This window comes from Streptomyces sp. NPDC048291, from assembly GCF_043201715.1.
Classification (GTDB): domain Bacteria; phylum Actinomycetota; class Actinomycetes; order Streptomycetales; family Streptomycetaceae; genus Streptomyces.
Map to the genome: position 1 here is coordinate 1 of NZ_JBICZC010000016.1, position 57,039 is coordinate 57,039.

The window sequence follows — 57,039 nt, forward strand, 5'->3', positions numbered from 1 at the left end:
TTGATTTTTGGCACGCTGTTGAGTTCTCAAGGAACGGTCGCTTCCTTTGTACTCACCCTCTCGGGCTTTCCTCCGGGCTTCCCTTCGGTGTTTCCAACCTTACCAGATCCGTTTTCCGTTCCGTTTCCGGTCGGAATTCATTTCCGGTGGCCGTTGGAGGGCCTTTGCCTTTTCGATTGCCTTCCGGCTCTCTTTCGGCGATTCCGACTTTATCAGAAGTTCTTGGCCGGTCTGACCGGCCACTCATTTCTGAGTAAATCGGAGGTGGCTTCAATGTCTCGGAGAGAACTCTCCGTTGTGAAGCAGATCGATTCTAACGATCGGCCCTGAACCTGTCCAGTTCTAGGCAACTGTTTGAATCTACCTCCCCGTCCAACCCGTGTCAACGGGTCTTCCGGGGCGAAGAGGAGACTAGCAGCTCACAGGAGGTCTCCGCACATCAGGCGGCCGTGGGGACGAACGCGCTGCGCTCGGTCTCGTCGAGGTCACCCGTCTCGCCGGCGCGCGCGGCACGGCCGCCGATGATGAAGACGTAGGCCAGGAAGGCCAGCTCAGCGACGACTCCGATGCCTATGCGCGCCCAGGTCGGCAGGCCGGACGGGGTGACGAAGCCTTCGATGGCACCGGAGACGAACAGGACGAGGGCCAGGCCGATCGCCATGCCCACGGCGGCGCGGCCCTCTTCGGCCAGGGCCGCACGACGGCTCCGTGGGCCCGGGTCTATGAGAGTCCAGCCGAGGCGGAGCCCGGTGCCCGCGGCCACGTAGACCGCGGTGAGCTCCAGCAGCCCGTGCGGGAGGACCAGGCCGAGGAAGGTGTCGAGGCGGCCGGCCGAGGACATCAGGCCGAAGCCGACACCCAGGTTCAGCATGTTCTCGAAGAGGATCCAGAGGACCGGGAGACCGAGGAAGACGCCCAGGACCAGGCACATCGCGGCGGCCCTGGCGTTGTTGGTCCACACCTGGGCCGCGAAGGAGGCCGCGGGATGGCTGGAGTAGTAGGTCTCGTACTCGCCACCGGGGCGGGTCAGCTCGCGGAGCTGGCTGGGGGCCGCGATGGTCGCCTGCACGTCCGGGTGGGTGCCGATCCACCAGCCCAGGACGATCGCGATGGCGGTGGATATGAGCGCGGTGGGCACCCACCAGTGGCGGGAGCGGTAGACGGCGGCCGGGAATCCCTGTCCGAGGAAGCGGGCGACATCGCGCCAGGAAGCGCGGCGGGTGCCTGTCACGGCGCTGCGCGCGCGTGCCACGAGCTGGCTGAGGCGTCCGGTGAGCTGTGGGTCGGGAGCGCTGGACTGGATCAGGGAGAGGTGGGTGGCGGTGCGCTGGTAGAGCGCGACGAGTTCGTCGGCCTCGGCTCCGTTGAGGCGCCGCTGGCGGCGGAGGAGCGCGTCGAGACGGTCCCACTCGGCTCGGTGTGCGGAGACGAAGACGTCGAGGTCCATCGGGTCTGCCTGCTCCTCGGCTGGTCGTCGACTGCCTGTCGTGGCGGCGTCGCAGGGATCGACGTCGTAGGGATGTCTCGCATGTCAGCTTGTCGTACTGCGGCGCGATGCGCCCTCAGCTTGGCAGACTTGCGCTGTACAGGGCAGACCAGGGGAAGGCGGCGGGCGTGAGTGAGCTGGTGACGGGCGAGGCGGTGGCGCTCGAGCTGCGTCCCGCGAGGCTGCCCAGCAGGGCACTCGCCCTACTGCTCGACTTGATCGTGTACTTCATCGTGTACATCGGAGTCTCGATCGGCTTGGCGGCGGCCACGGCCTCGCTCGACGACGCCGCGCAGGTCGCCCTGGCGATCGCGGCCTTCCTGCTGGTGCTGGTCGGTGTGCCGATCGCGGTGGAGACGCTGAGCCACGGGCGCTCGCTCGGGAAGATGGCGTGCGGGCTGCGGGTCGTGCGGGACGACGGCGGGCCGATCCGGTTCCGGCATGCGCTGGTGCGGGGCGCTCTCGGTGTGGTCGAGATCCTGATGACGTTCGGGGTCGTCGCCTGTATCGCCTCGCTGGTCTCGGCGCGTGGGCGGCGGCTCGGGGACGTGTTCGCCGGGACCCTGGTCGTGCGCGAGCGGGTGCCCGTCGGGCAGACCCGTTTCGTTCCGCCGCCTCCGCCCTGGCTGGCGGGACGTTTCGCCGAGCTGGACCTGTCGGCCGTTCCGGACACGCTGTGGCTGGCCGTCCGGCAGTACCTGACGCGGATGCAGCAGCTCGACCCGCAGGTCTCGTGGGCGATGGCCGTGCAGCTCGCGGGCGATCTCGCGACGCGGACGGGTGCTCCGGCCCCCCGGGACATCCCGCCGGCCGCGTATCTGGCGGCGGTGGTGCAGGAGCGGCAGGCCCGGGAGGCCCGGCGGGCCTTCCCCGTCGGCCATGCTTCTCCGTCCGCCGGTGTCCCCGGTGGGTACGCGCCTCCTCCGATACCCGGTGCGCCCCTCGGGCCCGCACTGGCACCCGCACCCATGCCCACCGCGCCCGTGGCGCCTCCCGCGGCGGCGGCCGAGCGGCCGGCCACCGGGTTCGTGCCGCCGGCCTAAGCACGGTCCGGGTCCATGGGGCCCGTAGCTCAGTCCTCGGGGTCGGTGAAGGACGACGGCGGTGACCGCAGGTCCTCCAGCTCGATGCCGGGGGCTGCCAGGACCACGTCGCCGGCGAGGTGCACGGGGTGCTGTTCGCCTGTGTCCAGGGCTGTGACCTGGTATTCGTCCACGGTCAGAGGGCCGTTGTCAGTGGCGTGTGTTTCTCTTCTCAGCAAGGCCCAGGACTGGTCCAGAGTGCGCGGGGCGAGGACGGGGTCCGTGAAGGCCACGAGGCGTACGCGGGTCGCGGCGGCGGAGGGGGTGAGGCGCAGCAGACGGGCGGTGGCGACGAGGAACGCGGGGGACGCGCCGGTGAAGGCGTGGGCGCGCACATTGCCTTCGGTGGCATGGGTGCCGGTGGGGTCCGTACGGACCCAGGTGACACCGTCGATGGCGGCGCCGCGGACCTGCCAGCCCCCGGCGTGGAGTTCCAGGCGGATGGGGCGGCCCAGGTCGTCGAGGGCGAGATCGACGGAGCCGCTGTGGTCACCGGAGGGGGTGGTCACTTGGGAGACATAACGCCAGCCGGAGGGGCCGGGGGCGCACTGGAAGTGTTCTTCGCCGAGGGGGGTGTGATCGTGCGGATCGTGGAGCGAATAGCGGCCGCGGGGCATGGGGGTCCTGGGGCTTGACGGGTCGTAGGTCCGGCGCTCGGACCTGCGGTACGGCCGCGCGGGCGGTCGACGGGCCAAAGGGGCAGGCCCCCGGCACGGGGGTGCGGGGGCCTGCCTCGGTGGAACGGAGGACCTGCCGCCGGGAGAGCGCGTCGGTGCACGGGTGCGCTTCCCGGTGGGCGGGTCTCGGACTCAGTAGCGGTAGTGGTCCGACTTGTACGGACCCTCGACCTCCACGCCGATGTACGAGGCCTGCTCGGGGCGCAGCGTAGTGAGCTTCACGCCGAGCGAGTCCAGGTGCAGGCGGGCGACCTTCTCGTCGAGGTGCTTGGGCAGCGTGTAGACGCCGACCGGGTACTCGTCGGGCTTGGCGAACAGCTCGATCTGGGCCAGGGTCTGGTCCGCGAAGGAGTTGGACATCACGAACGACGGGTGGCCGGTGGCGTTGCCCAGGTTCAGCAGGCGGCCCTCGGAGAGGACGATGAGCACCTTGCCGTCGGGGAAGGTCCAGGTGTGGACCTGCGGCTTGACCTCGTCCTTGACGATGCCGGGGACCTTGGCGAGGCCGGCCATGTCGATCTCGTTGTCGAAGTGGCCGATGTTGCCGACGATGGCCTGGTGCTTCATCTTGGCCATGTCCGAGGCCATGATGATGTCCTTGTTGCCGGTCGTGGTGACGAAGATGTCGGCCTTGTCGACGACCTCGTCGAGGGTCGTGACCTGGTAGCCGTCCATCGCCGCCTGGAGGGCGCAGATCGGGTCGATCTCGGTGACGATCACCCGGGCGCCCTGTCCGCGCAGGGACTCCGCGCAGCCCTTGCCCACGTCGCCGTAGCCGCAGACGACCGCGGTCTTGCCGCCGATGAGGACGTCGGTGGCGCGGTTGATGCCGTCGATCAGGGAGTGGCGGCAGCCGTACTTGTTGTCGAACTTCGACTTGGTGACGGCGTCGTTGACGTTGATCGCCGGGAACAGGAGGACGCCGTCGCGCTGCATCTCGTACAGGCGGTGGACGCCGGTCGTGGTCTCCTCGGTCACGCCGCGGATCTCGGAGGCGAGCTGGGTCCACTTCTGCGAGCCGTCCGTGATGGTGCGGTGCAGGAGTTCGAGGATGACGCGGTGCTCGTCGGACTCGGCGGTCTCCAGGCCGGGGACCTTGCCGTCCTTCTCGTACTCGACGCCCTTGTGGACGAGGAGGGTGGCGTCACCGCCGTCGTCGAGGATCATGTTGGGGCCGCCGGTGGGGCTGTCCGGCCAGGTCAGCGCCTGCTCGGTGCACCACCAGTACTCCTCCAGGGTCTCGCCCTTCCAGGCGAAGACCGGGACGCCCTGCGGGTCGTCCGGCGTGCCGTTCGGGCCGACGGCGATGGCGGCGGCCGCGTGGTCCTGGGTGGAGAAGATGTTGCAGGACGCCCAGCGGACCTGTGCGCCCAGGGCGACCAGGGTCTCGATCAGGACGGCGGTCTGCACGGTCATGTGCAGGGAGCCGGTGACGCGGGCGCCGGCCAGCGGCTGGGTCTCGGCGTACTCCTTGCGGATCGCCATCAGGCCGGGCATCTCGTGCTCGGCGAGGGTGATCTCCTTGCGGCCGAAAGCGGCCAGGGAGAGGTCGGCGACCTTGAAGTCCTGTCGGTTGTCGACAGTCGTCATTGCGAGCTGCTCCTCGGGTTGGGTCGAGGGTGGGTACGGCTGGTCTGCGCGGCGGCGGACACAGGGGTGCCCGAGAAGAGGACACAGGCATGCCCGCGTACGCGCAGCGCAGTCCGTCGGAGGCCCTCTCTCCCTCGGACGGTCCGTCTGGGACCGCCCGACCGCCATCAGCAGCGACGTCTGGCTCCGTCCCAAGCTACACCGGAGGAGCGGGCCGTCCCCAGTCCGCCTCCGAACAGATCACGCCGTTCGAGGGGGTCAGTGACCGGCGGGGCGGGAGGCAGGGCCGCCCGGGGTGGCTTCCGGGTCGGCGCCCTTGGCGGCCTCGGCCTCGCTGTAGATGTCGGGTTCCAGGTAGATCACGCGGGCGATGGGGACCGCGGTGCGGATGCGGGCCTCGGCGGCGTTGATGGCCTTGGCGACCTCGGCGGCCGTGTCGTCGTGCTGGACGGCGATCTTGGCGGCGACGAGGAGTTCCTCGGGGCCGAGGTGGAGGGTGCGCATGTGGATGATGCCGGTGACGGTGTCGCCGTCGACGATCGCGGCCTCGATCTTCCTGACCTCCTCGGTGCCGGCGGCCTCGCCGAGCAGGAGGGACTTGGTCTCGGCGGCGAGGACGAGGGCGATCAGGACGAGCAGGACGCCGATGCAGACGGTGCCGATGCCGTCCCAGACGCCGTCGCCGGTGAGGACGGCGAGGCCGACGCCGAGGAGGGCGAGGACCAGGCCGATGAGCGCGCCGAAGTCCTCCAGGAGGACGACGGGCAGCTCGGGGGCCTTGGCGCGGCGGATGAACTGCGACCAGGACAGCTTGCCGCGCAGTTCGTTGGACTCCTTGATGGCCGTCCGGAAGGAGAAGCCCTCGGCGATGACGGCGAAGACGAGGACGCCCACCGGCCAGTACCAGTGCTCCACCTCGTGCGGGTGGCTGATCTTCTCGTAGCCCTCGTAGATGGCGAACATGCCGCCGACGGAGAAGAGCACGATCGAGACGAGGAAGGCGTAGATGTACCGCTCGCGGCCGTAGCCGAAGGGGTGTTGCGGGGTCGCCTCGCGCTGGGCCTTCTTGCCGCCGATGAGCAGCAGGAACTGGTTGCCGGAGTCGGCGAGCGAGTGGACGCCCTCGGCGAGCATCGACGAGGAGCCGCTGAACGCGAACGCCACGAACTTCGATACCGCGATCGCGAGGTTGGCGCCGAGTGCCGCCACGATCGCCCTGGTGCCGCCTGACGCGCTCATGTGTTCGCGGTGTCCCTTCTCGTGCTCGTCTTTGCCCGTGCTTTGCCGGTGGGCCATTCTTGCAGCCCGGTCCCCGGCGGGACGCGGGCCCCTCAGACGATCACCGTGGCGCGGAACACCGTGCCCGCGCCGGACACCTCCGCCTTCTCGCCCGCCGGGACGAACACCGAACGGCCGGGGGCCAGGTCGTACCCGCCGACGTGGACCGCACCGGCCGTGCAGAGCAGGATCTGCGGGGTGGGCAGGGTCAGGTCGTGGGCGGCGGTGCCCTCGGGCAGGACGTAGCGGGAGAGCCGGAACTCGTCGATCGGCGTCTCGTAGACCTCCTCGCCGTCCGGGGCCGCCTCGGGGCGCAGCACACCGGCGTCGCCCGCCTCGAAGCGGACGATGCGCAGGAGTTCGGGGACGTCGACGTGCTTGGGGGTCAGGCCGCAGCGCAGGACGTTGTCGGAGTTGGCCATGATCTCGACGCCGAGGCCGTTGAGGTAGGCGTGCGGGATGCCGGCGCCGAGGAAGAGGGCTTCGCCGGGCTGCAGGCGGACGTGGTTGAGGAGCATGGCGGCGATCACACCGGGGTCGCCCGGGTAGTGGTGGGCGATGTCGGCGTACGGCGCGTAGTCGCCGCCGAGGCGGGTGCAGGCGGCCGTGGCCTCGGCGACCGTGCGGGCCATCTCCTCGCGGTCGGCGCTGAGGATCGCGGTGAGGACCTCGCGCAGGGCGGCTTCCTCGGGGTGGGCGCGCAGCAGGTCGACGTACGGCTTGAGGGAGTCGACTCCGAGGCCGTCGAGGAGTTCGGCCGTCCGTTCCGGCGCGCGGAAGCCGCACAGGCCGTCGAACTCGGTGAGCGCGCAGATCAGTTCGGGCTTGTGGTTGGCGTCCTTGTAGTTGCGGTCGGGGGCGTCGACCGGGATGCCGCGCCGCTCCTCGTCCTCGTAGCCCTCCCTGGCCTGCGCCAGGTCGGGGTGCACCTGGAGGGAGAGCGGGGCGCCGGCGGCGAGGATCTTGAGCAGGAAGGGCAGCCGCGGGCCGAACCTGGCCACGGCCTCCTCGCCCAGTTCGGTCTTCGGGTCCGCGTCGATGACCTCGACGAGCGTGCCGCGCGCGGTGCGCGAGGGGGCGCCCTGGTGCGCGCCCATCCACATCTCCGCCTGCGGCTCGCCGCTCGGCTCGACCCCGAGCAGCTCCGGGATGGCGGTCGGGGAACCCCAGGCGTAGGGGCGGACGGTGTTGTCGAGGAGGTCCATGACTTCTCTCTGCCGGTTCTCTCTGCGGGCGGGGGGGCGGACAGGGGTGCGCGGGGCACGCGCACAGGACACGGGGCGCGGGGCGCGGGCACGGAGGAACGTGGTGCGCCGTACGGGTCGTACGACGGCCCTGTTCACCGTGTGTTCCCCCACCGGTTCGCCTTCGGTACGGCCCTCAGGTCGTCCTTCGTGCGGCGGGCCCGGTGTCGGTGTCCACCTCAGGCCCCCGAAGCGAGCGTCAGGTAAACGGCGGCGAAATCCGTGACGGCGATCAGTTCCGCCAGGGTCTCCAGCTCGTCGCCCGCCTGGGGCTCCAGCTCGCTGATCGGGGTGTCGTGACTGAGGGCGAGGTCGCGGGCGGCCGGGGCGGCGGTGAGGCCGCCGAGGGGACGGTCGCGGAGCAGCACCACGCGCGCGTGCAGCGCGGGCGCCTCGTCCACGCGGTCGCGGAAGAAGTCGTCGGGGTCGGCGCTGGCGGCGAGCGGACCGGCGAGCACGGCGGTGTGGGCGGCCAGGGCTTCCGGGAGCTCGGCGACCAGGGCGGGGCGGCCGGCCAGTTCGGCGAGGGCGGCGGCGAAGCGGCGGCCGGCCGGGCCCGCGGAGTCGCCTTCCGTCCAGACGACCGGGAGCGCGTCGGCGAGTTCCGCGGCGAGGGTCTTGGCCGGGTTGCTGTAGGTCACGATGGCCGGGCCGCAGCGCTCGGCGATGTGGTCGAGGCGGTCGGCGACCTTCTCCAGGTCGTCCGGCGGGGCGGTGAGCAGGCCGACGCGGTCGAGGAGCGCGAGCAGCGGGGTGAGCAGCGCCCACAGGACGCCCGGGGAGGAGCCGGCGAGCGGCTCGCCGTGGTCGTACGGGGCCGTCGCCATCGGCATGAACAGGCCGTGGGCGCCGGCCACCGCTTCGGCGAGCGGGGTGTCGGCGGGGGCGACGGCGGCGACCGAGCAGCCGCGTCGGTAGGCCTGGTCGGCGAGGAGGGAGAGGCTGGGTTCGGTGCCGTCCGGGGTGGCGATCAGCAGCAGGTCGACGGAGCCGGCCCAGCCGGGGAGCTCCCAGCGCAGGGCGCCGGCGGCCGGGGCGACGCCGGTGGGGGCCAGGCGGGTGACGGGGCTGCCGGGGCCGGCCAGCGTGCCGAGGAGGTCGGCGGCGTGGGTGGCAGCGACGCCGGGGCCCGCGATCAGGACGGCGCGGGGGCGGCCGTCCGGCTTCAGCTCCTGGACACCGGCCTCGGTGGCGTGCCGGGCGGCCGTACGGACGCGGGCGCCGGCCTCCGCTGCGCCGCGCAGCAGACCGCGGCGGTCGGCCTCGGCGAGGCCCTCCGGGGTGTCGAGCAGCGTTTCGTCGAGCATGGAGCGGCCTCCGGTTGCCGGGGTCCTGATGTTCCGCGGTTGTCGTGCCTTGCCTACTGCTTACGCCGGTCGGCGGGCCTCGTCGACGAGCAGGACGGGGATGTCGTCGCGGACGGGGTATGCCAGGCCGCAGTCCTGGCCGGTGCAGATCAGCTCGGCGTCCTGCTCCTTGAGGGTGGCGTGGCAGGCCGGGCAGGCGAGGATCTCCAGGAGGCCGGCTTCGAGCGGCATGGGGGTTCCCTTCGGGGGTGGATGTTCGCGTGCGGTCAGGTTACCGCCGGTGGGGTGGGTTGGGCTGGCCGCGGGTGACGCCCGACCGCCCGCCGAGCCGACCGCCCAGGGGGCTCCGCCCCCTGGACCCCCGAGACCTTCGCCCACCCACCACCCGACTCGGTCGATCGAGAAGCGAGCACGGGGCGACGCCCGGCGACTCTGCCGGCCGAGAGGCGCCCTGGGCACGGGGCGGCTTGGAGGCCGACGGGTGCCCGGGGCTCCGGACGGTTCGGAGGCCGACAGACCCCCACGACGCCGGGTGACCCGGAGGCCCGCAGGCACCCGCAACACCGGACGGCTCCGAAGCCGGCACGCACCCGCGACGCCGAGCGGTTCGAAGGCCGACGGGTCCCCGGTGCGCCAGATGGTTCGGAGGCCGGCAGGCACCCGCGACGCCGAGTGGCTCGGAGGCCGACGGGTCCCCGGGGCGCCGGATGGTTCGGAGGCCGGCAGGCACCCGCGACGCCGAGTGGCTCGGAGGCCATCAGGCACCCGCGACACCGGACGACTCCGAAGCCGGCAGGCACCCGGCGGCAAGGCGATCGGGGCGTCGGTGTGAAGGAAGCGGGTGGGGAGTTGGGGTCAGGCCCTGATGATGGCCAGTACCTCGTCGCGGATCTTGGTCATCGTCGCGTCGTCCCTTGCCTCCGCGTTCAGGCGGAGCAGAGGTTCCGTGTTGGAGGGGCGGACGTTGAACCACCAGTCGGCGGCGGTGACGGTGAGGCCGTCGAGGTCGTCGAGGGTGACGTCGTCGCGGTCGCCGTAGGCCGCGCGGATCGCGGCGAGGCTGGCCTGCTGGTCGGCGACCGTGGAGTTGATCTCGCCGGAGCCGGTGTAGCGGTCGTACTGGGCGACGAGGGCGGACAGGGGGCCGGGCTGGCCGCCGAGGGCGGCGAGGACGTGCAGCGCCGCCAGCATGCCCGTGTCGGCGTTCCAGAAGTCCTTGAAGTAGTAGTGGGCCGAGTGCTCGCCGCCGAAGATCGCGCCGGACCTCGCCATCTCGGCCTTGATGAAGGAGTGGCCGACGCGCGTGCGGACGGGGGTGCCGCCGTTCTCCCGGACCACCTCGGGGACGGTCCAGGACGTGATCAGGTTGTGGATGACCGTGCCCTTGCCGCCGTTCCTCGCCAGCTCCCGAGCGGCCACCAGGGCCGTGATCGCCGACGGGGAGACCGGCTCGCCGCGCTCGTCCACGACGAAGCAGCGGTCCGCGTCGCCGTCGAAGGCCAGGCCGAGGTCGGCGGACTCCTCGCGGACGCGCCGCTGGAGGTCGACGATGTTGGCCGGGTCGAGCGGGTTGGCCTCGTGGTTCGGGAAGGTGCCGTCCAGCTCGAAGTACATCGGGACCAGGGTCAGCGGCAGGCCCTCGAAGACCGTCGGGACCGTGTGGCCGCCCATGCCGTTGCCCGCGTCGACCACGACCTTCAGCGGGCGGACGGAGGTCAGGTCCACGAGTGAGCGCAGGTGGGCCGCGTAGTCCGACAACGTCTCGCGGGTGGTGACGGTTCCCGGCGTGGCGGCCGGCCCGGGGGCGCCCTCCTGTAGCCAGCGCTCGGCCAGCTCCCGGATCTCCGTCAGGCCCGTGTCCTGGCCCACCGGCGCGGCTCCGGCGCGGCACATCTTGATGCCGTTGTACTGCGCGGGGTTGTGCGAGGCCGTGAACATCGCGCCGGGCAGGCCGAGGGCGCCAGATGCGTAGTACAGCTGGTCGGTCGAGCACAGGCCGATCTCGGTGACGTCGACGCCCCGGGCCGCGGCGCCGCGCCCGAAGGCGCGGGACAGGGCGGGCGAGGAGGGCCGCATGTCGTGGCCGACGACGATCGCGGCGGCACCGGTCACCTGGACGAACGCGGCGCCGAACAGTTCGGCGAGCGCCTCGTCCCACTGATCCGGAACCACTCCGCGCACGTCGTACGCCTTCACGATCTGCGACAGATCAGCTGCAGCGGCCACAGGCCAACCCTCCTGGAATACTTTCGGTCGCCCCAAACTACCTGGCCCGGGTGAGGGTCCGACGCCGGATCCCCCGGGGGATCCCCCGGGGGATGCGACGACGGATTCGCCGCGGCCTCCCGGCCGTGATCTGCGGAGATCCGACTTGAGCGAACTCGAGTGAACTCGGGCGAACTCGCTCGGTCGCTATCGAGCACAGTCGGTCGATGGCGGTCGGCAAGAGTAGGTGGGAGTCGATCGCAGGGGGCGACGGCGACCTTGGTCGAGTGCGGGCCGCCGGAGTCCGCCGGCCCGGCTCACGGCAGCATCCAGCCCAGCACCGGACCGCTCTGCGCCACCACGATCAGACACATCACCAGCAGCAGTCCGAGGCTCCACGGCAGCACCCTGCGCAGCAGGTCGCCCTCGCGGCCTGCCAGGCCCACCGCCGCGCAGGCGATCGTGAGGTTCTGCGGGGAGACCATCTTGCCGAGCACGCCGCCGGAGCTGTTGGCGGCTGCCAGGAGTTCCGGCGAGAGGCCCGACTCGTGGGCGGCGCTCACCTGGAGGGCTCCGAAGAGGGCGTTGGCCGAGGTGTCGGAGCCGGAGACGGCGACGCCGAACCAGCCGAGGACCGGGGAGAGGAAGGCCAGACCCGCGCCCGCAGCCGCCACGAAGTGGCCGATGGTCGCCGCCTGTCCGGAGAGGTTCATGACGTAGGCGAGGGCGAGGACGGACGTCACGGTGAGGATCGCGAACCTCAACTCGCGTACGGTCGCCGCCCATTCCGTGACCGCCACGCGCGCGTGGACGCGCAGGACGGCCGCCGTGGCGATGCCGGCGAACAGGACCAGCGTGCCGCCCGTGGAGACGACCGGCCAGGTGAAGAGATTTCCGCCGACCGGTTCGCCCTTCGGGTTGACGACGCCCAGGAAGGGCCAGTCGTAGACGCGGTTCGCCTTCGCCAGCCAGTCCTTGACGGGCGGGATCTGGGCGATCGAGAAGACCGCGACGATCAGGGCGTACGGGGCGTAGGCGCGCAGGACTTGGGGCCGTTCGTCGCGCTCGTCGAGGTCCGCGCTGCGGGCGCCCGTGAGGACGGCCGCGCGGACCTCCTCGGTCGCCGGCACGCGCGCGTGCGGTACGGCGAGCAGGGCGGCGGTGCCGGCCAGGGCGGCGCAGATGTCGGCGAGTTGGGCGGAGAGGTAGTTGGAGGCGGCGAACTGGGCCGCGGCGAAGGCGACTCCGCATGCCAGGGCCGGCACCCAGGTCTCGCGAAGTCCGCGTACGCCGTCGACCAGGCCGACCAGCACCAGGGGCACCACCAGGGCGAGGAGCGGGGTCTGGCGGCCGACGACGGTGGCGACCGAGTCCAGGGGCAGGCCGGTGACCTGAGCGAGCGTCACCACGGGGGTGCCCATCGCGCCGAAGGCCACCGGCGCGGTGTTGGCCACCAGGGAGACGACGGCTGCGCGGACCGGGTCGAAGCCGAGGGCGACGAGCATCACCGAGCAGATCGCGACCGGGGCACCGAAGCCGGCGAGCGCCTCCAGGAGGGCGCCGAAGCAGAAGGCGACCACGAGGGCCTGGATCCGCGGGTCGTCGGAGAGTCGCCCGAACGAGCGACGCAGAACGTCGAAATGGCGGGTACGGACCGTCATCCGGTACACCCACAGGGCGTTGACGACGATCCACAGGATGGGGAACAGGCCGAACGCGGCGCCCTGGACGGCGCTGGAGGCGGTCTGGTCCAGCGGCATGCGGTAGGCGAGCCACGCGACGAGGACGGCGGCGAGAAGGCCGCTCAGGCCCGCCAGATGGGCTTTCATGCGGACCCCGCCGAGCAGGACCAGGACGATCAGCAGCGGCAGGGCGGCGACGAGGGCGGACAGGCCGAGCGAGCCGGCGACGGGTTCCAGTTCCTGGACGTACACGGGCGCCTCCCCGGATTCCGGCATGCGGAAAGCGTTTTCCCGCCGACGGTCATCCGGAATGGTCGTGTCCGCGACAAGGGCGCGTCAATGGGCGTGCAAGAAGGAACGATTCATCGCCGACAAGACCGCTACGCCCAAGACCTCTACGGGACGTCGGCCGCCGTCGCGCCGTCAGTTGTCCGGTGAACGCAGCACCCGCAGATGGCCGCGCCGGGCGACCTCCATCGGGTCCGCGCCTCGACCGCCGCCGCCAGCCCCGGCCGCCCGCTCCTGGGGGCGGGCCGCCTCGCGCACCGCGTTCGCGAGCGCTTCCAGGTCGTCCCCGCTCGGACGCGCCGGAGCGGAGCCGTCGAGGAGCCGGACGACCTCCCAGCCGCGCGGGGCGGTGAGGCGCTCGGAGTGCTCGGCGCACAGGTCGTAGCAGTGGGGTTCGGCGTAGGTGGCGAGCGGGCCGAGGACCGCGGTCGAGTCGGCGTAGACGTACGTCAGCGTCGCGACGGCGGGTCGGCCGCAGGCAGTTCGCGAACAGCGACGTACAGGGCTCACGACGTTGGACGGTACCGCACTCTTGAGCGGGCCGCGACGACTCTCCCCCAGGTCACTCCACCGTGTCGTACTGTGAAACACCCCACATACCCCTCCCGACACGCCCTGCTGACCTGCACGGAACGGATCGCCGGGGGTCACGGCCGGCACCGCATCCGGTCACGGGTCGGTACAAACACCGTCAATTGCCTTGAGTTCGCCGGTCTCGTGGAGATACGGAAACGAGCCCAACCTTGGCTGGAATGGTCATCCTGTGACATGCCGTCCCGGTCGGTGTCGGTGCGTGGAGCGGCGCGGCCGGAGCCCGCGAGGACTACGCTTCACCAGTGATGGACAACCGTGTACCGCCCCGTGCCGCCGGCCCCGGGCCTCGTCGACGCGACCGCCACGGCCGGGGCATGCGCGGGCCGATCGCGCCGCCCCAGGTGCCGCTGGCGGCGAGCCGCGCCGACGTGTTCGCGGACCTGGTGCAGGACTCGGTGGAGCGCCTGGAGCGGCGCTGGCCACAACTCGCCGACATCGATTTCCTGGTGCTCGAAGTACCGCGGCTGCAGGACCGGCACAACGAGAGCTGGGACGACGAGGCGGTGCCGCTGGGCGGCATCATTCCCGCCCGCGAGGGACGCCGGGCGCGGGTGGTCGTCTACCGGCGGCCGGTCGAGATCCGCACCAAGGGGCGCGACGAGCGGGCCGCGCTGGTGCACGAGGTCGTCGTGGAGCAGGTCGCCGAGCTGCTCGGCCTCACCCCGGAGACCGTCGATCCCCGGTACGGCGAGGACTGAGGCTCCCGCTCCCGGCGCCCCGCGCCTCCCGTCCCTCGCCTACTTCTGCAGCACCGACACGTCCTGGTCCGCCTCCGGTACGGCCACCGTGCCGCGGTCGTCCGGCAGGGTCTGGATCGTGAAGCCCGGGACGCCGTCCTCGGTGGCCGCGAGGGTGCGGGCGCCGTAGACCGGGCCGCCGGAGACCGTCTCCACGGTCAGCGCGTAGGTGCCCTTCAGACCGGACGGAACCGGGGCGTCGACGTTCTGGGTGGTGCCGGACTTGATCGTGAACGTCTTGGACACCGCCGTGCCGCCGCCGCTGCCGGCCGACGCAGTGACCTTGACCTGGGCGGTCGCGGTGGGCGCGGTCAGGGAGAGGGTGGTGCCCTTGCCGCTGTTGTCGGCGGACGTCGCGCGCGTGCCGACCGGCGCGGTCGCCGGGATGTAGGCGGTCTCCTGGTTGGCGCCCTTGCCGCGGGTGACGCGCAGGGCGGCCACCACCGGCACGGACTGGTCGGTGGGCGTGAGGATCAGCGAGCCCGCCTCGCCGCGCGTGACGTCGCCGAGGTCGGTCGCGGTGGTCATGCCCGACTTCACGTGCAGCGTCTCGTTGCCGGCCGGGGTGATCGTGCCGTCCGGGGAGGCGAGGCGCACCTTCAGGTCCGCGTCGCTGTCGCCGGTGGTGAAGGCGATCAGCCGGACGTCGGTGGCGTCCTTGGGGATGCCGGGCAGCACCAGGCTGCCGGCCGGGTCGGCGGAGGCGGCCAGCCAGTCGCCGCCGGTCTTGTCGTCCAGGGCCTGCACGCTCGCGCCGACCCGGCCGCTGCGCACGCTCACGTGCACGGTCAGGTCGGTCTGCCGCTCGTCGGTGAGCGTGGACAGCAGGACCGGCTCACTGGCGTGCGGCTGGACCGTGATGCCCTCCCCCACCGTGGACTTGAGCTGGCCGTCCTTGCCGTACAGCTCGATGTCGACCACGGCGGCGCCGTCGTCGGGGTTGGTGAGGTGCACGTAGTCGGTGCGGCTCGCGGCGGTGCTGGCGCCGGGGAACCAGAAGTCGGTGTCGGCCGCCGTGCAGCTGACCCCCTGGAGGCCGCGCCCGGTGCCCGCGGCGACCTCGGTGGTCTCCTGGACCGTCCAGCCGGGGGCGTACTTGCCCTCGGCGGTGCCGACGTAGGCGGGCCCGTCGGCGCCGGAGGTGTCCCCGGTGGCCGGCGTGCCGGGCGCCTTGGGGGTGAGGACGGGCTTGGCGGCCTTCTTCTTGCCGCCGCTGCCCGTCCCGTCCGCCGACTGCTCGGTGGCGGCCTGGAGTCCGGCCTTGCCGTCGCTCGTGGTGCCCTTGGTGACGGGCGTGAACGACGTGTACGAGGTGTCCGCGATGTCGGACAGGCTGGGCGCCGGGCACAGCAGCGTGGTGCGCTCCACGGGCAGCTGGGCGGCCGTCTCGGCGGCGTGCGCGGGGGTGGTGGCCGGCTGGCTGAGCTCGGCGAACCCGGTGACCGCCGCGAGGGCGGCCGTGCCGGCGAGCAGGGACAGGGTGGTGCGGTTCACTGCTGGCTCCCGTCGTGGTGCTCGCCGCCGTCGCCGCGGTGGTGCTGGGCGGCCGGGTCGTAGGCGGGGTCGTAGGCCGGGTCGTAGCCCTGCTGGTACGTCGGGTCGTACGCCGCCTGGCCCTGCTGACCGCCGTAGGCGTACGGGTCGTACTGGCCGGTCTGGTAGGGGTCGTAGGTCTGCTGGTCGTAGCCGGTGGTCTGGTACTGGCCGGTGCCTGCGCCTGCGCCTGCGCCGGCGCCCTGGTAGGGGTCGGCGTAGCCGGTGTCGTAGCCGTCGGCCTGCGGGTAGGACGCCGGGTCCCACTCGTCGTACGACTGCTGCTGCGGGATCGCGGCCGGGGTCTCCTCCTGCGGAGCCGTCGCCGGGAAGTCGGCGTCGTCCGGGGCCTCCCGGTACTCGTGGGACTCCTGGGCCTCCTGCGTCTCCGGGAACTCCTCCTCGGCCTCCGCCTGGGCGCGCAGGCGGCGGGCGCGGCGGCCCTCGCCCTCGGCGGCCTGGGCGGGGATCGGCTGCTCCTCGGGGAGGTCGTCGTCGACGTCGCGGCGGCGGCCGGGCAGGGCGAGGACGACGAGGACGACGGCGAGCGCGCCCTGGACCCACAGCCAGACGGTGTGGGTGAACGGGGTGTCGTAGGTGACGTCCAGCTTCCCGCCGGCGGAGGGGAGTTCGAAGCCCTGGGCCCAGCCGTCGACGGTGGTGCGGGTGAGCGGCTTGCCGTCCAGGGTGGCCGTCCAGCCGGGGGAGGCCGAGTCGGCCAGGCGCAGGACGCGGCCCTCGGCACCGGTCGGGACGGTGGTGTGGATGTCGACGGGTCCTGCGGCCACGGAGGCGGGGGTGCCCGAGCCGTTCGCCGACACGATGGTCGCGCGGGAGACCTGCTGGTCGACGCGCCACAGGGCGCTGCCGTTCTGCTGGCTGAGCCGGGACAGGCCCGGCGTGGCGTCGAGCACGCGCGTGATCTCGCGCGGAGCGCCCTTGTGGACCAGGACGTAGCGCACCGCGAATCCGCCGAGCTGGTCGGTCTGGTCGGCGCCGGAGCCGGCGACCAGGTTGGCGACGACCTTGTCGAGCTGGGCGTTCTCGCCGTCGGCGGCGGCCACCTCGGCGTCGCCCATGCGGGCGCCGGAGCCGCGTACCAGCATGTAGGTCACGCGCGCGGTGCTGTCGCTGTCGAGGACGAGGGTGCGGACCTGGTCGGTGGTGTTGCTGTCCTCGGCGACGAAGGCGGGCACCTGGGTGGGGTCGCGGCGCTCGACCGGGCCGTCGGCGCCCGCGATGATCCAGCCGGCGGCGAGCAGCAGCGGGCCCGCGGCGGCGGCGAAGGCGATCAGGGCGGCCACCGGCTGGCGCCAGCCGAAGCTCTGCTCGGCGACCCGGGAGCGTGCCCCGTCGGCGCCGAGCGCGGCGGCGGCGAGGATCGCGATGCCGTAGACGAGGGTCGCGGGGCCGGCCCAGGTGGACTTGTTGGACAGGACCGCGAAGACCAGGCCGATCAGGGCGACCGCCCAGGCGGTGCGGACCGCCGACTGGCGCTCGGAGCGCAGCAGGGCGGCGAGCGCGGCCAGGACGACGCCGATGAGCAGCAGCCCGTCGACGGTGCCGGGGCCGCCCGGGCTGGCGCCGAGCAGGTCCAGCGCGGAGGCGGCCGAGGAGCCGTACTCCAGGCCGGCCTCCTTGAAGAAGCCGGACGGCAGCAGGGTCAGCGACCAGGGGGCGAGGACCAGCAGCGGGGTGCCGAGCTGGACCAGCAGCCGCAGGCCGGAGGCGACCGGGTCGGAGCGGCGCACGGCGAGCACGGCGAGGCCGAGGACCAGGGCGATCGGCCAGACGATCGGCGTGAACGCGGTGGTGATGGTCAGCAGCAGCGCGTACGCCCAGGTCGCGCGCCAACTGCCGCGCGCTCCGGAGGAGTTCGCCAGGCCGCTGGCCGCGATGCCCGCGCGGGCGATCAGCGGCAGCAGGATCGCGAGGACGGCGGTGCCGATGCGGCCGCCCGCGAGGGCGCCGGTGGCGGCGGGCAGGAAGGCGTAGGCGATGGCCGCCCAGGCGCGCAGCAGGCGCGAGGTGACCAGCGGGCGGGAGGCGAAGTAGGCGGTGAACCCGGCCAGCGGCACCGAGGCGACCAGCAGCACGGTGACCGCGAGCCCGGTGGAGCCGAACAGCAGCGAGGCGAACGAGGCGACGATCGCGAGGTACGGCGGCGCGGCGGGGGTGCCGCCGGCGCCGACCGCGTGCCAGGCGTCCAGGTAGCGCGACCACAGCTCGCTCGCGGTGCCCGGGGCGGGCAGCAGGGCGCCGCCCGCGAGGGCACCGGAGCCGAGCAGGGCGCGGCAGGCGGCCAGCGAGATCAGCAGCAGGACCAGGAAGAGCACCGGGCCCGGTTTGCGGGCGATGCGCTTGAGGCGGGCGAACTGCTCGATCTCCAGGAAGTCGGCGTCGTCGCCGCCGGGCCCGGACTCGACCGCGCCGCCGTGCCGGCCGGCCGCGGAGATCTCGTCGTCGGCGCCGAAGAGGTTGCCGGCGACCTGTTCGACGGTGGCCCGGACGGTGGCGCCGGGCGGCGGGAACAGGGGGCGCAGCTCGCCCTTGTCCAGCTGGGAGCGGCCACGCCTGCGCCGCCCGGCGATGATCCGCTCCGGCCGCAGCAGGGTGCCGAGGAGGCCGCGGATCTCGTCGAGGGCCTGTCCGGGGACCTTGCCGACGAGGTAGGCGACGGTGCGCAGCAGGGTGCCGAGGACCAGGCGGAGCAGGATCCAGGGCAGCACGGCCGTGCGGGCGTTGACCAGCAGGGTGTAGATCGCGCCGGCCTTGTCGACCTTGTGCGGGGAGGTGGCGGTGCGGCCTGCGCAGTCGACGGCGCGGCGCTCGCGGGAGGCGGCCTCGGCGTGCCGTACGACGGCCTCGGGGGCGATCAGGACGCGGTGTCCCGCGTTGTGCGCGCGCCAGCACAGGTCGACGTCGTCGCGCATCAGGGGCAGCCGGCGGTCGAAGCCGCCGAGCTCCTCGAAGACGTCGCGGCGGATCAGCATGCCGGCGGTGGAGACGGAGAGCACGGGCCGCACGTGGTCGTGCTGGCCCTGGTCCTGCTCACGCCGGTCCAGGCCGGTCCAGCGGCGGCCGGAATTGGCGATGGTGACGCCGACCTCCAGGAGCTGCCGGCGGTCGTACCAGCCGCGCAGCTTGGGGCCGACGACCGCCACGTCGTCGCGGCCCAGCTCCATCTCGTTGTCCACGACCCGGAGCAGCTGGGCCAGGGCGTCGGGTTCCGGGGCGCAGTCGTCGTGCAGCAGCCAGAGCCACTGGACGGGCTCGCCGTGCGGCAGCTCCGGCATGTCGTAGGCGTCGTCGCGCCACTGGCGGGTGACCGGGTCCCAGCCGCTGGGCCGCTTCAGGTACGGCAGGTCGTCCGGGGTGAGGAGGGGCGCGGTGCGGCTCGCCTCCTCGACGGCCTGGCCGAAGCCGGTGCGGCGGGCGAGGTGCAGGACGTTGGCGTCGCCGAGGGACGCGGTGAGCTGCTGGGCGGAGTCGTCCGCGCTGCCGGTGTCGGCCGCGACCGCGTACTGGACGGGGCGCTCCTGGCCGAGCAGCCCGGCGAGCGCGTCGGGCAGCCAGCGGGCGCCGTCGTGGGAGACGAGCACCGCGGTCACCACATGACGCGGAAACTCTGGTGTGGCAGCCGTGTCTTGGGCTGCCGTGTGGCTGTGCACGGACATCGAGGTACGGGCCCCGGTTCGATGGACTGCGGTGGACTCCTGCGCCCGCTGGTGGCGGCGAGGCGTCTCGGACGAGCGACCACACTATCGGCTGGGCATGTCGACGGCCCGCCGCCTGTGGATAACCCACGGGCGACGGGCCGTTCGCGCAGCTCAGATGTGGCGTTGTGTGGACGTCCGCTTCGGACGGCAGCCGGACGGCGGCCCTCCCGGGTCAGACGGCGGCCTTCTTGAGACGGCGGCGCTCCCGCTCGGAGAGTCCGCCCCAGATACCGAACCGCTCGTCGTTGGCGAGGGCGTACTCGAGGCATTCGGAGCGCACCTCGCAGGCGAGGCAGACCTTCTTGGCCTCTCTGGTGGAGCCGCCCTTCTCGGGGAAGAAGGACTCGGGGTCGGTCTGGGCGCACAGCGCGCGCTCCTGCCAGCCGAGTTCCTCGTCCGCGTCGTCGACCAGCAGTTGCTGCACCAGCTCGGTCATGTGCGCCCCTCGTCTGTCTTTCACGTCCCCGTGCGTGGCCGTTACCGATTTCGGCTGAACGACACGAGTGAAATTACAAGTGTGCTGCTCCGGGCGAGTCAAGCCGAGATCTGCTATTGGGCCCGTTATTCACTCTGCGGAACCAAGGCCGTGCGGAAAGTGTTCAAATCGGCATAAACCTTGACACGCAGACGAGGCCCGGTTCGGGCCCTCCGACCCATACAGAGCTTGTACGGAGAAGGACGCCCAGATGTTCGATCGCGTTCCGAAGCGGCTCGCATGCCCGGTTGTGCGCCATGTGTCCCGGGTGCCGAGTGAACAAACCTTTCGGCAGCGAGGTGAACCGGATGAGGTGAACCGTGTCCCACATACCGGGCGTCGAGTTGACACGGGGGGTGTGAACCGATGTCCTTATGGACATGCTCGCGAACTTGGCACTCACCTCGACCCGCACCGCCGGGTCCCACGGTGCTGCCCGCGCTCGCTGTAGCTGTTGCTGTTCCAGCTGTTGAGCCGTGGTCGAAGCCGAATCCGACTGCTCCCGCTCCAGCCGCCGACCGAGTCCCCCGGACTCGGTCTTCGCTTTCCGTTCCCCGCTGACCTTCTTCACTGAGGAACCATCGCACCCCCATGAACAGCGACAACGACCTCCAGATCGCCGGTGACCTCCTCGAGGTCACGCACCTTTTGCAGCCCCCGCGCGAGCACCCGGTCACCGTGGCCGAGTTCGTCGGCCTGGCCCGCGCCATCGCCGCCGACCGCGCGCAGTGGGAGCACCTCGTCCGGTTCGACGCGACGAGCCGCTGGTACCACCGGCTGCGCACCGGCCCCGGCTACGAGGTCTGGCTGCTGTCCTGGGTGCCCGGACAGGGCAGCGGACTGCACGACCACGGCCGCTCCTCCGGCGTGCTGACCGTCCTGGAGGGCACGCTCACCGAACGCACCGCGCGCGGCACGCGCGCGTTGGGCGCCGGTGCACAACGGGTGTTCGCGCCGGGGTACGCGCACGAGGTCGTCAACGACACCCTGGAGCCGGCGGTGAGCCTGCACGTCTACTACCCGGGCCTGACCGAGATGCCCATGCACACGGCGGCGACCGCGGCGTGCGAGGCCCGTCCCGTGACTGCGTGACGCGTTGTCGGACCCGCCTGCAAGACTTGGCGCATGCGCATTGTGGTTCTGGCAGGCGGCATCGGCGGTGCCCGGTTCCTGCGCGGTCTGAAGCAGGCCGTGCCGGACGCCGACGTGACCGTCATCGGCAACACCGGGGACGACATCCACCTCTTCGGGCTGAAGGTCTGCCCGGACCTCGACACGGTGATGTACACACTCGGCGGCGGCATCGACGAGGAGCAGGGCTGGGGGCGCGCCGAGGAGACCTTCCACCTCAAGGAGGAGCTCGCCGCCTACGGGGTGGGGCCGGACTGGTTCGGGCTCGGCGACCGGGACTTCGCGACGCACATCGTGCGCACGCAGATGCTGGGCGCCGGATATCCGCTGAGCGCGGTCACCGAGGCGCTGTGCGACCGGTGGAAGCCGGGCGTGAAGCTCATCCCCATGACCGACGACCGGGTCGAGACCCACGTGGCCGTCGAGGTCGACGGCGAGCGCAGGGCCGTGCACTTCCAGGAGTACTGGGTACGGCTGCGGGCGGGCGTCCCCGCCGAGGCGGTCGTCCCGGTCGGCGCCGAGCAGTCCAAGCCCGCGCCCGGCGTCCTGGAGGCCATCGCCGCCGCGGACGTGATCCTCTTCCCGCCGTCCAACCCGGTGGTCTCCGTCGGCACGATCCTCGCGGTGCCCGGCATCCGGGAGGCCATCGCGAACGCCGGGGTGCCGGTGGTGGGCCTCTCCCCCATCGTCGGGGACGCACCCGTGCGCGGGATGGCCGACAAGGTGCTCGCGGCGGTGGGCGTGGAGTCGACGGCGGCGGCGGTCGCCGAGCACTACGGCTCCGGGCTGCTGGACGGCTGGCTCGTCGACTCCGTGGACGCGGGCAGCGTCGCGCGCGTGGCGGAGGCCGGCATCCGCTGCCGGGCCGTACCCCTGATGATGACCGACCTGGATGCGGCCGCGCAGATGGCCCGGGAGGCGCTGGCGCTGGCCGAGGAGGTGCGCGGGGCATGACCGACGCGATCGACACGACCGGCACGGGGGATACGACCGGCGCCGCCGGCACGACCGACGCGGTGCCCGCGTACCGGGTGTGGGCGCTGCCCAGGATCCCCGAGGTCCAGCAGGGCGACGACCTGGCGAAGCTGATCGCCGCGGCCGAGCCGGGGCTGGCCGACGGGGACGTGGTGATCGTCACCTCCAAGATCGTCTCCAAGGCCGAGGGGCGGATCGTCGAGGCCACCGACCGGGAGGCGGCGATCGACGCCGAGACCGTGCGGGTGGTCGCCCGGCGCGGGACCCTGCGGATCGTGGAGAACCGGCAGGGCCTGGTCATGGCCGCGGCCGGCGTCGACGCGTCCAACACCCCCGCCGGGACCGTCCTGTTGCTGCCCGAGGATCCCGACGCCTCGGCCCGTGCCGTCCGCGCGGGCCTGCGCGACGCGCTGGGCGTCAACGTCGGCGTCGTCGTCACGGACACCTTCGGGCGACCCTGGCGCTCGGGGCTCACGGACGTCACCATCGGCGCCGCCGGCGTGGAGGTGCTGGACGATCTGCGCGGGGGCGTGGACGCGTACGGCAACCCGCTGGTCGCGACGGTCGTCGCCACCGCCGACGAACTGGCCGCCGCCGGCGACCTGGTGAAGGGCAAGGCGACGGGGATGCCGGTCGCCGTGGTGCGGGGCCTCGCCCATGTCGTCGCCGACGCCGACGACGACGGGGACGGCGCGCGGGCGCTGGTCCGGGACGCGGGCAGCGACATGTTCCGGCTCGGGACGTCCGAGGCGGTCCGGGAGGCGGTGACGCTGCGGCGGACGGTGCGGGCGTTCACCGACGACCCCGTCGACCCCGGGGCGGTACGGCGGGCGGTCGCCGCGGCCGTGACCGCGCCGGCGCCGCATCACACGACGCCGTGGCGGTTCGTGCTGCTGGAGTCGGCCGAGGCGCGCGTCCGGCTGCTGGACGCGATGCGGGACGCGTGGATCGCCGACCTGCGGAAGGACGGCAAGTCGGAGGAGTCGATCGCGAAGCGGGTGCGGCGGGGCGACGTGCTGCGGAACGCGCCGTACCTGGTCGTGCCCTGTCTCGTGATGGACGGGTCGCACACGTACGGGGACGCGCGGCGGGACGCGGCCGAGCGGGAGATGTTCGTGGTCGCGGCGGGGGCCGCGGTGCAGAACTTCCTGGTCGCGCTGGCCGGGGAGCAGCTGGGGTCGGCGTGGGTCTCGTCGACGATGTTCTGCCGGGACGTGGTGCGGGACGCGCTGGCGCTTCCGGGCGAGTGGGAGCCGATGGGGGCGGTCGCGGTGGGGAAGGCGGCGGAGGCTCCGCGGGAGAGGGCCGAGAGGGAGGTCGGGGACTTTATCGAGGTGCGGTGAGTTGCTTTGCGCCTTCGGTTCGGGGACGTTCGGTTCCGTGGGCGTGTGCGGGTTGAGCGTGGCCGGTCGCGCAGTTCCCCGCGCCCCTCTCGGGGCGCCTGACGCCTAGGATCTTTCACGTGGCTGGACGTTTCGCTCCCCGGCCCACGCGTACGACGGTGCGGGGTGGGCAGGTCGTCGTGCCTGCCGGCGGTGTTCCGCGGCAGGCTGTCGCGGCCGGGCGGGTTCGGCTGTGGAAGCCGGACGGGGCCCTTGATCTGGGGCTGGTGCTGGGGCCGCTGCGGCGGGGGCCCGGGGATCCGACCTTTCGGGCCACCCGGGACGGGTCCGTGTGGCGGGCCAGTCTGACGCCCGCCGGGCCCGGGACGCTGCGGGTCGCCGTGTACGGCGGTGAGGTGCGCGGGGAAGCCTGGGGGCCGGGGGCCGGGTGGCTGCTTGAGCAGTTGCCGGAGCTGCTCGGTTCCGCCGACGACCCGTCCCTGTTCGTGCCCCGGCACCGGGTCGTGGCGGCGGCCGGGCACCGGCGGCCGGGGCTGCGGCTGACGCGGACCGGGCTGGTGCTGGAGTCGCTGATCCCGTCGGTCCTGGAGCAGAAGGTCACCACCGACGAGGCGTACCGGGCCTGGCGGTTGCTGGTGCGCAGGTTCGGGGAGCGGGCGCCGGGTCCGGCGGGGGTGGGTGAGCGGCCGATGTGGGTGATGCCGGCGCCGCGTACCTGGGCGCTGATTCCTTCCTGGGAGTGGCACAAGGCCGGGGTCGACGACAAGCGGGCCTCGACGATCCTGCGGGCGGTGCGGGTCGCCGCGCGGCTGGAGCAGACGGTGGGGATGGCGGCGGAGGCGGCGCAGGCGCGGCTGGAGGTGGTGCCGGGGGTGGGGCCGTGGACGTCGGCGGAGACCGTGCAGCGCAGTCATGGGGCGGCGGACGCGGTGACGGTCGGGGACCTGCACCTGCCGGGGATCATCGGGTTCGCGCTGGCCGGGGACCGGCATGCGGACGACGAGGTGATGCTGCGGTTGCTGGAGCCGTATGCGGGGCAGCGGCATCGGGCGGCTCGGTTGATTCTGCTGAGCGGGCAGACGCCGGCGCGGCGGGCACCGCGGATGCCGCGGGGCGACATCGGCCGGTTGTGAATCGTGCGGGTGGGCTGGGGCGGGGGGCTGGGGACGCTTACCGGCGCCGGCAGGGTGCCGCCGCGCCCACCCGTGCCGCCCCAGCGGCACGACTGCCCGCGGCTGAAGAAGCGACACCGCCGCGGCTGGGAAGAGGCGGCGGGCGAGGCGCCCTGTAAGGGGCGCGGGGAACTGCGCGAGCAACCCCCGCGCGCCCGCGGGCGAACGACCTCCCGCACCACCCCTACTGGTCGGAAGAGAACCGCACCGCGCCCGCCGGGATCGTCGCGTCGCACCACACCCTTGCGCCGTCGCGGAGTTCGTTGTCGGCGCCGATGACCGCGCCGTCGCCGATGACCGTGCCGGTGAGGACCGAGCGTTCGCCGACGCGGGCGCGGTTGCCGATGAGGGAGTCGGTGATGACGGCGCCGGGTTCGATCACGGCGCCCGGGAGGATCGTCGAGCCGAAGACCCGCGCGCCCTCCGCGACGAACGCGCCCTCGCCCACCACCGTGCCGCCCGTCAGCTTCGCGTCCGCCGCGACCCGGGCCGTGGGGAGGACGAGGCGGTCGCCGCAGCGGCCGGGGACCGCCGGGGACGGGGCACGGCCGAGGACGAGGTCCGCCGAGCCGCGGACGAAGGCCGCGGGCGTGCCGAGGTCGAGCCAGTACGTGGAGTCGACCATGCCCTGGAGGTGGGCACCGGCCGCGAGCAGTTCGGGGAAGGTCTCGCGCTCCACCGACACCGGACGGCCCGCCGGGATCGTGTCGATGACCGAGCGGCGGAAGACGTACGCCCCCGCGTTGATCTGGTCGGTGACGATCTCCTCGGGCGTCTGCGGCTTCTCCAGGAAGGCGAGGACCCGGCCCGTGGCGTCCGTGGGGACGAGCCCGTACGCGCGGGGGTCGGTCACCTGGGTGAGGTGGAGGGAGACGTCCGCCGAGGTCGACTCGTGCGTGGCCACCAGGGCGCGGATGTCCAGCCCGGTCAGGATGTCGCCGTTGAAGATCAGGACCGGGTCGTCGGGGCCGGAGTGCAGCCGGGCGGCCACGTTGCGGATCGCGCCGCCGGTACCGAGGGGCACGTCCTCGGTGACGTACTCGATGTGCAGGCCGAGTGCCGCGCCGTCGCCGAAGTACGGTTCGAAGACGTCCGCCAGGTAGCTCGTCGCGAGGACGATGTGCTCCACGCCCGCCGCTCTGGCTCTGGCCAGCTGGTGCGTCAGGAACGGCACGCCGGCCGCCGGGACCATCGGCTTGGGCGTGTGGACCGTGAGCGGGCGCAGCCGGGTGCCTTTGCCGCCGACCAGGAGGATCGCTTCTGTCACCTGTCGTCTCTGCTTCCTGCCGGGACCGGCCGAACTCTGTGTCGGCCGGCCAGTGTATGCAGACCGTGCGACGGCGCCCTCGACTACCGCGCGGTGCCACGCGGCATGGGTGTGCGGTTTCCCCCGACTGCCCCCGACGGCGTCGACCGCCGGCCCCGTACTCAGCGCCCCTGAAGGTGCGCGGAGCTGGTACGGGCCGAGCCGAGCTTGGCGTAGAGCTTGGCGCCTGGGCATTCGGTGGCGTACCCGTCCCTGTGACCGGAGATCACGTTCAGTCGTACGTTCTTCCCCTTTGGGTAGAGATTGCCACCCCCGGACTTCAGATATGTCTTTCCCTTGGGATTCGCGCCGAAGAGTCCGAGTTTCCACGCGGTGAGCTTGGCGAGGGCGGTCACGACGGCGGCGGGCGGCTTGTGCGAGGCGAAGGTGCCGATCACCGCGATGCCCATGCTGTTGTTGTTGAAGCCGAGGGTGTGGGCGCCCCTGACGGACTTCGCCGCTCCCCCGGCGCGGCCCTCGTAGAGGGTTCCGCACTTGTCGACGAGGAAGTTGTAGCCGATGTCCCGCCAGCCCATGCTCACGACGTGGTAACGGTAGATACTGCGGATGACGGACGGGGCGTCGGAGCAGCGGTAACCGTTGCCGGAGACGGTGTGGTGGACGAAGGCCGCCTTGATCTTCCCGGTGTAGACGAACCCCTTCTCGCGCAGCGACTCGTCGGCGCCCCAGCCGCGGCGGGTGACGATCCGCGGGCGCGGTCCGATGTACGGCTTGGCCAGCGGGGCGGTGCCGCCGTTCAGCTCGCGGAGTTCGCGTTCGGTGTCCGCGCGGCTCAGTGCGGGGATCTCGGTGGCGGCGAAGGACACGAGGTCGGCGTTGACGACTGCCGCCGCGTCGGCCTCGGTGTCGGTGCGGGGGCGGTCCGCGGTCGGGGCCTCGGAGGGGGCCTCGGACGGGGCCTCGTCGCCGGGGTCGACGAGTTCGAGGCGCAGGCCGGCCGGGAGCAGGTCGCGTCCGACGCCGGGGCCGGGGCCTGCCTCGGGGCGCACGCGTAGGTCGACTCCGTCCGAGGCGCCCACCCACAGGGGCGCGGTGGCGCCGTGCACCCGGCCGGAGGTGGCCTCCGCGGAGTCCGGGTCGGCGCCGTGGTCGGCGTTGTGCGGGTCGATGTCCTGCCAGTCCGACCAGTTGCCGGTGGCGGCGGACCGGGTGCGTACCTGGACCCGGCCGAGCAGTTCGGTTCCGGGGTTGTCCCAGACGACGCCGACGAGCGAGAAGTCCCGTACGCCGGTGCGGTACACGCCCTGCTCGGGGGGCTGGCCGAGGACGCGCTCGCGGGTGCGGGGGGTGAGGGGCAGCGACCGGGTGCTGCCGGAGAGGGCGGTCGCGGCGGGGCGGGCGGTGGTCGTCGTGGCCCGGTCCGCGGGTGCGGCGGCCGCGGACGGCACGTTCAGCACGAGCGGCGGGAGGGTGAGGGCCGCCGCGCAGGTGACGCCGATCGAGGAAGTCAGGAGTCCACGCATGCTCCTGATCTTGAACATAGTCAGACAAACGTGCTCATCGGGGAGTTGACGGTCCGTCGGGATCCGCTACGCCGAACCGGTGGCCCCGCCGGCCGGTGCGGGTGCCGGGCGCGGCGTACCCTTGCGCGGGTGAACGCCACCGATCGCACCCCTGCCGACCTGCTGCGTTCCGCGCTCGCCGCGGATCCCGGACGCCCCCTGGTGACCTTCTACGACGACGCGACGGGCGAGCGCGTCGAATTGTCCGTGGCCACCTTCGCCAATTGGGTGGCGAAGACGGCGAATCTGTTGCAGACCGATCTCGCGGCGGGGCCGGGTGACCGGGTCGCCCTGCTGCTGCCGGCGCACTGGCAGACGGCGGTGTGGTTGCTGGCCTGTTCGTCGGTGGGCGTGATCGCCGACGTGGCCGGGGAACCGGCGGCGGCCGACGTGGTCGTCAGCGGGCCGGACTCGCTGGAGGCGGCGCGGGCGTGCCGGGGGGAGCGGGTCGCGCTCGCGCTCCGGCCGCTGGGTGGGCGGTTCCCGCGGGTGCCGGAGGGGTTCGTCGACTATGCCGTCGAGGTGCCGAGTCAGGGTGACCGGTTCGTGCCGTTCTCCCCGGTGGATCCGGAGGAGCCCGCGCTGATCGTCGCGGGGGCGGAGATGAGTGGCGCCGAGGTCGTGGAGCGGGCGCTCGGGGATGCGGCGGGGCTGGATCTGACCGGGCCGGGGTCGCGGTTGCTGTCTGGGCTGGGGTACGGCACGTGGGAGGGGCTGAGCGCGGGGTTGTACGCGCCGCTGGCGGTCGGGGGGTCGGTGGTGTTGTGCCGGCACCTGGATGAGCTGGGGGAGGAAGGAATCGCCAAGCGGATCGAGAGTGAGCGGGTGACTGCGTCGGCGCGGTGAGGTCGTTCGTCGGGTGCGGGTCGGTGGGGGCTGTTCGCGCAGTTCCCCGCGCCCCCAAGAAGGTGGGACCAGGCACCCGCATCAGCCGCCGACCGCCCCTTTGAGAAGACCGGCCACCTGCGTCGGCAACCGGGCCGCCCCCTCCACGCGACCAACCACCCCCGCCAGCCGCCGGCCACCCGCGGTGGGGCCGGTCACCCGCGTGGGCCAGTTAGCCCGCCCTCGTGTCTCGGGCCGGGGCACTGTTGAGGAGTGACCGACGTCGTAGGGGCATCCGCCACCGGGTACGGGCTTGCCCGGAGGCGGCGGCGGTGTTGGGTGCGGGGGGTGGCGCTCGGGGTCGGGGTGGTTGTCGTCGGGGCCGTCGGCGGGGGCTGGGCGCTGTACGCCAAGCTCAGTCACAACATCACCGCCGACGAGGCGGCCGAGGCCGAACTCGCCCGGTACGAGCGGGAGCGGCCCACCGCGCTGGTGCGGGGCGCGCAGAACATCCTCCTCATCGGCTCGGACACCCGCGCCGGGGACGGCAACGGCCGCTACGGCAAGGACTCGGGCACCGAACGCTCCGACACGACCATCCTGCTGCACCTCGCCCGCGACCGGCGCAGCGCCACCGCCGTCTCGCTGCCCCGGGACCTGATGGTGCACGTGCCCGGCTGCCTGCGCGGCGACGGGCGGCGCAGCGAGCCCTCGTTCACGCTGTTCAACTCGGCCTTCGAGGTGGGGGGTTCGGCCTGCACCGTCCGTACCGTGGAGACGCTCACGGACATCCGCGTCGACCACTACGTCGTCGTCGACTTCAACGGGTTCAAGGACATGGTCGACGCGATCGACGGGGTGCAGGTGTGCCTGAAGAAGCCGATCGACGACAAGGCGGCGAAGCTGCGGCTGCCCGCCGGGCGGGTCACCCTCGACGGGGAGCAGGCGCTGGGGTACGTGCGGGTGCGCAAGTCGCTCGGGGACGGCAGTGACACCGGCCGGATGGACCGCCAGCAGCAGTTTTTGGGGGCGCTCGTCAACAAGGTGCAGAGCAGTGACGTACTGCTGAACCCGGCGAAGCTCTACCCGCTGCTGGACGCGGCGACCTCGGCGCTCACCACCGATCCTGAACTGGCCAGTCTGCGGGGTCTCTACCAGCTGGTCCGGGGGCTGCGGGACGTCCCCACCGACCAGGTGCAGTTCCTCACCGTGCCGCGGGAGCCGTACGTGTACGACTCCAACCGGGACCAGTTGGAGGCGGGCCGGGCGGACGCGCTGTTCGCGCTGCTGCGGGCCGACCGGCCGGTGAAGGTCGCCAAGAAGAACACCTCCGCCGGGGACTCCTCGGCGTCCGCGTTTCGCGGTAAAACCGCCGCCGAGGACAGTTGCGAGTAAAGCACGTGCCAAGGCGGCGAACTTCCGCGCCGTTCGTTGTCAGTTAAATGAGGCGGATTGCCCGGTTGTAGGGACGACGAATTTGTCACTGGCGTCACTCGACGCTGAACTGGGCGGATAGTGTGAGCGCTCCGGTGCATCCGGCCGCGAGGTCCGTCCTGGGGTCGCGCACCGCGAAACGTGACCGAGCGTCTTGATGGGGGGAAGGCGCCGCGTGGCCCCGACGGAGGATTCGGACAACCGTGGACGCGCAAGGCCGTGGGCGGGCGGACAACATCGATCCCGCAGACCAGTGGGTGCTCAATCCGAACACCGGTGAATACGAACTGCGACTGACGCCTTCCGCACCGCAGTCGGCGCAGGCGGCGCAGTCACCGCAGTCGGCGGTCCCCGGACCGCGCAGACCGGCCGCGCCGGGCACCGGCCCGGGCGGTACGCGGGATGCGGCGAGCCCGGAGATTCCGGGGCAGCGCAGACGGCGTGCCGAGCCCGAGCCGCCGGCCGGGCGGCGTTCGCGCCGGCAGCCGGTGCAGAAGAAGTCGAAGGCCAAGAAGGTCCTGTTGTGGACCGGCGGGACGATGGCCTTCGTGCTGGTCGCCGCCTCGGCCGCCGGCTACCTCTACATCAAGCACCTCAACGACAACATCACGTCCGTCTCCGACGACGGCGCGAGCACCGGTGGCTTCAGCAAGGACAAGGCCATCAACCTGCTGATCATCGGCACCGACAAGCGGACCGGCTCGGGCAACGAGGGCTACGGCGACGCCGGCAGCGTCGGGCACGCCGACACCACGATCCTGCTGCACATCGCCAAGGACCGCTCGAACGCCACCGCGCTGAGCATCCCGCGTGACCTGATCGTCGACGTGCCCGACTGCCAGACGGAGCAGTCGGACGGCAGCGAGAAGGTCATCGCGGGCACCGAGAACGTCCGGTTCAACACCAGCCTCGGCCAGGACGGCCGTACCGCCAGCTGCACCGTGCGCACGGTGACCGAGCTGACCGGGATCCAGGCCGACAACTTCATGGTGGCCGACTTCAACGCGGTCAAGACGCTGACCGACGCGGTCGGCGGGGTCGAGGTGTGTCTCGCCAAGGACATCGACGACTCGGACTCGCACCTGAAGCTGTCCAAGGGCACCCACAACATCTCCGGCGAGACCGCGCTGGCGTTCGTGCGCACCCGGCACTCGGTCGGCTTCGGCGGCGACCTGAGCCGGATCCAGCTCCAACAGCAGTTCCTGAGCGCGCTGATGCGCAAGCTCAGCTCCAACTCGACGCTCACCAGCCCGACCAAGCTGCTGAAGCTGGCCGAGGTCGGCACCAAGGCGCTCACCGTCGACTCCCAGCTGGACAGCATCGGCAAGCTGAAGGACCTCGGTCTGGAGCTCGGCAAGCTCAACCCGAAGAACCTGACCTTCACCACCATCCCGGTGCTGGACAACCCGGCGGAGAAGGTGAAGGCGACCGTCGTGCTCAACGACACGAAGGCGCCCGCCGTCTTCCAGGCGATCAAGGACGACGTCTCCTTCACCGCCGTCAAGAAGAAGCAGGCACAGGCCAGCAAGGACGCGGCAGCCGCCCGCCTGGAGGGCAGCAAGTCCGCGGCCTCCGAGGTGCGGGTGCGGATCCTCAACGGCGGGGCCCAGGCCGGCAGCGCCCAGGAGACCCTCAACTGGCTGCAGAACGAGGAGGGCGTCCTCAAGTCGGAGAACGCCGGCAACGCGGACGCCGAACTCAGCAGGACCACCCTGGAGTACGCGCCCGACCAGGCCGATCAGGCGCGTGAACTGGCCAGCCTCATGGGGCTGTCCGGCTCCGCGATGAAGCCCGGCAAGAGCGTGGTCAACTCCCAGGGCCTGCCCGCGATCACACTGACGCTGGGCAAGGACTTCCAGGGGGCGGGAGTCTCCCTCACCACTCCGACAAAGGCGCCGGACGTGGACAGCAAGACCACGGCGGACAAGGTGACCTGCGCCAAGTAGGGCGGCGCGACGAAGAGTTACACCGTACGACCGCCAAGTAACAGCGAATAAGTAGGTAACCCTATGGGTCCGTCACGCGTCTAACCGGGCGCGGGGCGGACCCGTGTGGTCCGTGTGGCGTCCGACGGGGGGCGTGGCGGCGGGCCTGTGCGCACAGGGCGCAGGGCGGGGAGGGCAGGGCGTTGACGCAGAGCGATGTACGGGGGGAGGTGCCTGGGGTCGAGGACACGATGTCCCTCGCGCCGAAGGCACGCAAGGCAGCACAGGCAGGCAAGACAGGACAGGCACCGAAGGCACCCGGCGCGCCGGGCGGCACCGGCGGCGGGTCCCGCAAGGGCGGCCCGAACGGCGGCCCGGGAAGACGGGGCCGGCGCGTACTGCGCTGGTCGGCGACCGTGCTGTCGGTGGTGATCCTCGGTACGGCGGGCGCCGGTTACCTCTACTACCAGCACCTGAACGGCAACATCCAGAAGGGCCGACGTGACATCGGCGACGCCAAGGCGCACAAGACCGCGGCCAACGCGGCCGGCCAGACGCCGCTGAACATCCTGCTGATCGGCTCGGACAGCCGTAACTCCGACGAGAACGTGAAGCTCGGCGGCGCCAAGTACGACCGGGGCAGCCCGCCGCTCGGCGACGTGCAGATGCTGATCCACCTGTCGGCGGACCGCAAGAGCGCGGCGATGGTGAGCATCCCCCGGGACACCCGCGTCGACATCCCCAAGTGCACGGACCCGAAGACCGGCAAGGTGTACCCGGCGACCAACACCATCATCAACGAGTCGCTGGCGCGCGGCGGCGCCGGCTGCACGCTGGCGACCTGGGAGAACCTCACCGGGGTCTACATCGACCACTGGATCACGATCGACTTCGCGGGCGTGGTGAACATGGCGGACGCCATCGGCGGCGTCGACGTCTGTGTGAAGCAGAACGTGTGGGACCGGCCGACGGCCGCGGTGTCCGGCGGCTCGGGGCTGAAGATGACGGCCGGCACGCACAAGGTGAAGGGCGAGCAGGCCCTGCAGTGGCTGCGCACCCGGCACGCCTGGGGCAGTGACCCGCTGCGGGCCAAGGCCCAGCACATGTACCTCAACTCGATGATCCGGACGCTGAAGGGGCAGAACGTCTTCACCGACACCGGCAGGCTGATGGACCTGGCCGAGGCGGCCACCAAGTCGCTGACGGTCTCCGAGGAGATAGGCACCCCGAAGAAGCTCTACGACCTGGGCATGCAGCTCAAGTCGGTGCCGACGGACCGCATCACCTCGCTCACGATGCCGAACGTCGAGGACCCGCAGAACAGGGACCACCTGGTGCCGGACGGTGCCAACGCCGACAAGATGTGGCAGATGCTCCGCGACGACGTGGCGTTCGACAAGAACGGCGGCGCCGCGGAGAGCAGGAAGAAGACCACGGCGAGCGCCGAGCCCGCCAAGGAGCCGTCCGTCTCCGCGGGCGGCCTCGGCGTGCTGGTGCGCAACGCCACCGGTACCGCCACCGAGGCCGCGGTCCCCGCCCGGGCCCGGACGCTCGCCCAGGAGCTGGGCGCCAAGGGCTACAGCAGGGCGGCGGCGGACACCTCGGGGGCCGTGGAGTCGGTGGAGAAGACGGTCGTCCAGTACCCGAGCGCGGATCTGCAGGGCGACGCCCAGGCGGTCGCCAAGGCGCTGGGCATCCCGACGAGCCAGGTGCGGCAGACCACCGATGTGTCGGGCGTCACGCTCGTCGTCGGCGCCGACTGGCGGGACGGGACGGCGTACCCGAAGCAGTCCGCGCCGAAGGCCGGTGACCTGCCGGACAACGCCGACGCGATCAACGGCTCGGACACCAAGCAGTGCATGGACGTCTACGCGCCCTATCGCTGGTAGCGCGGGCGCACAGGTCCGCACAGGTAGCCACAGGTAACTCCTAAACCGCTGCATGACACTGCCGCCGTGCCCAGGTGCCGGGGAGTTCCGGGCGCGGTGGCAGGTGCGAGCGGGAGGGCGGGCAAGGTGGTGCGCAGCAGTGTGCGGGGGGAGGTGTCCGACGTGGTGTCGGTCGAGGACACCATGTCTCTCACGCCCCAGGACGGCGGGGGCCGGCGGAGCAGAGGCGGCACGGAGGACGGTGACCGCAGACGCCGCAGACGCCGGATCGTGCGCTGGTCGGCCGCGGTCCTCGCGCTGGCCGTGGCCGGCACCGCCACCGCCGGATACCTGTACTACGAGCACCTCAACGGCAACATCAAGAAGGAGTCCCTGAACATCGGGGACTCCAAGGACCGCGCCACCGAGACCAAGGCGAACGCGGCCGGTCAGACCGCCCTGAACATCCTGCTGATCGGCTCCGACGCCCGGGACACCGCCGAGAACCAGAAGCTGGGCGGGGCCAGGGACATCGGCACCGCCGCCCGCGCCGACGTCCAGATGCTGCTGCACGTGTCGGCCGACCGCACCAACATGTCGGTGGTGTCGATGCCCCGCGACACGCTGGTCTCCATCCCGAAGTGCACCGACGCCAAGACCGGCAAGGTGTACGCGGCCACCGACGACACGATGACCAACGCCTCGCTGGAGCGCGGCGGGCCCGGCTGCACGGTGGCCACCTGGGAGAAGCTCACCGACATCCACATCGACCACTTCATGATGGTCGACTTCTCCGGCGTGGTGTCCATGGCGGACGCGATCGGCGGGGTGCCGGTGTGCGTGGACGCCAACATCTACTCGCACACCTCCACCGGCCACGGCTCCGGCCTGAAGCTGAAGAAGGGCACCACCTCGGTCAAGGGCAAGCAGGCCCTGCAGTGGCTGCGCACCCGCTACGGCTTCGAGGACGGCAGCGACATAGCCCGGACCAAGGCCCAGCACATGTACATGAACTCGATGGTCCGCCAGCTGCGTTCCAACGCCACCCTCAGCAACCCCGACAAGCTCCTGGGACTCGCCGAGACGGCCACCAAGGCGCTCACGGTCGACACCGGCCTCGGCTCGGTCACCAAGCTCTACGACCTGAGCAAGGAGCTGAAGAAGGTCCCGACGAACCGCATCACCATGACGACGATGCCGTTCGTGTACTCCTCCGACGGCAACCGCGTCCTGCCCAAGCCCACCGACGCGGCCAAGCTGTGGCGGCTGGTCCGCGAGGACGTCGCGCTGGACGGCAAGGACAGGAACAAGAAGAAGACGACGGCCACGACGAAGGTCACCGACAAGGCGGCGGCCGACGACAAGATCGCCGTACAGGTGCAGAACGGCACGAAGAGCGGCAGCGAGTCCGCCGTGACCGGCCGGGCCGCCGCCGTCACCGAACTGCTCGTCGGCAAGGGCTTCACGAAGGCGGCGGCCGACACCTCGGCGCTGCTGAGCGAGGACGAGACGCTGGTGCGCTACCCGGGCGCGGACCTGGCGGGCGACGCCCAGCGGGTCGCGAAGGTCCTGGGCATCCCCACCGGCCAGGTGAAGAAGTCCGCCGCCGTCGACGGCGTCACGGTGGTCGTCGGCGCCGACTGGCGCTCGGGCACCGAGTACGCCGCCGACGACGATGACACCACCCCGACGTCGGCGAACGCCCTCAACGCCTCGGACACCAAGGCGTGCATGCACGTCGACCCGGACTACACCTGGTGAACCCGCGAGGGGCGGTGCTCAGCGGGAGGACGGGCTGAGCACCGCGGGCCGGCGGGACGCGATGACCCGCTTCGCCAGCGACCTGGGGCTGGTCAGGAAGCCGTACCCCCACGTCATGTGCATGGTGGCGAGGGCGACCGGGATCCGCAGCCGCGCCTTGAGCGGCAGCCCCTTGCCGGCCGGGAGGGATCCGGCGACGATCGCGGCGAGATACCCGCCCGGGATCAGGAAGCCGAAGGGGGTCACCAGGGCCCCGACCACGATCCCGGCGGCTATCGCGCACAGCGCCGTCGGCGGGGCGAGGTAGCGCAGGTTGATGGAGCCCTCGTGGTAGCGGGCCACGACGTGCCGCCAACGGCCGTAGTCCTTGTACTGCTTGGCGAGCGCCTTCACGCTCGGCCGCGGCCGGTACGACACCTTCAGCTCCGGCGAGAACCAGATCAGGCCGCCGGCCTCGCGGATCCGGAAGTTCAGCTCCCAGTCCTGGGCGCGGATGAACTCCTCGTTGTAGCCGCCCTGTTGCTCCAGCGCCTCGCGCCGGAAGACGCCCAGGTAGACCGTGTCGGCGGGGCCGGCCTCGCCGCCGGTGTGGAACGCGGCGTTGCCGACGCCGATCTTCGAGGTCATGGCCGCCGCGACCGCGTGCTCCCAGTCGTTCTCGCCCTCGGCGTGCATGATGCCGCCGACGTTCATCGCGCCGGTCTCCGCCAGGAGCCGTACCGCGGTGGCGATGTAGTTCGGGGAGAGCATGCCGTGGCCGTCGACGCGGACCACGACCGGGTGTCTGGAGGCCTTGATCGCGGCGTTCAGCGCGGCCGGGGTGCGCCCGGTCGGGTTCGGGACGGTGTGCACGCGGGGGTCCTCGGCCACGAGCTCGGCGGCGATCTCGTCCGTGCGGTCCTTGGACGGACCGAGGGCGATGACGACCTCCAGCTCGCCGGCGTACTCCTGCGCGAGGATCGCTTGGACGGCCCCGCGCAGGTGCCGCTCCTCGTCGAGGACGGGCATGATCACAGAAACTGCGGGGTGCCGCACGTCGGGCTTGGCGTTCATAGGGGGCTCACGTTACCGCGAACGGGGGACACCGGTGCGCGCCGCATCGGCGGTGCAGCGGGCTGAAGGTCGTATCGGCCTACCGTGCTCACGGATCCCACGTACGGCCTCGTCCGGAGGTGTCCTTTGTCCGCCAGCCCGCCCCGGTCCCCCGCCCGGCCCGCCCCGCCGCAGCGCCGACCGCAGCCCACCCGTCAGGCCCCGCGGCCGCCGGTACGACCCAGCAGGCCCCGGCGGCCGCGCTGGGCCATGCGGGCGGTGACCACACTCTCGGTGGTGGTGCTGGCGTCGGCCGGGATCGGGCACTCGGTGATGGCCGGCCTGGACGCGGACATCGCCCGGGTCGACCCGTTCAAGGACATGAAGAACCGTCCCGCCGCCGGCCACGGCATGAACGTGCTGCTGGTCGGCACCGACGGCCGCGACAAGATCACCGAGCGGGAGCGGCGCAAGTTCCGGCTGGGCGGGGCGCCCTGCCACTGCACCGACACGATCATGATCGTGCACATCTCGGCGGACCGGGAGCGGGCGACGGTGGTCAGCCTGCCGCGCGACTCGTACGCCGAGGTCCCGGCGCGCGTGGACGAGACGACGCACCGCCCGTACCCGGCCCACCCCATCAAGCTGAACGCGGCCTACGCGGAGGGCGGCCCGCAGCTGACCGTCCGCACCGTCGAGGACATGACCCACCTGAAGATCGACCACTACCTGGAGGTCGACTTCATCACGTTCATGCGGACCGTCGACGTGCTCGGCGGGGTCCAGGTCTGCACCGCCGTGCCGATGAAGGACTCCTACACCGGCCTGAACCTCTCCCCCGGCACGCACACCCTGGGCGGCGGCCAGGCCCTGCAGTACGTCCGCGCCCGGCACGTCGACGCGGCCAGCGACCTGGGCCGGATGAAGCGGCAGCAGCGGTTCCTGGCGGCGCTGATCGAGCGGGCGACGTCGAGCGGGGTGCTGCTCAACCCGATCCGGTTCCGGGACGTGACGCGGGCGGTGCTGGGGTCGGTGCGGGCCGACACGGGCTTCGGCACGGACGAGCTGCTGGACCTCGGCCGGGCGATGCGCAACTTCTCCCCGTCCTCGTCCGAGTTCACGACCGTCCCCATCGGGCAGCTGGCCTACCCCGTGAAGGGCATCGGCTCGACGCTGAAGTGGGACCCGGCCGGGGCGGACCGGCTGTTCCGGTCGCTGCGCGACGACAAGCCGCTCGCGCCGCCCGCGCCCGCGCGTCCGCCCGCCGCCGCGCCGAAGCCGCAGGGGCCGCCGCCGGCGACGGTGGAGGTGGCGCCGGCCACGATCCGGGTCCAGGTGGAGAACGGCACGGCCACGGCGGGGGTGGCGCGGCGGATGGACGCGGCGCTGGCGGCGACGGGCTTCGCGACGAACCACCGGCCGGTGACCGCGGCGCACCGCGACGTGAAGCGGACGGTGGTCTCCTTCGACCCGCGCTGGGACCGCTCGGCCCGGTCCCTGGCGGCGGCCCTGCCGGGCAGCGAGCTGCGGGCCGTGCCGGGGCAAGGGCCGGTGCTGCGGGTGACGGTGGGGACGGACTTCAAGGGGGCGGTGCGGAAGGTGCGGGTGGACGAGCCCGCGCCGCAGGGGGAGACCGCCGTCATCAAGGGCGACGAGAAGGTCTGTTAGGACGATCCGCCAGGACGGTCTTTCAGGACCCGGCGGACGGACCACGGCGGGTGACGCGCGGCCGGCGGTGCCGGGCGTCACGCGCCGGAAGCGGCTCAGTGCTTGTCGACCGCGCCGGCCCAGTCGAAGTCCACGCCCATGTCGGAGTACATCTTCGAGTACCCGACGAAGCAGTTGAACTGCTCGACCTTGCCGTTGTGCAGGTACCAGAAGTCGGCGGTCGGCGCGGCGACCTTGTTGCCGTTGCCCTTGACGACGCCGGCCGGGGTCCGCAGCTGCCCGTCGAACGTGCCGTCGATCGACAGCTCGATGCTGATCACGTCGCCGTTCACGGTGATGCGCTTGAGGTCGCGGTGGACGTCGGAGAAGAGGCCCTTCATGTAGGGCAGCACGGTGCCGAGCGCATCCCCCCGGTAGGCCCGGCCGGCGACCATGTCGTTGAAGACGCCGTCCTCGGCGAAGCTGTCGACGAACGTCGGGACGTCGATGTGGCTGCCCTCCGCCACGTAGTAGTCGCGCAGGACGACCGCGAGGTTGCGCCGCTCGTGCCGGGTGAGGTGGCGGTCCGTGAGCGGGAGCTTCGCCAGTCCGGCGTTGGTCAGGTCCACGTGGGCCGCCGTGCCGCGGTGGGCGGGACTCGCGGCCTGCGACGGCGCGGCGGCGATGGAAAGACCGGCCAGGACGGCTGTCGCGGCCGTGGCGGTGATCGACTTCCGGCTGAGCAGCTTCATGTCGCGTTTCTCCATGTCCGTACTCGTGATCCGAGGACCCGTCGCACAGCCCTCTCGCCGCGCGAAGGTTTTAAATCAAACGCTCGCTTGACTTTATGAACATGGCTGGAGAAATGTCAAGCCATCGTTTGAATACATGCCGGTGCCGCGATCAGGGCGGACGAGAAGGGGCTGCGCCGGGAGGGCCGCTCAGTCCTCGAAACCCTGCGCCGCCCTGCGCTCCCGCAGCTCCCGGATCTCGCGCCGCCGCGCCAGCCGGTGGGTCCTGCGGATCTGGGCCTCCTGGTAGCGGCGGCGGTCCCGCTCGGTCTCCGTCATCACCGGCGGCACCCGGCGCGGCTTGCCGTCGGCGTCGACCGCCGCGAAGACCAGGTAGGCAGAGCCGACCTGGGTGGCGGGGGTGGACTCGTTCCAGCGCTCGGCCAGGACCCGGACGCCCACCTCCATCGACGTCCGGCCGGTCCAGTTGACCTGAGCCTTGACGTGGACGAGGTCGCCGACGCGGACCGGCTCCAGGAACGCCATCTCGTCCATGGACGCGGTGACGGCGGGACCGCCCGAGTGGCGTCCGGCGACCGCGCCCGCGGCGTCGTCCACGAGCTTCATGATCACACCGCCGTGCACCGTCCCGAGGAGGTTGGTGTCGGCGTGGGTCATGATGTGGCTCAGCGTGGTCCGGGACGCGGACGTCGGCTTGCCGGGTATGTCGGATTCCGCCTCGGGGGCCTGGTCTGTCATGGCCCCCACCTTATGCCGACGCGACAATCGCGGAATTTGTGTCGGCTTCGCAACAGCGGTGCCCTGATTTTCCTACGACCCTTGTAAGAGGCACAGTCGCTGCCTGCACACTGGGGCCCATGAGCGAATGGCCCGAGGGGCGGTCGGACGGCAACCGCGGCAACGGATACGGACGCGGCAGCGCAGGCGCGCAGCCTGAGGGCGCCCGCGTCATGCGCCAGGTGCGGCGCGGAGAGCCGTCGGCACCGCCGTACGGCGCCCCGCAGCAGGGCGGCGGCGGGTACGCCGGGGTCCCGCAGCAGCCGTCGTACAACGGCGGGTACGACGGCGGTGGCGGGTACGACGGCTACGACAGCGGCTACAACACCGGCCAGGTCTACGGCGGCGGCCCGGGGGGCGGCGGGCCCGACGGCACGCGGGAGCGTGGACCGCGGCCGGCTCCGAACTGGCGCAAGCGGATCAAGTGGACGGCGATCGTCGTCCTCGGCGTGGTGATCGTCACGTCGGTGTCGACCTACTTCTGGGCCGACTCCAAGCTGCACCGGGACGTCGACCTGTCGAAGGTGATCGACCGGCCCGCGGCCGGCGACGGCACCAACTACCTGATCGTCGGCTCCGACAGCCGCCAGGGCCTGTCCGACGCGCAGAAGAAGGAGCTGCACACGGGCTCCGCCGAGGGCAAGCGCACGGACTCGATGATGATCCTGCACGTCGGCGACAGCGGCGACACCCTGATCTCGCTGCCGCGTGACTCGAACGTGGAGATCCCGTCGTACCAGGGGTCGACGTCCGGCAAGGTCTACAAGGGCACCGGCCGGCAGACCAAGCTGAACGCCGCGTACGCCGAGGACGGCCCGACCCTGCTGGTCCGCACGGTCGAGTACAACACCGGGCTGCACATCGACCACTACGTCGAGATCGGCTTCGCCGGCTTCGCGAACATCGTGGACGCGGTCGGCGGGGTCACCATCGACATCGACAAGGGCTTCAAGGACAAGTACTCGGGCGCCGACTTCAAGGCGGGCAAGCAGACCCTGAACGGTGAGGAGGCCCTCGCCTTCGTCCGCACCCGGCACGCCTTCGCCGCGTCGGACCTCCAGCGCACCAAGAACCAGCAGAAGTTCCTGGCGGCGCTGGCCCACCAGGTGGCCACCCCGGGCACGATCCTGAACCCCTTCAAGCTCTACCCGACCCTCGGCGCGGGCCTGGACTCCCTCACCGTCGACAAGGACATGAGCCTGTGGGACCTGGGCTCGATGTTCTTCGCGATGAAGGACGTCAACGGCGGCAACGGCGTCTCGATGAACATGCCGATCTCCGGCTCCACCGGCGGCAACCTCGTCTGGGACAAGGCGAAGGTGAAGACCCTGGTCGACGAACTGAACAACGACCAGAAGGTCACCGTCTCCGGCAACTAGGCAGTACCGGCGGCGAGCGGCGTCACATGGGGAAGGGCCGGGCGCCCTTCCCCATCGGCATGTCCGGCGGCCGGCCGCTCGTACCCGACGATGGGCCAAGCGTGCCGGAGGGTGCGTCGAGGGCGCCCCGGCGGGGGTGCCCTCGACACGGTTCAGCGGGGTGTCACATGGAGACGCCCGCCATCGAGCGGCACATCTCGGCGCAGCGGCGACACGCCTCCGCGCAGCGCTTCATCTGCGGGTCGTCCGGCATGGTCATACACGCCTCGGCACACATGTCGCAGGCCTTGGCGCACATCGCGCACATCTCGGGCGAGAGCGGCGAGCGCCGCATCATCATGTCGGCGCACATCCGGGTCATCTCGGAGCAGTCCATCAGCGCGCGCATGATCCGCATGTGGGCGGGGCCGCCCTCCATGGACATGCACGAGCTCATGGTCTCCTCGCACATCGTGTGCGTGGCCATGCACATGTTGACGCAGTCCTGCATCTGCTTGGACATGGCCGTCATGGGTCCGGTCTGGGTCATGGCTCCTCCAGGGGAAGGGGAGAGGGAAGGGGGCCGGGGCGGACCCCGTGTGGTTCCCGTCCTAAGCCCGACCGCGGGGTAGCGCCATTCGGGACTGACCTGGAGAAGGCGCCCCACGAGACGTCGGCCGACCTCGACCGGCACCCCCACGGACCTCTTTGACCTGCGCGAACAACGCCGTCACCGCACATCGGGCCGGAGATGTCAGCGCCTCCGCCATCAGAGGGCGCGCGGAGGCGGTCGGTCCTTCAGCCGTCGATGATCAGGACCTTCACCAGGGCCTCGACAGCGACCGTCGCCTCCGGGGTGGCCAGCACGAGCACCGGATCAGGAGTCTGCAACAGCATTCCGCTCCAGACCCGGAAGACGGCGCTGCCGTCCGCCCCCTCTTTCGCGAAGGAGATGGATCCCGGCAGGTACCTCACGTCGTCGCGCCCTCCGGGCACCCACGATGCCGGGCCGTCCAGAAACCGGAGGTAGTTGTGACTGGTGGACGGGTACCACCGGCTCAACGCACTCGCCCGGGCGGCCAGCACCAACTCCTCCTCGACGGGAGGCACCCACGAGTCCGTGTCACGCAGCGACGCGTCATGAGCCCGTGCGCATTGCAGCTGCCAGTCCCAGTCGTCGTCCAGCGACCATCGGGTGCCGTCTCCCATGCGCCGAGTGTGACCGAACTCCTGAGCGCAGGTAACCCTCGACGGGACCGGAGCCGAACGCGCGCTCCACCGCTCTCGTCGCCCGCGCGGCCGGGCCGCCGTCGCAACGATGTCGGCACCCGGCGCCGACGACCCGGCGGAGGCATCAGAGGCCGCCTGATCCGCGTATGACAACAGCCCCCGGCGTCGAGCCGGGGGCTGTGTTGTCCGTGCAGGTCAGTGGACGGCACCCGACCTGGGGAAACCCTGCTACGGCAGGTTGCGGGCCATCACGATCCGCTGAACTTGGTTCGTGCCCTCGTAAATCTGGGTGATCTTCGCGTCGCGCATCATGCGCTCGACGGGGTAGTCGCGGGTGTAGCCGTAGCCGCCGAGGAGCTGGACGGCGTCCGTGGTGACCTCCATGGCGACGTCGGAGGCGAAGCACTTGGCGGCGGCGCCCTGGAAGGTGAGGTCGGCGTCGCCGCGCTCGGAGGCGGCGGCGGCCTGGTAGGTGAGGGCGCGGGCGGCGGCGATCTTCATGGCCATGTCGGCGAGCATGAACTGGATGCCCTGGAAGTCGGCGATCGGCTTGCCGAACTGCTTGCGCTCCTGGACGTAGCCCTTGGCGTAGTCGAGGGCGCCCTGGGCGACACCGAGGGCCTGGGCGGCGATGGTGATGCGGGTGTGGTCCAGGGTCTTCATCGCGGTGGCGAAGCCGGTGCCCTCGTCGCCGATCATGCGGTCGGCGGGGATGCGGACGTTGTCGAGGTAGACCTCGCGGGTCGGCGAGCCCTTGATGCCGAGCTTCTTCTCCGGAGCGCCGAAGGAGACGCCCTCGTCGGCCTTCTCGACGACGAAGGCGGAGATGCCCTTGGTGCGCTTGGTCGGGTCGGTGACCGCCATGACCGTGTAGTAGTCGGAGACGCCCGCGTTGGTGATCCAGCGCTTCACGCCGTTGAGGACGTAGTGGTCGCCGTCGCGGACCGCCTTCGTCGTCATGCCGCCCGCGTCGGAGCCCGCCTCCGGCTCGGAGAGGCAGTACGAGAACATCGCGTCGCCCTTGGCGAGCGGGGTCAGGTACCTCTTCTTCAGGTCCTCGGAGCCGGAGAGGATCACCGGGAGCGAGCCCAGCTTGTTCACGGCCGGGATGAGGGAGGAGGAGACGCAGGCGCGGGCGACCTCCTCGATCACGATGACCGTGGCGAGCGCGTCGGCACCGGCCCCGCCGTACTCCTCGGGGACGTGCACGGCCTGGAGGTCGTTGGCGACCAGGGCGTCGAGCGCCTCCTGCGGGAAGCGGGCCTCTTCGTCGACCGCGGCGGCGTACGGGGCGATCTTCGCCTCGACCAGCGCGCGGACGACGTCCCGGAGCATGTCGTGCTCCTCGGACGGGCGGTACAGGTCGAAGTCAGCCGATCCGGCCAAGGTCTCTCACTCCAGACGAGATGGTGCCGACGCTAATTACTGTTAAGTAACTCAAAGTTTAGAACGCGGCCCACGGAACGGTGACGTGAGGTACGCGACAGCGGGAAAGTTGCCCGCAAGGGGGCCCGGTTATGCTCGGCCCCGCAGCAGCACCCACGTCCCCGAGCTGGAGCGTTCCATGAGCCTCAAGATCACTGTGATCGGCACCGGCTATCTCGGCGCCACGCATGCCGCGGCCATGGCGGAGCTCGGCTTCGAGGTACTCGGGCTGGACGTCGTACCCGAGAAGATCGCGATGCTGGAGCGCGGCGAGACCCCGATGTACGAGCCGGGTCTCGACGAGCTGCTGCGCCGGCACGTGGCGGGCTTCGAGGGCTCCTCCGGGCGGCTGCGCTTCACCACCGACTGGGCCGAGGTGGGCGCCTTCGGCGACGTCCACTTCGTCTGTGTGAACACCCCGCAGAAGCACGGCGAGTACGCCTGCGACATGTCGTACGTCGACTCCGCGATCGCCTCGCTGGCCCCGCACCTGACCGGGCCCGCGCTCGTCGTCGGCAAGTCGACGGTGCCGGTCGGTTCGGCCGAACGGCTGGCCGCCTACCTCGCCGAGCACGCGCCGGCCGGGGCCGATGCGGAGCTGGCCTGGAACCCGGAGTTCCTGCGCGAGGGCTTCGCCGTGAGCGACACGCTGCACCCCGACCGGATCGTGGTCGGCGTGCACAGCGAACGCGCCGAGAAGCTGCTGCGCGAGGTGTACGCGACGCCGGTCGGCGAGGGTACGCCGTTCGTGGTGACCGACTTCCCGACGGCCGAGCTGGTGAAGACCTCGGCGAACTCCTTCCTGGCCACGAAGATCTCCTTCATCAACGCGATGGCGGAGGTGTGCGAGGCCGCGGGCGGTGACGTCGCCAAGCTGGCCGAGGCGATCGGGCACGACGACCGGATCGGGAAGAAGTTCCTGCGGGCCGGGATCGGGTTCGGCGGCGGCTGCCTGCCGAAGGACATCCGGGCGTTCATGGCGCGGGCCGGTGAGCTCGGTGCCGACCAGGCGCTGACCTTCCTGCGCGAGATCGACTCCATCAACATGCGGCGCCGGGGCCAGATGGTCGAGATGGCCCGGGACGCGCTCGGCGGCGGGTCGTTCCTCGGGAAGCGGGTCGCGGTGCTCGGCGCGACGTTCAAGCCGGACTCGGACGACGTCCGGGACTCGCCGGCGCTGAACGTCGCCGGGCAGATCCATCTGCAGGGCGGCCAGGTGACGGTGTACGACCCGAAGGGCATGGACAACGCGCGGCGGCTGTTCCCGACGCTCGGCTACGCGGAGACCGCGCTGGAGGCCGTGCGGGGGGCGCATGTCGTGCTGCACCTGACGGAGTGGCGGGAGTTCCGGGAGCTGGACCCGGCGGTGCTGGGAGGGGTGGCCGCGGAGAAGGTCATCCTCGACGGGCGGAACGCGCTGGAGCCGGAGCACTGGCGGCGGGCCGGGTGGACGTATCGCGCCATGGGGCGGCCGACCGCGTAGGGCTGCGGGTGGGTGGGGGCTGGTCGCGCCCACGCGGCGGTAGCCGCATATTCAATACAGCCCCGCGCCCCTTACGGGGCGCTCATGCCCAGGGCGATCGATGGAACCGGACGACACCGGTTCGGCCGAGGCTCAGTCGGCCGAACCGGTGTCTTGTTGCATTCTGCACCACCCGGCACACGCTTTTCCGGTGAACAGGCTGTGGCTTACCGGTCCTTGGCCCGGTACCGGCGCATCTTGGCACGCGCCCCGCACACCTGCATCGAGCACCAGCGACCGCGGCCGGCCGGGCTGCGGTCGTAGAACGCCCAGTGACAGGTGTCGGCCTCGCAGGCCTTGAGGCGGGTCCAGGTGCCCTCGATCGCGGCGGTGGCGACGGCCACGGCTACGCGGGAGAGCAGCGGGGCGGGGTCGGCGGGGGCGAGGGTCGCCGAGCCGTCGGCGGGGTCGACGGCGACGTGCAGGGGGGCCTGCGCGAGCAGTTCGCCCAGTGGCGCGACCTCCTGGTGCGGGGGGTACCCGGCATGCGCGAGAAGGGTGGCGCGCAGGGATTCACGGAGGGCGCGCGCAGGTGAGAGGTCGGCCTCCGTGATGCCGAGGCGTGCCCTGCCGTCCGCCGTGTCGAGCGCGTCGGCGCCCGATTCGAGGTCCAGGGTGTTCACCAGTGCCTCGACCAGGGCCAGGCCGCCCGGCGCGGGCGATCTCTCACTCATCCCTGCAAGTCACCTCCGAAATCCGGTTGCGACGTTACCTCTGCTGCGGGACCATGCGGTAACCGAAGTTACTGGTTGAACGGCTTTAGAGGTAACTCCCACTTCGAGGAGGAAGTCATGGCTCTCGCCAAGCTCGGTGTCGTCGTCCTGGACTGTCCCGACCCGTCCGCGCTGGCCGGTTTCTACGCCGGCGTGCTGGGCGGCACCGTCGAGGAGGACGGGGACTGGGTGGACCTGGCGGTGCCCGGCGGGCAGGCGCTGGCGTTCCAGCGGGCGCCCGGATTCGTGGCGCCGCGGTGGCCCGCGCCCGAGGACTCGCAGCAGTTCCACCTGGACCTGACGGTGGACGACCTGGACGCGGCCGAGAAGGGGGTGCTGGAGCTGGGCGCGAAGCCGCTGGACGCGGCGGACCGGGAACGCAGTTTCCGGGTGTACGCCGACCCGGCCGGGCACCCGTTCTGCCTCTGTGCCTGTTGAGCGACCTGTGCCCGTCGAGAGAGAGGGAGTGCTGATGGCGTCCGTCACCCGTTTGCGCAACGTAGTGATCGACTGTCCCGACCCGCACGCGCTGGCCGCCTTCTACGCGGCCCTCGTCGGGGGCACCCTGGTGGCCGAGGAGGACGACTGGGTGGTGCTGCGGCTGCCGGACGGGCTGCGGCTGGGCTTCCAGCTGGCGGAGGGGTACGTCCCGCCGGAGTGGCCGCGGGCTGACCACAACTCGCAGCAGTTCCATCTCGACTTCGACGCGGGTCCGACGTGGGAGGACGTCGACGCGGCGGAGAAGAAGGCGCTGGCGCTGGGGGCGCGGCTGCTGCGGCGCGAGGAGGACCCCGTGGCGGAGGACTTCCGGGTCTTCGCCGACCCGGCCGGCCATCCCTTCTGCCTGTGCCGGATCGACTGATCGGACCGGCTGATCGGACCGGCTGACACGACCGGCTGACACGACCGGCTGACACGACCAGGTGACACGACCGGGTGACGAGACCGGGTGACGAGACCGGGTGACGAGACCGGGTGACGAGACCGGGTGACGAGACCGGCCGATCAGGCCTCGGTGTCGGCCGGGCGGGGCGGGTTCGGCTCCCTGCGGCGCTGGGTCGCGCGGGCGGTGAAGTCGGCGCTGCGCAGCGCCCGCTGGACGTTGCCCCAGGTCAGCAGGGACAGTTCGATCTCCGACCAGCCGCGTCGGAGCAGCTCGGCGATCAGGTGGGGGTAGCCGGAGGTGTCGTCGAGGTCGCGGGGGTGCGCGACGCCTGAGTCGTAGGTGCCCGACAGGGCGACGCACTCGGGGCCCGCGACCACCCGGACGTGGTCGAGGTGGTCGGCGACGTCCGGGACGGTCGGCCCGGTCTGCTCGGCGGCCAGCGGCACCATGCAGACGCCCTTGTGCTCCCTCAGCTGCCCGAGCAGCTCGTCGGAGAGGTTGGCGGGATGCGGGCGGACGGCCGCGGCGGCGGAGCGGGTGCACAGGACCGGGGTCTTGGAGAGCGCCAGCGCCCGGGCGAGAGCCGCCTCCGGGGCACCGGACAGGTCGGCGAGCACCCCGAGCCGGTTCATCTCCCGGACCACCTCCTCGCCGAACCGGGTCAGCCCCGCCTCCCCCGCCCAGGCGGCACCCGCCAGGGAGAGCACGCGCAGCCCCAGGGACTGCAGGACCCGCAGGATGCCGAGGGAGTCGCCGACGGCGGCGGCGGAGGCAGGGCCGAGGACGACGGCGACGCGGCCGCAGTTGCGGGCGTCGATGACCTGGCCGGCGGTGCGCACCAGGCGGAGCCCCTCCGGGTGCATCTCGACCACCCGGCGTACCAGGTCCAGCTGCTCCAGGGTGGCCCCCACGGCCCGGTCGCCCCACTCCTGCGCCGGCAGGTCCAGCGACCAGAACAGCGCGCCCACGTGCCCCTCGCGCAGCCGGGGCACGTCCGTGTCCACGGCCGTCTCGCCCAGCTCCAGGTCGTACCAGGGCAGCGCCCCGAGCGCCCGGGGCAGCCCGCTGTAGCCGTCCGCGACCGGATGCGCCTCCAGCAGCGCGTGGGCCCGCTCCAGGAACGCGGAGCCGGATTCCAGCGGGAACGGGTCGTCCGGGAGGTAGTCCTCCCTGCCGACCTCGGTCGTGGTGTGGATGTCGTGCTGGAGGTCGGCCATGAAGGGCTCCGTACGTCGTCCTGAGCTACGTCGTGAAGGGGCTGTAGCTCACCGTCGCACGGCAGACCGGGAGGGTTCCTGGTGGACGGGGCGTTCGGGGGTACGCCCCGAACGCCCGGCCCATGCGGACAGCCCTCATGGACGGCCCTCATGGACGGCCCTTACGGACGGCCCTCGCAGACCGCCTCAGCCGTCGAGGTCGGCGATCGTCGCGTGGGACGGCCGCCGCGTCTCCTGAAGGCCGCGGGCCACGTCCTCCGCCGCGCCCAGCACCCGGACCGCGTTCTGCCAGGTCAGCTTCGCCAGGTCGGGCCTGGACCAGCCGCGGTCGAGGAGCTCGGCGACGAGGTTGGGGTAGCCGGAGACGTCGTTCAGGCCGTCGGGGGTGAAGGCCGTGCCGTCGTAGTCGCCGCCGATGCCGAGGTGGTCGATGCCGGCGACCTCGCGCATGTGGTCGAGGTGGTCGGCGACCGTGGCGGTGGTGGCGACCGGGCGCGGGGTGGTCTCCTCGAAGGCCCGGTGGACCTTCATCGCCGCCTCGGTGGTGTCGAGGTGGTGGAAGCCGTGGGCGCGCATGTTGTCGTCGGCCGCCGCCGTCCAGTCGACCGCCGCCTGGAGCACGAACTTCGGCACGAACGTCACCATCGCCATGCCGCCGTTGCCGGGCAGGCGTTCGAGGACGTCGTCCGGGATGTTGCGGGGGTGGTCGCAGACCGCCCGGGAGGAGGAGTGGGAGAAGATCACCGGGGCGGCGGTCGTGTCGAGGGCGGCCCGCATGGTGGTGGCCGCCACGTGGGAGAGGTCGACCAGCATGCCCAGCCGGTTCATCTCCCGTACGACCTCGCGGCCGAAGGCCGACAGGCCGCCGACGTTCGGCTCGTCGGTCGCCGAGTCCGCCCAGTCGTTGTTGTCGTTGTGGGTGAGCGTCATGTAGCGCACGCCCAGCTCGTACAGGCCGCGCAGGGTGCCCAGCGAGTTGTCGATGGAGTGGCCGCCCTCCGCGCCCATCAGGGAGGCGATGCGGCCCTCGGCGCGCGCCGCCTCCATGTCGGCGGCGGTCAGCGCGGCCCGCAGGTCGGCCGGGTAACGGGCGATCAGCTGCCGTACGCAGTCGATCTGTTCGAGGGTGGCCGGGACGGCGCCCGGCAGGTCCGAGCGGACGTACACCGACCAGTACTGCGCACCGACCCCGCCCTCCCGCAGCCGCGGGATGTCGGTGTGCAGGTGGGCGTTCTGGTGAGCGGCGATGTCACGGGCGTCGAGGTCGTAGCGGACCTGCTCGCGCAGTGCGTACGGCAGGTCGTTGTGGCCGTCGACGACCGGGAACTCGCGCAGCAGGGACCGGGCTTCATCGAGGGACGTCATTGCGTGTTACTTCCCGGAGTCCTACTTGCCGAAGCCGAAGCCGTTGGAGCCCTCGACCTTGGCCCGCAGCCGCTTGCCCTTCTCGGTGGCCTGGTCGTTGAGGTCCTGCTGGAAGTCGCGCATCCGTTGCAGCAGTTCCTCGTCGTGGGCGGCGAGGATGCGGGCGGCCAGCAGGCCCGCGTTGCGGGCACCGGCGACGGAGACGGTGGCGACCGGGACGCCGGCCGGCATCTGCACGATGGACAGCAGGCTGTCCATGCCGTCGAGGTACTTCAGCGGGACCGGTACGCCGATGACCGGGAGGGGGGTGACGGAGGCGAGCATGCCCGGGAGGTGGGCGGCGCCGCCCGCACCCGCGATGATCACCTTCAGGCCGCGCTCGGCGGCCCGCTCGCCGTACGTCACCATCTCGCGCGGCATGCGGTGCGCGGAGACGACGTCCACCTCGTACGCGATCTCGAACTCGTCGAGGGCCTGGGCGGCGGCCTCCATGACGGGCCAGTCGGAGTCGGATCCCATCACGATGCCCACGACGGGGCCAACGGCGGTGCTCATTCGGTGATCGTGCCTCTCAGGTAGCCGGCAGCGTGACGTGCGCGCTCGAGAACGTCGTCCAGGTCGTCGCCGTAGGTGTTGACGTGGCCGACCTTGCGGCCGGGCTTCACGTCCTTGCCGTACATGTGGATCTTCAGTTTCGGGTCGCGGGCCATGCAGTGCAGGTACGCGGAGTACATGTCCGGGTAGTCGCCGCCCAGGACGTTGACCATGACCGTCCACCTGGCGCGGGGCCGCGGGTCGCCCAGGGGCAGGTCGAGGACGGCCCGCACGTGGTTGGCGAACTGGCTGGTGATGGCGCCGTCCTGGCTCCAGTGGCCGGAGTTGTGCGGGCGCATCGCCAGTTCGTTGACGAGGATGCGGCCGTCGCGGGTCTGGAACAGCTCGACGGCCAGGTGGCCGACCACGCCCAGTTCCTTGGCGATCCGCAGGGCCATCTCCTCGGCCTGCAGGGCGAGCGACTCGTCCAGGTCGGGGGCGGGCGCGATCACGGTGTCGCAGACGCCGTTGACCTGCTGCGACTCGACCACCGGATAGGCGACGGCCTGGCCGTGCGGGGAGCGTACGACGTTGGCGGCGAGCTCGCGGACGTAGTCGACCTTCTCCTCGGCGAGGACCGGCACGCCGGCCCGGAAGGGGTCGGTGGCCTCCTCCGCGGTCTCGACGACCCACACGCCCTTGCCGTCGTAGCCGCCGCGCACGGTCTTCAGGACGACGGGGAAGCCGTCGCCCTCGGCCGCGAACCGGACCACGTCCTCCTGGTCGGCCACGATCCGGTGCCGCGGGCACGGCACGCCGATCTCCGTGAGCTTCGCGCGCATCACGCCCTTGTCCTGGGCGTGCACCAGCGCGTCCGGGCCGGGGCGCACGGGGATGCCGTCCGCCTCCAGGGCCCGCAGGTGCTCGGTGGGCACGTGCTCGTGGTCGAAGGTGATCACGTCGCAGCCGCGCGCGAACGCGCGCAGCGTCTCCAGGTCGCGGTAGTCGCCGACGACGACATCGCTCACCACCTGGGCCGCGGAATCCTGGGGAGTGTCACTGAGGAGCTTGAACCTGATGCCCAGCGGGATGCCCGCCTCGTGCGTCATACGCGCGAGCTGACCCCCGCCGACCATGCCGACTACCGGGAACGTCACGCCCCTAGGGTATCGGCCACGCCGGGGTGACCTGTTTCCGCCGCCGCGGCCTGGGCTCTTACCCGCCGCTTCGGCGTCTCTTGCCCCGCTCTTCCCGCGCCTTTCCGGAGCTCTTCCCAAGCCTTTCCCGACCTGTGTCGCCATCCACAGCCATCGGAGATACTGGGTCGTTAGAGTGGCTGGGTCGTAATACCTACGGACAGGAGCCCGCACAACCATGGAACGTGGTTCCTCGGGGCTGCAACGGCTCGTACGCGAAGTCGCCAAATTCGGCGCGGTCGGCGGGGCCGGCATTCTCGTCAATCTCGGTGTCTTCAACCTGGTCCGGCACGTCACCGACCTGCCGGTCGTGCGGGCGAGCGTCATAGCGACGGTCGTCGCGATCGTCTTCAATTACCTCGGCTTCCGCTACTGGACGTACCGGGACCGCGAGAAGAGCGGCCGCACCAAGGAACTCACCCTGTTCCTGCTGTTCAGCGCGGTCGGCCTGGTGATCGAGAACGGTCTGCTGTATCTGGCCACCTACGGCTTCGGCTGGGACAGCCCGCTGCAGAGCAACGTCTCCAAGTTCGTCGGCATCGGCGTGGCGACGCTGTTCCGTTTCTGGTCGTACCGCACGTGGGTGTTCAAGACGCTGCCGGCGCGTGAGGCGGTCGCCGACGCGGAGGCCATCCTGGAGCGGGCCGCCGACACCGAGAAGCCCGCACAGCGGGTCCGGTAGAGACGACACCGCGGGCAGTTCCTGGCAGGTCCTAGCGGACCATCGGCAGGTCCTCCTCCGGCTTGTGCGGCGGCGGGGTGCGGGACAGGAACAGACCGAACACCGGCGGCTGGGCCTGGAGCAGCTCCAGGCGGCCGCCGTCGGCCTCCGCGAGGTCCCGGGCGACGGCCAGCCCGATCCCGGTGGAGTTCCGGCCGCTGATGGTCCGCTCGAAGATGCGGTTGCCCAGGTCGGCGGGGACGCCGGAACCCTCGTCGGTCACCTCGACGACCGCCTGGTTGCCGGTCACCCTGGTCCGCAGGGCGACGGTGCCGCCGCCGTGCATCAGCGAGTTCTCGATCAGCGCGGCCAGCACCTGCGCCACCGCGCCCGGCGTACCGACCGCGCGCAGGTGCCGCTTGCCGGAGCTGACGATCGCCCGGCCCACGCCGCGGTAGGCGGGCCGCCACTCGGCGAGCTGCTGCTGGATGACCTCGTCCAGGTCGAAGGAGACGGCGGAGCCGGTGCGCGGGTCGCGGGAGTTCGTCAGCAGCCGTTCGACCACATCCGTCAACCGCTCCACCTGCGTCAACGCCACGTTCGCCTCCTCCTTCACGATGTCCGGGTCGTCGGTGAGGGTGATCTCCTCCAGACGCATGGACAGCGCGGTCAGCGGGGTGCGCAGCTGGTGGGAGGCGTCGGCGGCGAGGCGCCGCTCGGCGGTGAGCATCCGCCCGATCCGCTCGGCGGAGGAGTCCAGCACGTCGGCGACCCGGTCCAGCTCGGGCACGCCGTACCGCTTGTGCCGGGGCCGCGGATCACCGGACCCCAGCCGCTCGGCGGTCTCCGCGAGGTCGGTCAGCGGGGAGGCCAGCCGGTTGGCCTGCCGGATCGCGAGCAGCACGGCGGCGATCACGGCGAGCAGTGCGACGGCCCCGATGATCAGCAGCGTACGGCCGACCTCCCGGGTCACGGTCGAGCGCGGCTCCTGGACGGTGACCGTCTCGCCTTCCTCACCGTCGGCCGTGTAGTGGATGACATCGCCCTCGGGCTTCGCCCCGAGCTCGATCACCGGCTTCCCCGGGATCCGGATGACGGCGTACTGGTCCTTGCCGACCTGGCTGCGCAGTATCTCGGCGGTGACGTCCTCGTCCCCGAGGATCCGGCTGTCGACGATGCTGGCGAGACGCAGCGCCTCGGAGTCGACACGTTCCTGCGCACTGTTGCTGATGGTCCGCGACTCGACGATGACAAGAGAGACACCGAAGACGGCGATGACGACGAGCACGACGGCCAACGTGGACTGAATCAGCCGACGCCGCATTTCAGCGCCCCGTCAGGGGCGCGGGGCGCTGACATTTGCGGCTCCGCCGCGTGGGCGCGAGCAACCACACACGACGGTCGGTCGCGCGCTGTGATGTGCCACCCACCACTCAACTCTTTTCGAAACGGAACCCGACACCACGCACGGTAGCGATGTACCGCGGGTTCGCCGCATCGTCGCCGAGCTTCTTGCGCAGCCACGAGATGTGCATGTCGAGCGTCTTGGTCGACGACCACCACGTCGTGTCCCAGACCTCCCGCATCAGCTGGTCCCGCGTGACGACCCGCCCCGCGTCCCGCACCAGCACCCGCAGCAGGTCGAACTCCTTCGCGGTGAGCTGGAGTTCCTCGTCGCCCATCCACGCCCGGTGCGACTCGACGTCGATCCGCACACCGTGCGTGGCCGGCGGCTGCGCGGGCTCCGCGGCGCCGCGCCGGAGCAGCGCCCGCACCCGGGCGAGCAGTTCGGCGAGGCGGAACGGCTTCGTGACGTAGTCGTCGGCGCCCGCGTCCAGGCCGACGACGGTGTCCACCTCGTCGGCCCGCGCGGTCAGGATGAGGATCGGCACGGCGTGGCCCTCGGCACGCAGCCGGCGCGCCACCTCCAGGCCGTCCATGCCGGGCAGCCCGAGGTCCAGCACGACCAGGTCGACGCCGCCCTGCATTCCGGCGTCGAGCGCGGTGGGTCCGTCCTCGCGCACCTCCACCTCGTAACCTTCCCGGCGCAGTGCGCGGGCCAGCGGCTCCGAGATGGACGCGTCGTCCTCGGCGAGCAGTACACGGGTCATGGGGTGATGGTAGTCCGATTACGCGCAGTACTGGAGTGTGATCGGCACCAGGGATTCTTACCTTGGGGCACAGTGGTACGAACCTGTGGGCGCGAGGTGCGATCGTAGAAGGGACCTTCGAAACCGGGTGCGAGGTTCCTCCGACACCTGTGATCCGTGTCTCAAGTCCTTCCATATCCGGCAGTGTCCTGACGTACAGTGACGTGAACGCCTGTAGTACACCCGGGGACCTTTGGTGGGCATCTTGACGCTGAAGGTCTCTTTTGTGTGCGGGCTGGCCTGCCAGCCTCGAAAGGAATGACCTCTGGCCGGGCTCCGGACGCGACACAGCGTCACGGGGCGTGGATCCCGGTGGTCGCCGTCCGCCGCCCCGTGATCCGGGGCGGGCTCCCCCTGGGCGTGGGGTGGACGGTCCGACCCGCCGGTGCCGGCCGCTCCCCCCACGGGCGCGCACAGCCCCACCGCGTGCTCCGACCAGCAAGGAACGACCATGGCGTCCAGCCTGACGAAGGACTCGGTCCGACCGGGCACCCCCGGTTCCGAGAAGACCTTCTTCGGCCACCCCCGCGGACTGGCCACTCTCTTCATGACCGAGATGTGGGAGCGGTTCTCCTACTACGGCATGAAGGCCCTGCTCCCGCTGTACCTGGTCGCTCCCGGCGGCCTGCACATGAGCGCGGCCACGGCGACGGCGATCTACTCCGTGTACCTGTCGCTCGTGTACCTGCTCGCCCTGCCGGGCGGCTGGTTCGCCGACCGTGTCCTCGGTCCCCGCAAGACGGTCGCCGTGGCGGGCGCGATCATCATGATCGGCCACCTGACGCTGGCGCTGCCCAGCTCCGGCACCTTCTTCGCGGGCCTCGGCCTGGTCGCCATAGGTTCCGGTCTGCTGAAGGCCAACATCTCGACGATGGTGGGCCACCTGTACGAGGGCCCGGACGACCCGCGCCGTGACGGTGGCTTCACGCTCTTCTACATCGGCATCAACGTGGGCGCGTTCGCCGCGCCGCTGGTCATCGGCACGGTCGGCGAGAACTACAACTGGCACCTGGGCTTCGCGCTGGCCGCGGTCGGCATGGCGCTGGGTCTCGCCCAGTTCCTGCTCGGCACCCGCCACCTGAGCTCGCGTTCGGACATCGTCCCCACCCCGCTGTCCGACGCGGAGAAGAAGGCGACGCTGGCGAAGGCCGGCTTCTGGGCCGCCGTCGCCGCGGTCTTCTACGTCGTCGTCGGTGTCTCCGGCGTCTACACCCTGAACTGGCTGCTGGTCCCGATCACCATCGCCGGTCTGGTGATCCCGGTCGTCGTCATCGGTCGCATCAAGCGGGACAAGGACCTGGACCGCGCCGAGCAGTCCAAGATGAGCGCCTACATCTGGTTCTTCGTGGCCGCCGCCGTCTTCTGGATGATCTACGACCAGGGCGGTTCGACCGTCTCCCTGTTCGCCGACGCCTCCGCCAAGAACACGATCTTCGGCTGGAACTTCCCGGTCTCCTGGTACCAGTCCGTCAACCCGGTCATGATCATGGCGTTCGCGCCGGTCTTCGCCTGGGCGTGGCTGGCGATGGCGCGGCGCGGCAAGGAGCCGAGCACGGCCGTGAAGTTCGCCGGTGGTCTGGTGCTGATCGGTGCGTCGTTCTTCCTGTTCCTGGCGCCGCTGTCGATCGCCGACGGCGGGCACAAGGCCGCGGCGATGTGGCTGGTCGGGATCTACTTCGTGCAGACCGTGGGTGAGCTGATGCTGTCCCCGGTGGGTCTGTCGGTCACGACCAAGATGGCTCCGGCGAAGTACGCGTCCCAGATGATGGGCGTGTGGTTCCTCGCGGTCACCGCGGGTGACGCGACGACCGGGCTGCTGTCCATCGCGGGTGTCGACCTGAACAAGACGGGGATCGTCGCGTTCCAGGCGGCGTTGGCGGTGCTGGCCGGTGTGGCCGTGTGGATGTACCGGAAGAAGGTACGCGAGCTGATGGGCGACGTTCACTAGACGTCTCCGACGGAGGGCCACCCCATTCTTTTGAATGGGGTGGCCCTCGTGCGTTGTCGGCCAACGGTCCGTGGGGGCTGGTCGCGCCCACGCGGCAGAGCCGCACATCAGATACAGCCCCGCGCCCCTAGGGAATTACCTGGTCCTCTTTCGAGGCATGAAGGTGAAGACCGCGCCGCCCAGCAGGATGGCCGTTCCCGCCACCAGGCCCAGCGCCTTGAGTGCGCCGTTGCTGCTGTCGCCGGTCTCCGCGAGGCCGCCGCTGCTGCTACTGCTCGACGAGCCGCCCGATGTCGACGTGCTGCCCGACGCGCCGCTCGCCTGTTCCGTCGTGTCCAGGGTCAGGGAGACCTGGGTCTTCGTCGGCGTGCAGGTGGTCGTCGTACCGAGGGCCTCGACCGTCAGGACGCCCGGTGACAGCGTCGACTCGCCGCTCGCCCCCGGCTTGTACGTGCCCGTCAGGTCCGGGATCTCGATCGGGTCGCCGGACTTGATGGCGGAGGAGTTGGTGGGGCCCTCCACATGGACCGTGCCCCTGTCGGCACCGCCCAGGACCACCTCCATCGACGGCTTCACCGAGTCCGCCGGGATGTCGGCGGGGCTGTCCATCACCGACCCGTTGAACTGCACGGTGAGGTCGAAACTGCCGCCGTCCTTCTTGGCGTTGATCTGCACCGGCGAGGTCGCGCTCTTGTCGCCGATCGGTGTCTTGCAGGCGTAGGGGATGTCGACCTCCTTGCCGGTGAAGTCGGTCTGGCCGGTGCCCGTGCCGTCGGAGGCGGACGCGGAAGCCGAATCGGAAGGGGATGCCGAGTCGGACGGGCTCGCCGAGCCCGACGGGGAGGCCGATCCGGTGTCCGAGGGCGACGCCGATCCGCTCGACGAACCGTCCCCGGCCGTCACCTCGATCGTGGCCGCCTTCTCCACCGTGCCGGTCGGGGTGCACACGGTGTTCGTCCCGTACGCGTTGACGGTGTACGCGTCCGGTGCGAGCGTCACCTCACCGGGCGAGGTCAGTTTCAGCGAGCCCGTCATGTTCGACAGCACCATGTCGCCGCCCTTGGGGATCGCCGGGTTCTCGCGCGGCCCCTGCATCGCGACGTCGGCGGTCTGGGCGCCGGCCGCCTTGACCGTGCCGGACGGCTGGACCGTGTTCGCGGGCAGGTCGATGATGTCCGGGTTCTTGGACGCGGCCTGCACGAACTTCCAGGTGATGTCGACGGTGTCGCCGACCTTCGCCGTGGCGGGCGCGGTGATCTCGACCTTGGTGGTCCCGTCGATCGGGTCGGCGACCCCGGCGGGCGGTACGCAGTGGGTGGCGTACGACACCTCGGCCGCCTGGGCGGTCCCCGCGGCCGTGCCGAGCAGGGCGCCCGCCCCGGCGAGGACCAGGGCGGCCGCCGCCGCGCCCGCTCTGGCCGGTACCGGTGTCACTCTCCTTCGCATGATCACGTCGGTCCTTTCGT

General features: G+C 71.4%; 49 protein-coding genes (1 of these 49 only partly in view). 19 read left to right on the plus strand and 30 right to left on the minus strand.

What is annotated here, in order from left to right:
- A partial coding sequence (locus ACGF5O_RS37890) for a hypothetical protein (protein WP_393814473.1) occupies positions 1–330 on the plus strand: 330 nt, incomplete at its 5' end.
- Positions 331–439: 109 nt separating this feature from the next.
- On the opposite strand, the gene ACGF5O_RS37895 is transcribed toward ACGF5O_RS37890, so the two are convergent.
- Positions 440–1,447: a stage II sporulation protein M gene (locus tag ACGF5O_RS37895; RefSeq protein WP_393814474.1), complete on the minus strand. Its 1,008-nt coding sequence runs from the start codon at positions 1,445–1,447 to the stop codon at positions 440–442.
- A 167-nt stretch (positions 1,448–1,614) separates the two neighbouring features.
- On the opposite strand from ACGF5O_RS37895, the gene ACGF5O_RS37900 reads away from it, so the two are divergent.
- A complete protein-coding gene (locus ACGF5O_RS37900; protein WP_393814475.1) occupies positions 1,615–2,529 on the plus strand; it encodes an RDD family protein in 915 nt (304 codons plus the stop codon).
- A gap of 29 nt (positions 2,530–2,558) precedes the next feature.
- On the opposite strand, the gene ACGF5O_RS37905 is transcribed toward ACGF5O_RS37900, so the two are convergent.
- The 9 genes from ACGF5O_RS37905 to ACGF5O_RS37945 all read right to left on the minus strand — a co-directional run bounded on the left by ACGF5O_RS37905 (position 2,559) and on the right by ACGF5O_RS37945 (position 13,400).
- The gene (locus ACGF5O_RS37905) at positions 2,559–3,185 is read right to left on the minus strand and encodes a hypothetical protein (protein WP_393814476.1); all 627 of its coding nucleotides are present in this window, start codon (positions 3,183–3,185) and stop codon (positions 2,559–2,561) included.
- 192 nt (positions 3,186–3,377) lie between these two features.
- Positions 3,378–4,835, minus strand: a complete 1,458-nt coding sequence (ahcY, locus tag ACGF5O_RS37910; protein ID WP_393814477.1) for an adenosylhomocysteinase — start codon at positions 4,833–4,835, stop codon at positions 3,378–3,380.
- A 258-nt stretch (positions 4,836–5,093) separates the two neighbouring features.
- On the minus strand, positions 5,094–6,074 hold the full coding sequence (locus tag ACGF5O_RS37915) for a cation diffusion facilitator family transporter (RefSeq protein ID WP_393814478.1): 981 nt from the start codon (positions 6,072–6,074) through the stop codon (positions 5,094–5,096).
- A 92-nt stretch (positions 6,075–6,166) separates the two neighbouring features.
- Entirely contained in the window at positions 6,167–7,318 is a 1,152-nt protein-coding gene (gene manA / locus ACGF5O_RS37920) for a mannose-6-phosphate isomerase, class I (protein ID WP_393814479.1), read from the minus strand.
- Between the two features lie 218 nt (positions 7,319–7,536).
- Positions 7,537–8,664, minus strand: coding sequence for an SIS domain-containing protein (locus ACGF5O_RS37925; protein WP_393814480.1), 1,128 nt, complete (start codon positions 8,662–8,664; stop codon positions 7,537–7,539).
- A gap of 60 nt (positions 8,665–8,724) precedes the next feature.
- A complete protein-coding gene (locus ACGF5O_RS37930; protein WP_089102354.1) occupies positions 8,725–8,895 on the minus strand; it encodes a Trm112 family protein in 171 nt (56 codons plus the stop codon).
- Between the two features lie 624 nt (positions 8,896–9,519).
- Positions 9,520–10,890 carry a phosphomannomutase/phosphoglucomutase gene (locus ACGF5O_RS37935; protein WP_393814481.1) on the minus strand — a complete coding sequence of 457 codons (1,371 nt, stop codon included), beginning with the start codon at positions 10,888–10,890 and terminating at the stop codon, positions 9,520–9,522.
- Positions 10,891–11,186: 296 nt separating this feature from the next.
- Positions 11,187–12,803, minus strand: a complete 1,617-nt coding sequence (locus tag ACGF5O_RS37940) for an L-lactate permease (RefSeq protein WP_393814714.1) — start codon at positions 12,801–12,803, stop codon at positions 11,187–11,189.
- 171 nt (positions 12,804–12,974) lie between these two features.
- On the minus strand, positions 12,975–13,400 hold the full coding sequence (locus tag ACGF5O_RS37945; protein WP_093748783.1) for a DUF3499 domain-containing protein: 426 nt from the start codon (positions 13,398–13,400) through the stop codon (positions 12,975–12,977).
- A gap of 278 nt (positions 13,401–13,678) precedes the next feature.
- Between ACGF5O_RS37945 and ACGF5O_RS37950 the strand changes: the two genes are divergently transcribed.
- Positions 13,679–14,131 carry a metallopeptidase family protein gene (locus ACGF5O_RS37950; RefSeq protein WP_393814715.1) on the plus strand — a complete coding sequence of 151 codons (453 nt, stop codon included), beginning with the start codon at positions 13,679–13,681 and terminating at the stop codon, positions 14,129–14,131.
- Positions 14,132–14,170: 39 nt separating this feature from the next.
- Here the strand turns inward: ACGF5O_RS37950 and ACGF5O_RS37955 are convergent, their stop codons facing one another.
- The 3 genes from ACGF5O_RS37955 to ACGF5O_RS37965 all read right to left on the minus strand — a co-directional run bounded on the left by ACGF5O_RS37955 (position 14,171) and on the right by ACGF5O_RS37965 (position 19,858).
- Positions 14,171–15,664, minus strand: coding sequence for a DUF5719 family protein (locus ACGF5O_RS37955; protein ID WP_393814482.1), 1,494 nt, complete (start codon positions 15,662–15,664; stop codon positions 14,171–14,173).
- Complete coding sequence (locus ACGF5O_RS37960; RefSeq protein ID WP_393814483.1) at positions 15,661–19,380, minus strand: glycosyltransferase; 3,720 nt, start codon at positions 19,378–19,380, stop codon at positions 15,661–15,663. The genes ACGF5O_RS37955 and ACGF5O_RS37960 overlap by 4 nt, the downstream gene beginning before the upstream one ends.
- A gap of 214 nt (positions 19,381–19,594) precedes the next feature.
- Positions 19,595–19,858, minus strand: coding sequence for a WhiB family transcriptional regulator (locus ACGF5O_RS37965; protein WP_003975777.1), 264 nt, complete (start codon positions 19,856–19,858; stop codon positions 19,595–19,597).
- A gap of 630 nt (positions 19,859–20,488) precedes the next feature.
- Between ACGF5O_RS37965 and ACGF5O_RS37970 the strand changes: the two genes are divergently transcribed.
- From ACGF5O_RS37970 to ACGF5O_RS37985, 4 genes are all read left to right on the plus strand, one after another.
- A complete protein-coding gene (locus ACGF5O_RS37970) occupies positions 20,489–20,989 on the plus strand; it encodes a cysteine dioxygenase (protein ID WP_393814484.1) in 501 nt (166 codons plus the stop codon).
- 33 nt (positions 20,990–21,022) lie between these two features.
- On the plus strand, positions 21,023–21,982 hold the full coding sequence (gene cofD / locus ACGF5O_RS37975) for a 2-phospho-L-lactate transferase (RefSeq protein WP_393814485.1): 960 nt from the start codon (positions 21,023–21,025) through the stop codon (positions 21,980–21,982).
- A complete protein-coding gene (locus ACGF5O_RS37980) occupies positions 21,979–23,346 on the plus strand; it encodes a coenzyme F420-0:L-glutamate ligase (RefSeq protein ID WP_393814486.1) in 1,368 nt (455 codons plus the stop codon). Before cofD ends, ACGF5O_RS37980 begins: the two co-directional genes overlap by 4 nt.
- A 119-nt stretch (positions 23,347–23,465) precedes the next feature.
- Positions 23,466–24,479: a DNA-3-methyladenine glycosylase family protein gene (locus ACGF5O_RS37985; protein WP_393814487.1), complete on the plus strand. Its 1,014-nt coding sequence runs from the start codon at positions 23,466–23,468 to the stop codon at positions 24,477–24,479.
- Between the two features lie 223 nt (positions 24,480–24,702).
- Here the strand turns inward: ACGF5O_RS37985 and ACGF5O_RS37990 are convergent, their stop codons facing one another.
- Positions 24,703–25,785: a sugar phosphate nucleotidyltransferase gene (locus ACGF5O_RS37990; protein WP_393814488.1), complete on the minus strand. Its 1,083-nt coding sequence runs from the start codon at positions 25,783–25,785 to the stop codon at positions 24,703–24,705.
- Positions 25,786–25,946: 161 nt separating this feature from the next.
- Positions 25,947–27,308, minus strand: a complete 1,362-nt coding sequence (locus ACGF5O_RS37995; RefSeq protein ID WP_393814489.1) for a peptidoglycan recognition protein — start codon at positions 27,306–27,308, stop codon at positions 25,947–25,949.
- Between the two features lie 129 nt (positions 27,309–27,437).
- On the opposite strand from ACGF5O_RS37995, the gene ACGF5O_RS38000 reads away from it, so the two are divergent.
- From ACGF5O_RS38000 to ACGF5O_RS38020, 5 genes are all read left to right on the plus strand, one after another.
- Complete coding sequence (locus ACGF5O_RS38000; protein WP_393814490.1) at positions 27,438–28,193, plus strand: TIGR03089 family protein; 756 nt, start codon at positions 27,438–27,440, stop codon at positions 28,191–28,193.
- 318 nt (positions 28,194–28,511) lie between these two features.
- Positions 28,512–29,567, plus strand: a complete 1,056-nt coding sequence (locus tag ACGF5O_RS38005; RefSeq protein WP_393814716.1) for an LCP family protein — start codon at positions 28,512–28,514, stop codon at positions 29,565–29,567.
- Between the two features lie 242 nt (positions 29,568–29,809).
- On the plus strand, positions 29,810–31,552 hold the full coding sequence (locus ACGF5O_RS38010) for an LCP family protein (RefSeq protein ID WP_393814491.1): 1,743 nt from the start codon (positions 29,810–29,812) through the stop codon (positions 31,550–31,552).
- Between the two features lie 182 nt (positions 31,553–31,734).
- Positions 31,735–33,420, plus strand: a complete 1,686-nt coding sequence (locus ACGF5O_RS38015; protein WP_393814492.1) for an LCP family protein — start codon at positions 31,735–31,737, stop codon at positions 33,418–33,420.
- Positions 33,421–33,603: 183 nt separating this feature from the next.
- On the plus strand, positions 33,604–35,160 hold the full coding sequence (locus ACGF5O_RS38020; protein ID WP_393814717.1) for an LCP family protein: 1,557 nt from the start codon (positions 33,604–33,606) through the stop codon (positions 35,158–35,160).
- Between the two features lie 18 nt (positions 35,161–35,178).
- Here ACGF5O_RS38020 and ACGF5O_RS38025 read toward each other — a convergent pair whose 3' ends face one another.
- Complete coding sequence (locus ACGF5O_RS38025; RefSeq protein ID WP_393814493.1) at positions 35,179–36,213, minus strand: glycosyltransferase family 2 protein; 1,035 nt, start codon at positions 36,211–36,213, stop codon at positions 35,179–35,181.
- Positions 36,214–36,462: 249 nt separating this feature from the next.
- Between ACGF5O_RS38025 and ACGF5O_RS38030 the strand changes: the two genes are divergently transcribed.
- The gene (locus tag ACGF5O_RS38030) at positions 36,463–37,860 is read left to right on the plus strand and encodes an LCP family protein (protein WP_393814494.1); all 1,398 of its coding nucleotides are present in this window, start codon (positions 36,463–36,465) and stop codon (positions 37,858–37,860) included.
- 95 nt (positions 37,861–37,955) lie between these two features.
- Here the strand turns inward: ACGF5O_RS38030 and ACGF5O_RS38035 are convergent, their stop codons facing one another.
- Together ACGF5O_RS38035 and ACGF5O_RS38040 are read right to left on the minus strand one after the other, a co-directional pair.
- A complete protein-coding gene (locus ACGF5O_RS38035; protein ID WP_393814495.1) occupies positions 37,956–38,591 on the minus strand; it encodes a nuclear transport factor 2 family protein in 636 nt (211 codons plus the stop codon).
- Positions 38,592–38,780: 189 nt separating this feature from the next.
- Positions 38,781–39,329 carry an acyl-CoA thioesterase gene (locus ACGF5O_RS38040; RefSeq protein WP_393814496.1) on the minus strand — a complete coding sequence of 183 codons (549 nt, stop codon included), beginning with the start codon at positions 39,327–39,329 and terminating at the stop codon, positions 38,781–38,783.
- Positions 39,330–39,448: 119 nt separating this feature from the next.
- Here ACGF5O_RS38040 and ACGF5O_RS38045 point away from each other — a divergent pair, with 119 nt between their 5' ends.
- Entirely contained in the window at positions 39,449–40,747 is a 1,299-nt protein-coding gene (locus ACGF5O_RS38045) for an LCP family protein (protein ID WP_393814497.1), read from the plus strand.
- Positions 40,748–40,910: 163 nt separating this feature from the next.
- Here ACGF5O_RS38045 and ACGF5O_RS38050 read toward each other — a convergent pair whose 3' ends face one another.
- The 3 genes from ACGF5O_RS38050 to ACGF5O_RS38060 all read right to left on the minus strand — a co-directional run bounded on the left by ACGF5O_RS38050 (position 40,911) and on the right by ACGF5O_RS38060 (position 43,342).
- Complete coding sequence (locus tag ACGF5O_RS38050) at positions 40,911–41,276, minus strand: four-helix bundle copper-binding protein (protein ID WP_393814498.1); 366 nt, start codon at positions 41,274–41,276, stop codon at positions 40,911–40,913.
- 248 nt (positions 41,277–41,524) lie between these two features.
- Positions 41,525–41,935 carry a hypothetical protein gene (locus ACGF5O_RS38055; protein ID WP_393814499.1) on the minus strand — a complete coding sequence of 137 codons (411 nt, stop codon included), beginning with the start codon at positions 41,933–41,935 and terminating at the stop codon, positions 41,525–41,527.
- Positions 41,936–42,184: 249 nt separating this feature from the next.
- On the minus strand, positions 42,185–43,342 hold the full coding sequence (locus ACGF5O_RS38060; RefSeq protein ID WP_362600161.1) for an acyl-CoA dehydrogenase: 1,158 nt from the start codon (positions 43,340–43,342) through the stop codon (positions 42,185–42,187).
- Between the two features lie 178 nt (positions 43,343–43,520).
- Between ACGF5O_RS38060 and ACGF5O_RS38065 the strand changes: the two genes are divergently transcribed.
- Positions 43,521–44,864, plus strand: coding sequence for a UDP-glucose dehydrogenase family protein (locus ACGF5O_RS38065; protein WP_393814500.1), 1,344 nt, complete (start codon positions 43,521–43,523; stop codon positions 44,862–44,864).
- Between the two features lie 206 nt (positions 44,865–45,070).
- On the opposite strand, the gene ACGF5O_RS38070 is transcribed toward ACGF5O_RS38065, so the two are convergent.
- Entirely contained in the window at positions 45,071–45,577 is a 507-nt protein-coding gene (locus ACGF5O_RS38070; RefSeq protein ID WP_393814501.1) for a CGNR zinc finger domain-containing protein, read from the minus strand.
- A 117-nt stretch (positions 45,578–45,694) separates the two neighbouring features.
- Here ACGF5O_RS38070 and ACGF5O_RS38075 point away from each other — a divergent pair, with 117 nt between their 5' ends.
- Both ACGF5O_RS38075 and ACGF5O_RS38080 read left to right on the plus strand, forming a co-directional pair.
- Positions 45,695–46,054, plus strand: a complete 360-nt coding sequence (locus ACGF5O_RS38075) for a VOC family protein (RefSeq protein ID WP_393814502.1) — start codon at positions 45,695–45,697, stop codon at positions 46,052–46,054.
- 34 nt (positions 46,055–46,088) lie between these two features.
- The gene (locus tag ACGF5O_RS38080) at positions 46,089–46,478 is read left to right on the plus strand and encodes a VOC family protein (RefSeq protein ID WP_393814503.1); all 390 of its coding nucleotides are present in this window, start codon (positions 46,089–46,091) and stop codon (positions 46,476–46,478) included.
- 143 nt (positions 46,479–46,621) lie between these two features.
- On the opposite strand, the gene ACGF5O_RS38085 is transcribed toward ACGF5O_RS38080, so the two are convergent.
- From ACGF5O_RS38085 to ACGF5O_RS38100, 4 genes are all read right to left on the minus strand, one after another.
- On the minus strand, positions 46,622–47,719 hold the full coding sequence (locus tag ACGF5O_RS38085; protein WP_393814504.1) for a dipeptidase: 1,098 nt from the start codon (positions 47,717–47,719) through the stop codon (positions 46,622–46,624).
- A gap of 186 nt (positions 47,720–47,905) precedes the next feature.
- Entirely contained in the window at positions 47,906–49,084 is a 1,179-nt protein-coding gene (locus ACGF5O_RS38090; RefSeq protein ID WP_393814505.1) for a dipeptidase, read from the minus strand.
- A 21-nt stretch (positions 49,085–49,105) separates the two neighbouring features.
- Positions 49,106–49,639 (minus strand): 5-(carboxyamino)imidazole ribonucleotide mutase, encoded by a 534-nt coding sequence (purE, locus tag ACGF5O_RS38095; protein ID WP_393814506.1) that lies wholly within the window; start codon positions 49,637–49,639, stop codon positions 49,106–49,108.
- Positions 49,636–50,775, minus strand: coding sequence for a 5-(carboxyamino)imidazole ribonucleotide synthase (locus ACGF5O_RS38100; RefSeq protein ID WP_393814507.1), 1,140 nt, complete (start codon positions 50,773–50,775; stop codon positions 49,636–49,638). The genes purE and ACGF5O_RS38100 overlap by 4 nt, the downstream gene beginning before the upstream one ends.
- Positions 50,776–50,992: 217 nt before the next feature.
- On the opposite strand from ACGF5O_RS38100, the gene ACGF5O_RS38105 reads away from it, so the two are divergent.
- On the plus strand, positions 50,993–51,496 hold the full coding sequence (locus ACGF5O_RS38105; RefSeq protein ID WP_393814508.1) for a GtrA family protein: 504 nt from the start codon (positions 50,993–50,995) through the stop codon (positions 51,494–51,496).
- 31 nt (positions 51,497–51,527) lie between these two features.
- Here the strand turns inward: ACGF5O_RS38105 and ACGF5O_RS38110 are convergent, their stop codons facing one another.
- Entirely contained in the window at positions 51,528–52,799 is a 1,272-nt protein-coding gene (locus ACGF5O_RS38110; RefSeq protein WP_393814509.1) for an ATP-binding protein, read from the minus strand.
- A gap of 109 nt (positions 52,800–52,908) precedes the next feature.
- Positions 52,909–53,586, minus strand: coding sequence for a response regulator transcription factor (locus ACGF5O_RS38115; protein WP_016436346.1), 678 nt, complete (start codon positions 53,584–53,586; stop codon positions 52,909–52,911).
- Between the two features lie 490 nt (positions 53,587–54,076).
- Between ACGF5O_RS38115 and ACGF5O_RS38120 the strand changes: the two genes are divergently transcribed.
- Positions 54,077–55,573 (plus strand): oligopeptide:H+ symporter, encoded by a 1,497-nt coding sequence (locus tag ACGF5O_RS38120; protein ID WP_393814510.1) that lies wholly within the window; start codon positions 54,077–54,079, stop codon positions 55,571–55,573.
- A gap of 135 nt (positions 55,574–55,708) precedes the next feature.
- Here ACGF5O_RS38120 and ACGF5O_RS38125 read toward each other — a convergent pair whose 3' ends face one another.
- Complete coding sequence (locus ACGF5O_RS38125; RefSeq protein ID WP_393814511.1) at positions 55,709–57,019, minus strand: hypothetical protein; 1,311 nt, start codon at positions 57,017–57,019, stop codon at positions 55,709–55,711.
- A 2-nt stretch (positions 57,020–57,021) separates the two neighbouring features.
- Positions 57,022–57,039, minus strand: partial view of a hypothetical protein gene (locus tag ACGF5O_RS38130; RefSeq protein WP_393814718.1) — the 3' end only. 1,083 nt of this gene lie beyond the right edge of the window; 18 of the gene's 1,101 nt are visible here — the last part of the coding sequence; its start codon lies beyond the right edge, outside the window; it ends in the stop codon at positions 57,022–57,024.

Coding starts and splice junctions, on each gene's coding strand:
- ACGF5O_RS37895 (WP_393814474.1), bottom strand. CDS start 1,447: ATGGACCTCGACGTCTTCGTCTCCGCACACCGAGCCGAGTGGGACCGT.
- ACGF5O_RS37905 (WP_393814476.1), bottom strand. CDS start 3,185: ATGCCCCGCGGCCGCTATTCGCTCCACGATCCGCACGATCACACCCCC.
- ahcY (WP_393814477.1), bottom strand. CDS start 4,835: ATGACGACTGTCGACAACCGACAGGACTTCAAGGTCGCCGACCTCTCC.
- ACGF5O_RS37915 (WP_393814478.1), bottom strand. CDS start 6,074: ATGAGCGCGTCAGGCGGCACCAGGGCGATCGTGGCGGCACTCGGCGCC.
- manA (WP_393814479.1), bottom strand. CDS start 7,318: ATGGACCTCCTCGACAACACCGTCCGCCCCTACGCCTGGGGTTCCCCG.
- ACGF5O_RS37925 (WP_393814480.1), bottom strand. CDS start 8,664: ATGCTCGACGAAACGCTGCTCGACACCCCGGAGGGCCTCGCCGAGGCC.
- ACGF5O_RS37930 (WP_089102354.1), bottom strand. CDS start 8,895: ATGCCGCTCGAAGCCGGCCTCCTGGAGATCCTCGCCTGCCCGGCCTGC.
- ACGF5O_RS37950 (WP_393814715.1), top strand. CDS start 13,679: ATGGACAACCGTGTACCGCCCCGTGCCGCCGGCCCCGGGCCTCGTCGA.
- ACGF5O_RS37960 (WP_393814483.1), bottom strand. CDS start 19,380: ATGTCCGTGCACAGCCACACGGCAGCCCAAGACACGGCTGCCACACCA.
- ACGF5O_RS37965 (WP_003975777.1), bottom strand. CDS start 19,858: ATGACCGAGCTGGTGCAGCAACTGCTGGTCGACGACGCGGACGAGGAA.
- ACGF5O_RS37970 (WP_393814484.1), top strand. CDS start 20,489: ATGAACAGCGACAACGACCTCCAGATCGCCGGTGACCTCCTCGAGGTC.
- cofD (WP_393814485.1), top strand. CDS start 21,023: ATGCGCATTGTGGTTCTGGCAGGCGGCATCGGCGGTGCCCGGTTCCTG.
- ACGF5O_RS37980 (WP_393814486.1), top strand. CDS start 21,979: ATGACCGACGCGATCGACACGACCGGCACGGGGGATACGACCGGCGCC.
- ACGF5O_RS37995 (WP_393814489.1), bottom strand. CDS start 27,308: ATGCGTGGACTCCTGACTTCCTCGATCGGCGTCACCTGCGCGGCGGCC.
- ACGF5O_RS38020 (WP_393814717.1), top strand. CDS start 33,604: ATGTCTCTCACGCCCCAGGACGGCGGGGGCCGGCGGAGCAGAGGCGGC.
- ACGF5O_RS38025 (WP_393814493.1), bottom strand. CDS start 36,213: ATGAACGCCAAGCCCGACGTGCGGCACCCCGCAGTTTCTGTGATCATG.
- ACGF5O_RS38030 (WP_393814494.1), top strand. CDS start 36,463: ATGCGGGCGGTGACCACACTCTCGGTGGTGGTGCTGGCGTCGGCCGGG.
- ACGF5O_RS38035 (WP_393814495.1), bottom strand. CDS start 38,591: ATGAAGCTGCTCAGCCGGAAGTCGATCACCGCCACGGCCGCGACAGCC.
- ACGF5O_RS38040 (WP_393814496.1), bottom strand. CDS start 39,329: ATGACAGACCAGGCCCCCGAGGCGGAATCCGACATACCCGGCAAGCCG.
- ACGF5O_RS38045 (WP_393814497.1), top strand. CDS start 39,449: ATGAGCGAATGGCCCGAGGGGCGGTCGGACGGCAACCGCGGCAACGGA.
- ACGF5O_RS38050 (WP_393814498.1), bottom strand. CDS start 41,276: ATGACCCAGACCGGACCCATGACGGCCATGTCCAAGCAGATGCAGGAC.
- ACGF5O_RS38055 (WP_393814499.1), bottom strand. CDS start 41,935: ATGGGAGACGGCACCCGATGGTCGCTGGACGACGACTGGGACTGGCAG.
- ACGF5O_RS38065 (WP_393814500.1), top strand. CDS start 43,521: ATGAGCCTCAAGATCACTGTGATCGGCACCGGCTATCTCGGCGCCACG.
- ACGF5O_RS38070 (WP_393814501.1), bottom strand. CDS start 45,577: ATGAGTGAGAGATCGCCCGCGCCGGGCGGCCTGGCCCTGGTCGAGGCA.
- ACGF5O_RS38075 (WP_393814502.1), top strand. CDS start 45,695: ATGGCTCTCGCCAAGCTCGGTGTCGTCGTCCTGGACTGTCCCGACCCG.
- ACGF5O_RS38080 (WP_393814503.1), top strand. CDS start 46,089: ATGGCGTCCGTCACCCGTTTGCGCAACGTAGTGATCGACTGTCCCGAC.
- ACGF5O_RS38085 (WP_393814504.1), bottom strand. CDS start 47,719: ATGGCCGACCTCCAGCACGACATCCACACCACGACCGAGGTCGGCAGG.
- ACGF5O_RS38090 (WP_393814505.1), bottom strand. CDS start 49,084: ATGACGTCCCTCGATGAAGCCCGGTCCCTGCTGCGCGAGTTCCCGGTC.
- purE (WP_393814506.1), bottom strand. CDS start 49,639: ATGAGCACCGCCGTTGGCCCCGTCGTGGGCATCGTGATGGGATCCGAC.
- ACGF5O_RS38105 (WP_393814508.1), top strand. CDS start 50,993: ATGGAACGTGGTTCCTCGGGGCTGCAACGGCTCGTACGCGAAGTCGCC.
- ACGF5O_RS38110 (WP_393814509.1), bottom strand. CDS start 52,799: ATGCGGCGTCGGCTGATTCAGTCCACGTTGGCCGTCGTGCTCGTCGTC.
- ACGF5O_RS38115 (WP_016436346.1), bottom strand. CDS start 53,586: ATGACCCGTGTACTGCTCGCCGAGGACGACGCGTCCATCTCGGAGCCG.
- ACGF5O_RS38120 (WP_393814510.1), top strand. CDS start 54,077: ATGGCGTCCAGCCTGACGAAGGACTCGGTCCGACCGGGCACCCCCGGT.
- ACGF5O_RS38125 (WP_393814511.1), bottom strand. CDS start 57,019: ATGCGAAGGAGAGTGACACCGGTACCGGCCAGAGCGGGCGCGGCGGCG.